The organism is Devosia rhodophyticola (genome assembly GCF_028816475.1).
GTDB classification, from domain to species: Bacteria; Pseudomonadota; Alphaproteobacteria; order Rhizobiales; family Devosiaceae; genus Devosia; species Devosia rhodophyticola.
Genome location: NZ_CP118247.1, coordinates 1,830,001 through 1,887,671 on the forward strand (window position 1 = coordinate 1,830,001; position 57,671 = coordinate 1,887,671).

41 protein-coding genes, 1 tRNA gene and 2 rRNA genes (2 of these 44 only partly in view) are annotated in these 57,671 nt (G+C 57.2%); 25 read left to right on the plus strand and 19 right to left on the minus strand.

Annotated features, from left to right (window positions below):
- Together PSQ90_RS09010 and rrf are read left to right on the plus strand one after the other, a co-directional pair.
- Window positions 1-2,520, plus strand: a 23S ribosomal RNA gene (locus PSQ90_RS09010); it begins 201 nt to the left of the window's first position.
- Window positions 2,521-2,769: 249 nt separating this feature from the next.
- Window positions 2,770-2,885, plus strand: a 5S ribosomal RNA gene (rrf, locus tag PSQ90_RS09015).
- A gap of 257 nt (window positions 2,886-3,142) precedes the next feature.
- Here rrf and PSQ90_RS09020 read toward each other — a convergent pair.
- Entirely contained in the window at window positions 3,143-3,844 is a 702-nt protein-coding gene (locus PSQ90_RS09020; RefSeq protein ID WP_282210003.1) for a DUF4336 domain-containing protein, read from the minus strand.
- Window positions 3,845-4,615: 771 nt separating this feature from the next.
- Between PSQ90_RS09020 and PSQ90_RS09025 the strand changes: the two genes are divergently transcribed.
- The 4 genes from PSQ90_RS09025 (at window position 4,616) to PSQ90_RS09040 (ending at window position 6,811) form a co-directional block, all read left to right on the plus strand.
- Window positions 4,616-5,002: a DUF1761 domain-containing protein gene (locus PSQ90_RS09025; RefSeq protein WP_282210004.1), complete on the plus strand. Its 387-nt coding sequence runs from the start codon at window positions 4,616-4,618 to the stop codon at window positions 5,000-5,002.
- A gap of 219 nt (window positions 5,003-5,221) precedes the next feature.
- Window positions 5,222-6,130, plus strand: a complete 909-nt coding sequence (locus PSQ90_RS09030) for an alpha/beta hydrolase (protein ID WP_282210005.1) — start codon at window positions 5,222-5,224, stop codon at window positions 6,128-6,130.
- 40 nt (window positions 6,131-6,170) lie between these two features.
- A complete protein-coding gene (locus PSQ90_RS09035) occupies window positions 6,171-6,437 on the plus strand; it encodes a nucleotidyltransferase family protein (protein WP_282210006.1) in 267 nt (88 codons plus the stop codon).
- Window positions 6,431-6,811, plus strand: a complete 381-nt coding sequence (locus PSQ90_RS09040) for a nucleotidyltransferase family protein (RefSeq protein WP_282210007.1) — start codon at window positions 6,431-6,433, stop codon at window positions 6,809-6,811. The genes PSQ90_RS09035 and PSQ90_RS09040 overlap by 7 nt, the downstream gene beginning before the upstream one ends.
- A gap of 91 nt (window positions 6,812-6,902) precedes the next feature.
- On the opposite strand, the gene bfr is transcribed toward PSQ90_RS09040, so the two are convergent.
- Together bfr and PSQ90_RS09055 are read right to left on the minus strand one after the other, a co-directional pair.
- Window positions 6,903-7,388 carry a bacterioferritin gene (bfr, locus tag PSQ90_RS09045; protein ID WP_282213020.1) on the minus strand — a complete coding sequence of 162 codons (486 nt, stop codon included), beginning with the start codon at window positions 7,386-7,388 and terminating at the stop codon, window positions 6,903-6,905.
- Between the two features lie 381 nt (window positions 7,389-7,769).
- A complete protein-coding gene (locus PSQ90_RS09055; RefSeq protein WP_282210008.1) occupies window positions 7,770-9,095 on the minus strand; it encodes a bifunctional diguanylate cyclase/phosphodiesterase in 1,326 nt (441 codons plus the stop codon).
- Between the two features lie 216 nt (window positions 9,096-9,311).
- Between PSQ90_RS09055 and PSQ90_RS09060 the strand changes: the two genes are divergently transcribed.
- Window positions 9,312-10,172, plus strand: coding sequence for an alpha/beta hydrolase (locus PSQ90_RS09060; RefSeq protein ID WP_282210009.1), 861 nt, complete (start codon window positions 9,312-9,314; stop codon window positions 10,170-10,172).
- On the opposite strand, the gene PSQ90_RS09065 is transcribed toward PSQ90_RS09060, so the two are convergent.
- Together PSQ90_RS09065 and PSQ90_RS09070 are read right to left on the minus strand one after the other, a co-directional pair.
- The gene (locus PSQ90_RS09065) at window positions 10,144-10,830 is read right to left on the minus strand and encodes a DUF599 domain-containing protein (protein ID WP_282210010.1); all 687 of its coding nucleotides are present in this window, start codon (window positions 10,828-10,830) and stop codon (window positions 10,144-10,146) included. The two genes, PSQ90_RS09060 and PSQ90_RS09065, sit on opposite strands and share 29 nt — an antisense overlap.
- 68 nt (window positions 10,831-10,898) lie before the next feature.
- Window positions 10,899-11,936 carry an aldo/keto reductase gene (locus tag PSQ90_RS09070; RefSeq protein WP_282210011.1) on the minus strand — a complete coding sequence of 346 codons (1,038 nt, stop codon included), beginning with the start codon at window positions 11,934-11,936 and terminating at the stop codon, window positions 10,899-10,901.
- A gap of 257 nt (window positions 11,937-12,193) precedes the next feature.
- Here PSQ90_RS09070 and PSQ90_RS09075 point away from each other — a divergent pair.
- A tRNA-Met gene (locus PSQ90_RS09075) sits at window positions 12,194-12,270 on the plus strand.
- A gap of 179 nt (window positions 12,271-12,449) precedes the next feature.
- Here PSQ90_RS09075 and PSQ90_RS09080 read toward each other — a convergent pair.
- Window positions 12,450-13,637: an alpha/beta fold hydrolase gene (locus PSQ90_RS09080; RefSeq protein ID WP_282210012.1), complete on the minus strand. Its 1,188-nt coding sequence runs from the start codon at window positions 13,635-13,637 to the stop codon at window positions 12,450-12,452.
- A gap of 156 nt (window positions 13,638-13,793) precedes the next feature.
- Here PSQ90_RS09080 and PSQ90_RS09085 point away from each other — a divergent pair, with 156 nt between their 5' ends.
- The gene (locus PSQ90_RS09085; RefSeq protein WP_282210013.1) at window positions 13,794-14,000 is read left to right on the plus strand and encodes a hypothetical protein; all 207 of its coding nucleotides are present in this window, start codon (window positions 13,794-13,796) and stop codon (window positions 13,998-14,000) included.
- Window positions 14,001-14,094: 94 nt separating this feature from the next.
- Here PSQ90_RS09085 and PSQ90_RS09090 read toward each other — a convergent pair whose 3' ends face one another.
- The 11 genes from PSQ90_RS09090 to PSQ90_RS09140 all read right to left on the minus strand — a co-directional run bounded on the left by PSQ90_RS09090 (window position 14,095) and on the right by PSQ90_RS09140 (window position 24,385).
- Complete coding sequence (locus tag PSQ90_RS09090; RefSeq protein WP_282210014.1) at window positions 14,095-14,670, minus strand: NADPH-dependent FMN reductase; 576 nt, start codon at window positions 14,668-14,670, stop codon at window positions 14,095-14,097.
- A gap of 8 nt (window positions 14,671-14,678) precedes the next feature.
- Window positions 14,679-15,452, minus strand: coding sequence for an ABC transporter permease (locus PSQ90_RS09095; RefSeq protein ID WP_282210015.1), 774 nt, complete (start codon window positions 15,450-15,452; stop codon window positions 14,679-14,681).
- An 8-nt stretch (window positions 15,453-15,460) separates the two neighbouring features.
- The gene (locus PSQ90_RS09100; protein ID WP_282210016.1) at window positions 15,461-16,177 is read right to left on the minus strand and encodes an ABC transporter permease; all 717 of its coding nucleotides are present in this window, start codon (window positions 16,175-16,177) and stop codon (window positions 15,461-15,463) included.
- Window positions 16,178-16,235: 58 nt separating this feature from the next.
- A complete protein-coding gene (locus PSQ90_RS09105) occupies window positions 16,236-16,988 on the minus strand; it encodes an ABC transporter substrate-binding protein (protein ID WP_282210017.1) in 753 nt (250 codons plus the stop codon).
- Window positions 16,989-17,027: 39 nt separating this feature from the next.
- The gene (locus PSQ90_RS09110; protein WP_282210018.1) at window positions 17,028-17,813 is read right to left on the minus strand and encodes an ABC transporter ATP-binding protein; all 786 of its coding nucleotides are present in this window, start codon (window positions 17,811-17,813) and stop codon (window positions 17,028-17,030) included.
- Between the two features lie 121 nt (window positions 17,814-17,934).
- The gene (locus PSQ90_RS09115; RefSeq protein ID WP_282210019.1) at window positions 17,935-18,690 is read right to left on the minus strand and encodes a ribonuclease activity regulator RraA; all 756 of its coding nucleotides are present in this window, start codon (window positions 18,688-18,690) and stop codon (window positions 17,935-17,937) included.
- Between the two features lie 28 nt (window positions 18,691-18,718).
- Window positions 18,719-19,873, minus strand: coding sequence for a mandelate racemase/muconate lactonizing enzyme family protein (locus PSQ90_RS09120; RefSeq protein ID WP_282210020.1), 1,155 nt, complete (start codon window positions 19,871-19,873; stop codon window positions 18,719-18,721).
- A gap of 67 nt (window positions 19,874-19,940) precedes the next feature.
- Window positions 19,941-21,038 carry an ABC transporter ATP-binding protein gene (locus PSQ90_RS09125; RefSeq protein WP_282210021.1) on the minus strand — a complete coding sequence of 366 codons (1,098 nt, stop codon included), beginning with the start codon at window positions 21,036-21,038 and terminating at the stop codon, window positions 19,941-19,943.
- Between the two features lie 45 nt (window positions 21,039-21,083).
- The gene (locus tag PSQ90_RS09130; RefSeq protein WP_282210022.1) at window positions 21,084-21,965 is read right to left on the minus strand and encodes a carbohydrate ABC transporter permease; all 882 of its coding nucleotides are present in this window, start codon (window positions 21,963-21,965) and stop codon (window positions 21,084-21,086) included.
- Window positions 21,962-22,846: a carbohydrate ABC transporter permease gene (locus tag PSQ90_RS09135; RefSeq protein WP_407648212.1), complete on the minus strand. Its 885-nt coding sequence runs from the start codon at window positions 22,844-22,846 to the stop codon at window positions 21,962-21,964. The genes PSQ90_RS09130 and PSQ90_RS09135 overlap by 4 nt, the downstream gene beginning before the upstream one ends.
- A gap of 138 nt (window positions 22,847-22,984) precedes the next feature.
- Window positions 22,985-24,385 (minus strand): ABC transporter substrate-binding protein, encoded by a 1,401-nt coding sequence (locus PSQ90_RS09140; RefSeq protein ID WP_407648213.1) that lies wholly within the window; start codon window positions 24,383-24,385, stop codon window positions 22,985-22,987.
- A 327-nt stretch (window positions 24,386-24,712) separates the two neighbouring features.
- Between PSQ90_RS09140 and PSQ90_RS09145 the strand changes: the two genes are divergently transcribed.
- The 6 genes from PSQ90_RS09145 (at window position 24,713) to PSQ90_RS09170 (ending at window position 30,975) form a co-directional block, all read left to right on the plus strand.
- Entirely contained in the window at window positions 24,713-25,417 is a 705-nt protein-coding gene (locus tag PSQ90_RS09145; RefSeq protein ID WP_282210024.1) for a GntR family transcriptional regulator, read from the plus strand.
- Between the two features lie 80 nt (window positions 25,418-25,497).
- On the plus strand, window positions 25,498-26,697 hold the full coding sequence (locus PSQ90_RS09150) for a mandelate racemase/muconate lactonizing enzyme family protein (RefSeq protein ID WP_282210025.1): 1,200 nt from the start codon (window positions 25,498-25,500) through the stop codon (window positions 26,695-26,697).
- A 72-nt stretch (window positions 26,698-26,769) separates the two neighbouring features.
- Window positions 26,770-27,882 (plus strand): lactonase family protein, encoded by a 1,113-nt coding sequence (locus tag PSQ90_RS09155; protein WP_282210026.1) that lies wholly within the window; start codon window positions 26,770-26,772, stop codon window positions 27,880-27,882.
- Between the two features lie 16 nt (window positions 27,883-27,898).
- Window positions 27,899-29,110, plus strand: coding sequence for a D-mannonate dehydratase ManD (manD, locus tag PSQ90_RS09160; protein WP_282210027.1), 1,212 nt, complete (start codon window positions 27,899-27,901; stop codon window positions 29,108-29,110).
- A gap of 57 nt (window positions 29,111-29,167) precedes the next feature.
- A complete protein-coding gene (locus PSQ90_RS09165) occupies window positions 29,168-30,142 on the plus strand; it encodes a mannonate dehydratase (protein WP_282210028.1) in 975 nt (324 codons plus the stop codon).
- The gene (locus PSQ90_RS09170) at window positions 30,139-30,975 is read left to right on the plus strand and encodes an NAD-dependent epimerase/dehydratase family protein (RefSeq protein WP_282210029.1); all 837 of its coding nucleotides are present in this window, start codon (window positions 30,139-30,141) and stop codon (window positions 30,973-30,975) included. Before PSQ90_RS09165 ends, PSQ90_RS09170 begins: the two co-directional genes overlap by 4 nt.
- A 2-nt stretch (window positions 30,976-30,977) precedes the next feature.
- Here the strand turns inward: PSQ90_RS09170 and PSQ90_RS09175 are convergent, their stop codons facing one another.
- Window positions 30,978-32,378 (minus strand): TolC family protein, encoded by a 1,401-nt coding sequence (locus PSQ90_RS09175; RefSeq protein ID WP_282210030.1) that lies wholly within the window; start codon window positions 32,376-32,378, stop codon window positions 30,978-30,980.
- Window positions 32,379-32,626: 248 nt separating this feature from the next.
- Between PSQ90_RS09175 and PSQ90_RS09180 the strand changes: the two genes are divergently transcribed.
- The 3 genes from PSQ90_RS09180 to PSQ90_RS09190 are packed head-to-tail and all read left to right on the plus strand — an operon-like array spanning window position 32,627 to window position 48,377.
- Window positions 32,627-34,975 carry a calcium-binding protein gene (locus PSQ90_RS09180; protein ID WP_282210031.1) on the plus strand — a complete coding sequence of 783 codons (2,349 nt, stop codon included), beginning with the start codon at window positions 32,627-32,629 and terminating at the stop codon, window positions 34,973-34,975.
- A complete protein-coding gene (locus PSQ90_RS09185; RefSeq protein WP_282210032.1) occupies window positions 34,972-39,672 on the plus strand; it encodes a beta strand repeat-containing protein in 4,701 nt (1,566 codons plus the stop codon). Before PSQ90_RS09180 ends, PSQ90_RS09185 begins: the two co-directional genes overlap by 4 nt.
- Window positions 39,600-48,377: a hypothetical protein gene (locus tag PSQ90_RS09190; protein WP_282210033.1), complete on the plus strand. Its 8,778-nt coding sequence runs from the start codon at window positions 39,600-39,602 to the stop codon at window positions 48,375-48,377. Before PSQ90_RS09185 ends, PSQ90_RS09190 begins: the two co-directional genes overlap by 73 nt.
- Before the next feature lie 4 nt (window positions 48,378-48,381).
- Here PSQ90_RS09190 and PSQ90_RS09195 read toward each other — a convergent pair whose 3' ends face one another.
- On the minus strand, window positions 48,382-49,710 hold the full coding sequence (locus PSQ90_RS09195; protein ID WP_282210034.1) for an HlyD family type I secretion periplasmic adaptor subunit: 1,329 nt from the start codon (window positions 49,708-49,710) through the stop codon (window positions 48,382-48,384).
- Window positions 49,711-49,888: 178 nt separating this feature from the next.
- Here PSQ90_RS09195 and PSQ90_RS09200 point away from each other — a divergent pair, with 178 nt between their 5' ends.
- The 7 genes from PSQ90_RS09200 to PSQ90_RS09230 form a co-directional block, all read left to right on the plus strand.
- The gene (locus tag PSQ90_RS09200) at window positions 49,889-52,024 is read left to right on the plus strand and encodes an ATP-binding cassette domain-containing protein (RefSeq protein WP_282210035.1); all 2,136 of its coding nucleotides are present in this window, start codon (window positions 49,889-49,891) and stop codon (window positions 52,022-52,024) included.
- Window positions 52,025-52,030: 6 nt separating this feature from the next.
- On the plus strand, window positions 52,031-53,269 hold the full coding sequence (locus PSQ90_RS09205) for a hypothetical protein (protein WP_282210036.1): 1,239 nt from the start codon (window positions 52,031-52,033) through the stop codon (window positions 53,267-53,269).
- 85 nt (window positions 53,270-53,354) lie between these two features.
- Window positions 53,355-54,791, plus strand: a complete 1,437-nt coding sequence (locus PSQ90_RS09210; RefSeq protein WP_282210037.1) for a hypothetical protein — start codon at window positions 53,355-53,357, stop codon at window positions 54,789-54,791.
- An 8-nt stretch (window positions 54,792-54,799) separates the two neighbouring features.
- Window positions 54,800-55,162: a PilZ domain-containing protein gene (locus tag PSQ90_RS09215; protein ID WP_282210038.1), complete on the plus strand. Its 363-nt coding sequence runs from the start codon at window positions 54,800-54,802 to the stop codon at window positions 55,160-55,162.
- A 148-nt stretch (window positions 55,163-55,310) separates the two neighbouring features.
- Entirely contained in the window at window positions 55,311-56,819 is a 1,509-nt protein-coding gene (locus PSQ90_RS09220; RefSeq protein ID WP_282210039.1) for a sugar ABC transporter ATP-binding protein, read from the plus strand.
- Window positions 56,816-57,298, plus strand: a complete 483-nt coding sequence (locus tag PSQ90_RS09225; RefSeq protein ID WP_282210040.1) for a hypothetical protein — start codon at window positions 56,816-56,818, stop codon at window positions 57,296-57,298. Before PSQ90_RS09220 ends, PSQ90_RS09225 begins: the two co-directional genes overlap by 4 nt.
- Window positions 57,231-57,671 carry the 5' portion of an ABC transporter permease gene (locus tag PSQ90_RS09230; protein ID WP_282210041.1) on the plus strand. Its footprint extends 150 nt past the window's final position, so the window shows 441 of its 591 coding nt (coding positions 1-441); its start codon is at window positions 57,231-57,233; its stop codon lies beyond the right edge, outside the window. Before PSQ90_RS09225 ends, PSQ90_RS09230 begins: the two co-directional genes overlap by 68 nt.

Here is a 57,671-nt window from a genome sequence, read left to right on the forward strand (position 1 = left end):
TCAACCGAGACTCCGTTAGTAGTGGCGAGCGAACGCGGACCAGGCCAGTGGCCTCTTTGTAAGAACGGGAATGGAATGGAAATTCCAGCCATAGTGGGTGATAGCCCCGTACCGGTAGAAAGCGAAGAGGTCCTCGAGTAAGGCGGAACACGTGAAATTCTGTCTGAACATGGGTAGACCACTATCCAAGCCTAAGTACTCGTGCACGACCGATAGCGAACAAGTACCGTGAGGGAAAGGTGAAAAGCACCCCGACGAGGGGAGTGAAATAGTTCCTGAAACTGGATGCATACAAACAGTAGGAGCCCGCAAGGGTGACTGCGTACCTCTTGTATAATGGGTCATCGACTTAGTCTAACTAGCAAGCTTAAGCCGTTAGGTGTAGGCGCAGCGAAAGCGAGTCTGAATAGGGCGTTAAGTTAGTTGGATTAGACCCGAAACCGAGTGATCTAGGTATGAGCAGGCTGAAGGTAAGGTAACACTTACTGGAGGGCCGAACCCACGTCTGTTGAAAAAGACGGGGATGACTTGTTCCTAGGGGTGAAAGGCCAATCAAACTCGGAAATAGCTGGTTCTCCGCGAAAGATATTTAGGTATCGCCTCGAGCGAATACTCTGGGGGTAGAGCACTGGATGGGCTAGGGGGTCTCACCGACTTACCAAACCTAACCAAACTCCGAATACCCAGAAGTACTACTCGGGAGACAGACGGCGGGTGCTAAGGTCCGTCGTCAAAAGGGAAACAGCCCTAACCTACAGCTAAGGTCCCCAAGTGATAGTTAAGTGGGAAAGCATGTGGGATTGCTTAGACAACCAGGAGGTTGGCTTAGAAGCAGCCATCCTTTAAAGATAGCGTAACAGCTCACTGGTCAAGCGATCCTGCGGCGAAGATGTAACGGGTCTAAAACTATCCACCGAAGCTTAGGGTTTACAACTTTGTTGTAAGCGGTAGCGGAGCGTTCCGTAAGCCTGCGAAGCGGTACCTGTGAGGGGCCGTGGAGGTATCGGAAGTGCGAATGATGACATGAGTAGCGACAAAAAGTGTGAGAGACACTTTCGCCGAAAGTCCAAGGGTTCCTGCGCAATGCTAATCAGCGCAGGGTTAGTCGGCCCCTAAGGTGAGGCAGAAATGCGTAGCCGATGGGAATCACGTTAATATTCGTGAACCAGATGGTAGTGACGGATCGCGCAGGTTCGTATCCCCTTAACGGATTGGGGGTGCGATGAGCCGGTTCCAGGAAATAGCTCCATCGACATTGACCGTACCCTAAACCGACACAGGTGGACTGGTAGAGTATACCAAGGCGCTTGAGAGAACTATACTGAAGGAACTCGGCAAATTGCATGCGTAACTTCGGGATAAGCATGACTCATGCGAGGGCAACCTTGTATGAGTGGCACAAAATTGGGGGTGGCGACTGTTTACTAAAAACACAGGGCTCTGCGAAGTTGCAAAACGACGTATAGGGTCTGACGCCTGCCCGGTGCCGGAAGGTTAAAAGGAGAGGTGCAAGCCTTGAATTGAAGCCCCGGTAAACGGCGGCCGTAACTATAACGGTCCTAAGGTAGCGAAATTCCTTGTCGGGTAAGTTCCGACCTGCACGAATGGCGTAACGACTTCCCCACTGTCTCCAGTATAGACTCAGCGAAATTGAATTCCCCGTGAAGATGCGGGGTTCCTGCGGTCAGACGGAAAGACCCCATGCACCTTTACTATAGCTTTACGCTGGCATTTGTGTCGGCATGTGCAGGATAGGTGGTAGGCTTTGAAGCAGGAACGCCAGTTTCTGTGGAGCCAAAAGATGAGATACCACCCTTATCGTCATAGATGTCTAACCGCGGCATAACAGTGTCCGGGACAGCGTATGGTGGGTAGTTTGACTGGGGCGGTCGCCTCCCAAAGAGTAACGGAGGCGCGCGATGGTGGGCTCAGACCGGTCGGAAATCGGTCGACGAGTGCAATGGCATAAGCCTGCCTGACTGCGAGACTGACAAGTCGAGCAGAGACGAAAGTCGGTCATAGTGATCCGGTGGTCCCGCGTGGAAGGGCCATCGCTCAACGAATAAAAGGTACGCTGGGGATAACAGGCTGATAATGCCCAAGAGTCCATATCGACGGCATTGTTTGGCACCTCGATGTCGGCTCATCACATCCTGGGGCTGGAGCAGGTCCCAAGGGTATGGCTGTTCGCCATTTAAAGTGGTACGTGAGCTGGGTTTAGAACGTCGTGAGACAGTTCGGTCCCTATCTGCCGTGGGTGTAGGAATATTGAGAAGAGCTGACCCTAGTACGAGAGGACCGGGTTGGACGAACCTCTGGTGGACCTGTTGTGGCGCCAGCCGCATTGCAGGGTAGCTAAGTTCGGACGGGATAACCGCTGAAAGCATCTAAGCGGGAAGCCTCCTTCAAAACTAGTATTCCCTTGAGAGCCGTGGAAGACCACCACGTCGATAGGCCGGGTGTGGAAGCGTAGCAATATGTGAAGCTTACCGGTACTAATAGCTCGATTGGCTTGATCGTTCTCATTAATCAATGCTCGTAACGGCCTTGCCGTTACGATCTCTCTGCCTCACGGGTCAAAGACCCGCCGGCGGGGCGGCCAAAAAGTTGGCCGGGGTCGTTCGCTGCGCTCCTCCGGGAGCGCTGATGAAAAACCTGATACGCATTGTCGAAAACATCGGTCACAAAAAACACCAGACCAACGCTTCTTGCATGGGAAAGCGTGGTCCAAATATTTAACCAGAATTTACGCCAGCTGTTTTTCGCCGATCTGGTGGTTTTTGCGCGGTGCTCAAAACCCGATCCCATCCCGAACTCGACCGTTAAACACTGCTGCGCCGATGGTACTAAGTCTTAAGGCTTGGGAGAGTAGGTCGCCGCCAGGTCTGCCAAAAACAGCTCAGTCTCTTTACAATCTCGAAACAACAAAACCCCCGCCAAAAGCGGGGGTTTTTGCGTTTATACTCCTCAAACCAACCTCCAATCCAACGCCCAACGCCCAACGCCCCCGACATCGGGCCGGCCCAAAGCGCAGCAAATACTCAATCGCGCCCTCCGCGTGGTGGCGGTATATCGACCCGTCAAAAGCAATCCAACCTGTTCGAAAGCTGCTGATGGCCGCCTAGCTGCGGCGGCCACGGGTCTATATCCATTCAAAAGCCTTTTTCAGGAACTGCTCGCCGTTTTGAGCCTGCCATCGACCATGAGCCATGATGACGCGCTGCGGATGCCAACCCAGAATTTTGTCGCGGGCGGCTCGGGCCGGCTTGCGATTGAAGTAGGTCAAGCGTAGCTCGAGTGGGGCGTATCCCTTGCCTTCGACAATACCCCATAGGCGGGCGATCCAACGCTGCCAGCCCGACCAGTGCTTAGCCAGAAACGTCTCCGAAAAATTTTCTGACATGTCGGCGAGAATGGCTGTGCGAGAAGGCCTGTGAAAGAACACAATCTCTTCGAGAAATGGCGAGCCAAAGAACCATGCCTGCTCGAACTGGTTCTGCCATTGTGGCGGCGCGTCGTGTTCGAGTGGCGCGGCGAACATGAGGTCGTTCCGCTTCTTTATCGTCGTGTGTGGTCCCCACAATTGCGCATCTGGATATGAATTTTTCCAGTCGGGGAGAAAGAGATGATGGATCTTGTTGGGGCTAACCAGATGGGCTGGGCTGCCAAGCGCGTCAATTTCTGCCTTTAGCTCAGGGCCGAGAGTGATCGGAGACCAAATCCACAGTTTTTGGTTCGGCAAACGAACGATGACACTGCGAGTTGGATAGGCGAAGCCATAGAAATCGACGATGTTTCCCTCTGCGGTCCAAATGTTATCGTCCAGGCGGGTCAAAATAGTCATATTGTTAAAATTACTTCAATTAATTGGCACTGCAGATGATCGTATCGAGGGCGAAAAACAATCGCTAGTGAGTAGTGGCATTGAAGCGAGCGAATCGGACCTTCGCCGTGCCATCAATTTCCCCCCGTCCTGTAGAGCGCCCGCTCGAATGGCCAAGTGGACAAAGTGGTCCAGGCGAACAATGCGGGGAAGGCGATGGGGTCCAAGTTGCCATCGCTCCATGTGTCCCAAAGGAGGATGCGATTGACTGACGTGCAAAGGATTTACCGTTGCGTTTCGACAGCGAGCAGCAGGTTCCTTGCAGCCGGGGGAGTGTTATTCTGTTCATTAAGAGCACGGCCAGTATGCCACTTACTCCCGCGAACCTTAACCATTTGGGCACCGAAATGATCCGGGGTGTCTAGCGATTGTGTCTGAAAACCCGTCGTGAATGGCCGCTTCGACTCCCGCGTCGCTGATCAGATCTTGGCTGTATTTGGTAAATGGTCGCTTAGCAGAATTCCATCCACCATTAACTCTTTGTTAACAAGGTGAAGGCAGCATGAGCACGCTTAAGCCAGAGGGCAGGCGTACCCCGCAGTCGTTGTGGTCTGCCTGTCCTCGCCAAGCCCGCTCCCAGTTCATCTGCAGATCAAACAGCGTCTTGGCTGAAACGGGGCCGGTAGGAAACGGCTTATCAAATAATTCGTCAACCATATGGTTGAATAATATTCGGTCCTGAGGTATTTTGTGTATCTGGTTCATGGTGAGCCTTGATCAAGGGGGCGAAAAATGGCGGAAATTTTAACTGATGTGAGTTGGATCGCAGTCATTGTAGGAACGATTGCGGCGTTCTTTGTGGGTTGGTTGTGGTACTCCCCGATGCTGTTCGGCAAGACTTGGGCAGCAGGCAATGGGGTTGAACTGGGGTCGGCGGCGTCAATGCCAATGATGGCCATGGGCCTGCAGTTTGTGGGGTTGTTCCTGGTTGCCTGGTTTGTTGGGGTGACGGCAGTGGAGAGCCGCCTACTCACCTTTATTCTGGCGGTTCTCGGTTTTGGGGTGTTGCAGGCGTCGGGCGGACTATTTGCGCGCAAACCGCAAGCTGTCGTGCTGATCGACTTCGGATATTTGATCGTGGCATCGATTTTGATGTTTATTGCGCAGGCAATTTTTTAGTTTTTCGCGCCGTTAGTGCCCTTTGTGTTCCTGGGCACAAAGGGCCAAATTGCTATTTGTGTTCACGAATGCCTTGAAATATTCGGATTTGACGCGCATCGGCGCGGGATATTCCCAAGTGTCGGAAATTTCATGTCCTGGTTGCGCTCGTTTCCCATTGTATTTTTGTTGTTCTTTTTGACTGTGTTCGGAGCCTCGCCGGCGAGGGCGTTGTCGGTCATGGATCCTTTCAATATCCCAGCGGCCATGGACAGTGGCACGGTCAAGGCTGGTGACGGGATAGCCTATGCCGACGGGCAGAGGCACTATCTGGACGTATATGCGCCAGAGGCGCGCGGGGTCGCGGCGCCGGTCGTGTTTTTCATATATGGCGGCGGCTGGAACCGGGGCGAGCGCAGCGACTACCAATTTGTTGGCCGCGCTTTGGCTGCACGTGGATTTGTCACTGTCATTGCAGATTACCGACTGGTACCCGAGGTTAAATATCCTGAATTTCTCGAGGACAATGCGTCGGCCCTGCGGTGGGTGCAGGATCATATTGGTGAATATGGCGGCGATCCCAATCGGGTCTTTCTGGCAGGGCATTCAGCAGGGGCCTACAATGCCGTGATGCTGGCGCTCGATCCCTCATTTCGAGCTGAATATGGGGTCACGATGCCGATCCGAGCGGTCGCGGCGCTCTCGGGGCCATTTGACTTCTATCCATTTGAATATGGCGAGGTTCAAAACGCCTTTGGCGATGCACCGAGCCCTGAGGGTACTCAACCGATTAATCTTGTAACGCCTGATGCTCCGCCGATGTATCTGGCGAGCGGCACGACGGATCCAATCGTGCGGGTCCAGAACACCGAGAACCTGGCCGCCAAACTGACCGCCAGCGGGGTCTGGGTAACCACCAAATATTACGAAGGTTTTGGTCATATGGAGCCGGTAATCGCCATGGGCGCGCTGTGGCGCTGGCGCATGCCGGTTCTGGACGACATGGTCGCGTTTTTTACCCGGTTTGGTGCCTTTCCCAGCGGCGTGCCCTATGTAGCGGTGGCGCCAGAAGCTCCCGCGACGGCAGTTGAGCCGATGCGTAAAATTATCGACCAGCTCGACCAGATGTTTGAGCCGATAGAAAATTAGTCGGCAGACGGACCAGCCGGAATCGATTTAGCGTTGACGCATGGTAGATCATTTGCGGCTGGCCGGGGCCGATCCGGTGCGACAATTGGCGGAACTAAAAGGCATTGTGCGGTCATCGCCAGTACTCATGGATGTATTGGCGGGGCTGCGTGCGCTTGATCTACCCGACAGTTGGATTGTTTCCGGTGCCATCTACAATACTGCGTGGAACGCCCTAGTGGGACGGCCGACGCTGACGGGTGTCAAGGATATCGATGTTGCCTATTTTGAGCCACTTGATCGCTCCTACGAGGCCGGGACATGGTGATCAAGCGGGCACAGCACCAGTTCACAAGCATTGACGTGCCGGTTGAGGTGCGAAATCAGGCGCGGGTGCACCTGTGGTTTCCTCAAAAGTTCGGCATTGCCTATCCCGAACTAGGCAGCAGCGTCGATATGCTGACCTACTTTTCTACCAGGGCATATGCGGTTGCGGTGCAGTTAAAGATCGACGGCGAGCTTACCATTGAGGCGCCGTTCGGGCTGGATGATATGTTCTCTTTCCGACTGGCGCCCAATTTGGCGCTGGACAATTGCGCGACCCATGAGGCCAAGGCGCGGCGCGCTATGGCGATTTGGCCGGAGTTGGTGTTTGAGCCATGGCCAAGTGTGCCTGAACTTGAGGCACGCCAGCGGCGCTGAATAAATTGGCGGCTAAAAGCCTTTGCCACATTCTTGGATTCAAATGGGGCCGCCCGGATCGACCGGACAGATAGGACAAAGTCGACCGCTTTTATTCGGCATTGTCGGCGGGGGCCGAGTTCAGCTGGCCATATTTTTCCGGGCCGATACGGCCGAGAAGGTCGAGTTGGGTTTCGAGAAAGTCTATGTGGCCTTCCTCGTCGGTCAGGAGAGACTCAAAGAGATTTTTGGAAACATAGTCGCCAAGTTCCTCGCAAAGTTCACGGCTGGCTTTGTAGGCGGTACGGGCATCATACTCGCCGGCCAGGTCGGCTTCGAGCACTTCCTTGATGGTTTCGCCAATGCGCAAGGGAGCGATGCGCTGCAGATTGGGATGGCCTTCGAGAAAAATGATGCGCTCGATCAGACGATCGGCGTGGTGCATTTCCTCGATGGATTCAGCGCGTTCCTTGGCAGCAAGCTTTTTGAAGCCCCAGTCGTCAAGCAGTCGGTAGTGCACCCAATATTGATTGACGGCGCCCAGTTCGAGAAACAGGGCCTCGTTAAGCCGCTCTATTACTTTTTGTTCGCCCTTCATGATGTCCTCGATTTTTTTGGATTTCAGTGTGGCGAGTTGGGCCTGCACGCTGGACAATTGGCTTGGCGTACAGGCCTGCTCACGGTGATAGTTTTCCGTGACGCGAACGATAATGTCCACCACATTTGGCACGCAACCGCTACAGCGCGCGCGGCGCTCCAATTCGCGGTAAACCTTGGCGGGGACCACCAATTGCCACGGGTCCTGCCGCAGGAGGGACAGAACGACGTCCTCAATCTCGGCGGCGCTGATCATGTTACACTGGCAGACAAGCATGATTGGTACTGGTTGAAGCGGTCAATGATATCGGCTGCATAAAGCCGTTCTAATTTATGATTGTCAATGTCAGATAATGTCACATCAGCGTGCGGACAAGGGATATCAGCTGTGTGCCGTCAGCCAGGCGCGGAACTCAGCCTCAGGCATAGGGCGGGCCATATAATATCCCTGCGCCTCGTCGCACCCCAGATCGCGCAGCAGGTCATAGGCATGTCTGGTTTCGATGCCCTCGGCGCAAACGCGGAATCCCATGCCCTTGGCCAACAGCAGGATTTGGCGCAATAAAAAGTCATCGTCGCCAGGTTCGCGCAGCGGCCGTACGAACGATTGGTCGATCTTGAGCACATCGGCGGGGAGGCGATCAAGATAGGAAAGGTTTGAATATCCCGAGCCGAAATCGTCCAAGGCGACGTCGACACCGGCTGCGCGCAGGCGAGCCAGTTGCTGGATGGCGCAATTTGCGTTGGTTGCTAACGTTCCCTCGGTAAATTCCAGTTCGACATGGTGAGGCTCGAGCCGATGGGCGCTGCAGCTGGCCAGTAGCATTTCGTCAAACCCCGGCTCAGAGAGATTGACCGGCGACGCATTGATCGACATGCGAAGGCTGTGGCCCAGTTCGAGCAGGGCCCGGTTGGTGGTCATCGCCGTGGCCATGACCCAATCGGTGAGAGGCGCAATCAGGGCGGTCTGTTCGACCAGCGGTATGAATTCGGCAGGCGATATGGGCCCCAGTTCGGGATGGGTCCAGCGCAGTAGGGCTTCGGCACCTTTGCATTGGCCAGTCTGCATTTGGATGCGCGGCTGGAAGTTCAGTGTCAATTGGCCCGGCTGGGCAATGGCCGCAGGAAGATCCGCCAGAATGCGAAAGGCGCGCAGGTGGGCGGCGTCGGAACCGTGATTATAAAATGAGATGCCGGTTTCGGTGCCGCGACTGTCCTGAGCAGCTGTCAGAGCGGCGCGCAAGGATTCGGCCGCGGACCGCACAGCGTTGATCGGCAGCAGACCAACGCCAACGCGGGTTTTGATGGGGATGGCATCAACATCAATGGCGTCGGAAAAACTGCGGGCAATGGTTGTTGCGATGTTGGGGTGGGCGTCCAGACAGGTCTGCTCAATGGTGAACGCGAAGCTGAGAACGCTGACATGAAAGATCGGTGTGGAAGGTGGGAGCACCGAGGTCAAAAGGCGGGCGCCGGCTCGGACGAAGTTTTCGGCAAATGCCATGCCGAGGGCACGCAGGACTTCATTGTAATGACGCGCATCAGCCAGCGTCACCAGAACCAGTGTTCCTGGCTGATCCACAGCGCTATCGCGGCGCCAGGAAAAATAGTCCTCAAACTGCAACCGGCTCGGCAGATGGGTAATGTGGTCGAAGCGCCCGAGATGCTCTGGGCTTGGCGCTACGAGAGGGGTGTAACTGTTGGGCATGGCCGACGTCCCTTTTGGAGAGGGAACCGCAAAATTTGTGCCACGTGAATTTGCCGAACCGGCCAATTGATACTCCCGCGCCTGAGGGGCACTTGAACCCGCATAGTGACGAGGGAAACTTAAGTGCGGGTTACTGCGTAGCTGGTAACGGCTTGAATATGCTTGTCGGCTAGTGTTGGCATCACATTGGGCCAGAGCAAACTAGCGGATGAAACAATGGCATTTTCCATTCTTGGCGCGATCAATTTTCTCTCCCCTAAAGATCGCGGTTCTGCCAAGATTGCGCGGGATCTGGTTTATGGCCCGGCCGCGCGGCACCGGCTGGATATTTATGCGCCAAAAGGCGCCAGGGAAAAGTTGCCAGTCGTAATGTTTGTATATGGCGGCTCGTGGAGCGACGGTGCCAAGGATCATTATGATTTTGTCGGGCGGGCCATCGCTGCATTAGGCTTTGTAACGGTCATTGCCGATTACCGGTTATTGCCTGAAGTTGAATATCCGGACTTTCTGCGTGACTGCAGCGATGCGTTCGCCCATGTGGTTGACATGATTGGCCACTTTGGCGGGGACGCGGAGCGGATGGCCTTGGTGGGCCATTCGGCAGGTGCCTACAACGCCTTGATGCTGGCGCTGGACCCGCAATATCTGGCGTCGCGCAACCTGATGGCGCGGGTCAAAGCTGTTGCCGGACTTTCGGGACCGTATGACTTTTTCCCTTTTGACGGCAAGATTACGCTGCGAACCTTTGGCGCAGTGGAGGAGCCCGAGCGCACCCAGCCGATAAATCTGGTAAGTGGGCAGGTGCCACCCCTTTGGTTGGCGAGTGGCGATCGAGACAATTTGGTCTATCCACGGAACACAGTGGCGCTGGCCAAGGTCCTGCGCTCGGCTGGCGGTGAGGTTACCGAACGCCACTATGCCAATCTGGGGCATCCGGGGACTTTGATGGCGCTGGGTGTGCTGATGCGGCGGCGGGCGCCGGTTCTGGCCGAACTGGGCGATTTTCTGGAACAGCATCTGGGCGCTCAATTGGGCAAAAGGGCGCCCCTCAGCGCCGATGACCAGCGCGCCGATTAGCCTGAACGGCTGCCGAGGCTGCGGCGCGATGGGCGGTTGAGAAAAACTCGCGGTGGATCAGTAGCAATACGGTGAGCAGGCTGGTCAATATTGCGAGCCATTCGGCAGCAAACCAGGCCACCGTCGCGACGGAGAAATAATAGGCGCGAATGCCGCTATTAAAATTCTGGGCACCAAGGGCATTGACCTTGGCAATCGAGTCAATTTCCTCAGGCGCGGGATCGGTATCACGATTGAGCGCCCCAAGCATGATGCAGAAGTGGTTGAACTGGCGCAGCGACAGGGTGAATGAAAAAAATGCCAGCGCGAACATGGCCAGCATGACGGCTAGATGCAGCTGCACCTCGTTGACGGAATAGATTCGTTCCGTCGAGATTGACGCCAGTGCTTCCATCAGCGGCGCCATCTGGCCAAATACGGCAAACACGGCCAGCACCAGCAACACTGCGGTTGAGGCCATGAAGCTGACCGAGCCCATGATATTGCCGGAGAGAATGGCATCGAATGGGTTGTCGCGGCGCGCGGCGTTTGCAACCCAGCGTCGACGCTGCATGTTCATGATCACGGACAGTGAGGGCCGCAATTTTTCGATCCACGGTACCCCGACGTTGTAGACGAAATAGCAGAGCAGCGGAAACAGGGTCGACACCAGGGTCATGGCGGTCCATTTGTCCAGTTGCAGTTGGCCGACTATACGCAAATGCGCACGTTTGGCGAGGTTCGTGCCTAAAACGGGCGCGGATAGCGACGGTGCAGCGCCTCGATCTCCGCCAGAAAATCAGTCGACAAGGTCAGATCTATCGCACCCAAATTTGTCTTGAGTTGATCAAGGGAGGTTGCACCAATGATGACCGAGGTCATGAAGGGGCGGGTGAGGCAGAACGCCAGCGCAAGTTGGGCGGGATCAGCATTGTGCCGCCCGGCCAGCTCGACATAAGCGTCCACCGCGGCGCGGGAAACCTCGTTGTCGCGCCAAATGCCGTTCTGATAGTCGGCGCGGCTGCCCTTGGGGATTGCCCCATTGCGGTACTTGCCGGTCAAAAGCCCGGCAGCCAGCGGCGAATAGGCCAATAGGCCGACTTTCTCATGGTGTCCCAGCTCGGCTAGATCGAGATCGAAGTGGCGGCGCAGCAGGCTATACTCGTTCTGAACGCTGACAATGCGCGGCAGATTGTGCTGGGTTGCCAACCGCAGCCACTGGGAAATGCCCCAGGTGGTTTCGTTGGAAACGCCGACATGGCGGATTTTGCCTTGTTTGACTAAATCGTCCAGTGCTTCGAGCATGTCGAGCAAATTATCCATGACATCGTCGGTGTCCTGGGTGTGTGGGGCATAGGTCCAGGAATTCTGGAAATTGTAGCTGCCGCGCGATGCCCAATGGATCTGGTAGAGATCGATATAGTCGGTCTTGAGACGCAAAAGGCTGGCATCAACCGCCTTGCGGATCGAGCCGCCGCTGGCGCGAACGCCGTCGCGGATGTGATCATTGCCGCCGCCCGATATCTTGCTGGCCAAAATCCATTGGTCGCGCTTTCCAGTCTTTTTGAACCAGTTGCCGATTATTTCCTCGGTGCGGCCTGAGGTTTTTGCCGTAGGCGGAACTGCGTAAAGTTCGGCGGTGTCCATAAAATTGACGCCGGCCTCGAGCGCATGATCGATCTGATCGTGGCCTTCTTGCTCGGTATTCTGGCTGCCCCAGGTCATGGTGCCCAGGCAGATTTCGGTGACATTCAGCCCGGTGCGGCCAAGTGGATTGAGTTTCATACGCCAAGCTCTTTGTTCGATTTGGCGGCACCCTAATTCGGTGTGACCGCATATGGAATGGCAAATGGCTGTAACCAATCAGTTTTTTGCAATATCTGGCTTAATTCGGGGGTGTTCGTGAGCCAAATTGGGGAATAGTCAAAAAACTATCACAATGGCAGAATTAGACCTTGAGGTCTGCGCCCCCAACCCCTATATAGCCGTCACAGCGCGACGCCGGTCGTGTTGAAGGTCTCAGATTTAGGGACTTTTCTTGGCGCGGGATGGAGCAGCCCGGTAGCTCGTCAGGCTCATAACCTGAAGGTCGTAGGTTCAAATCCTACTCCCGCAACCAAAAACCTGGCCAACGAAATTGTTGGAATATTACGAAAGCCGCTGACGTATAATGTGGCGAGTCCCCGTGAAACTCAGAAGCCATTTTGCGCTTTGGACCGGTATCTCTGTTGCGAGTGTCTCAGGACGCGCACGGGACACCGACCAGACTGCCAATTAGGCGTTGGGGAAATGTCTAACTCAGAGGCTGAGGCCTTCGAGAAATGTGCCGATTACATACATCATCTGCGACCAGCTCTTCTCCTGAGGAAGAGGGACATGGTTTCTGCTTTCCAGTGAAACATACTGCGCGTTCGGTATTTCGCTTGCCAGGATACGCCCCTGCTCAATGGGCTGCACTGCGTCCGAAATCGCATGAATGACAAGCGTGGGGGCGGAAACTGAATGCAGGATATCTGTTACATCAAACCGGTCGATTATCTGTCTTAACCGTGCTGCGTTTTCTGGAGAAATTGTTTCGATTTGCATCCTGACAAAGCTTGCCATTTGGCTGGCCGTTGCATCCGGCACAAACAGTGATGAAAAGGCATTGATGAACGGACTGTCGGCTTTGCCCCAACCCGTACGGATAAGCCCTAATATGGTGCCTTCGTCGATGTCTTCATGGGACGCACCGCGCAACGCGCGCCCCTTGGCGTAGCCGCCATATAGAATCAATCCGGTGACACGACGCGGATATTGTTGGGCAAAACGTATGGCTACAGGAACGGCCTGCGATGCCGCAAAGATCGGGAATCGATCCAGGTTGTTGGCATCGGCAACCGCCTTTAGGTCATTGGCAAAGGCGTCGATATCCGCGCCCTCGAGGTCGCGCGTCGACAGACCTGTCCCCCTTTGATCGTAGCGATATAGCGTGTTGTTGCTTTCCAGACCCTCGATAAGTGGTCGCCAGACAGGACTGTGTAAATCGAGTTCCAGGTGAGACAGCCAATGTGCCGCCCTGATCAAAGGCGGGCCGTCGCCACTTTGTGAATACGCTATTTTTGCGGAGTCAGAAGACTGTGTGAAATGAATCGAATGCGCAGTTGCACGGTTGGGTGCGGCTGCTACCATTTCTGAACTGTTTCTCACTTCAACAATAAGCTGAAAGCCCCGACCGTGAACGGTCTTGATGATTGCCTGATCGCGGCCCGAGTCTCCGACGGCTTTTCGCGCGGCATTCATGCGCGCGCTAATTGTCGCGTCCGACACGTTCAAACCACGCCAGACGGTTTTTATCAATTCATCTTTTGTTACCAACCGGCCCTGCCTTTCGACAAGGACGAGCAGCAGTTCAAACACTTGGGGTTCGACATGGACGGGTAGGCCGTCGCGATGAAGGGCGTGCTTGTCAGGGTCGATCGAACAATTGGCGAACTGATATGTCATGGATCTCATTAAGCCGCCTTTAGGCAATGCTCCTCAAGGGCATTAGGCTGGTGCTGTCAGAAATTATCGAAATGACAAGCAGTTCTAAAGATGCCCTTCAAGCTTTGACGGAGTTCTCAGCGTTTACTGGGTTCGCGGCAGAGGAGAATTGGAATCATGCAACGCGATGAAACGCCCGAGATCAAGCGTCGTCCCGATGGGTCAATTGATGTCAATCACTACATAAGAATTGGTATGCAAAGACGTGCGGAGCAGGCGCATGCAATGGCCAAATTAGTGCCGCTCAAGGGCGGGGTCTTATCTTTGCGATTTTGGGCGATTGGTGCCAGCCATGGCAAGTCGGCGGTGCCTCGACGTGGGTGATTGAAATCGAAGATTGCTGCTGCCTTCGCGTTTACGTTTCGTCGCGCGCAGGTCGGCTTTTACGGATCAGACATGCCATCGTCGCTGCCAGTGGCTACACTTCCCAACCCGATCGGTAAACGCGGTTGGAAAGGCCATTCGCGAGCTCAATTTTGACTTCGACGGTTTTATTAATGCGCGAGCGCAGCTTCGTGCTGAAACTAGTTTCGGCGTCGAAATCTTGGTCAGTTGCATAGACTGTGTACGGATTAATTACGCATTTGAAATCAAGCATCAAAGATAGAGCGACCGGGCCATAGGCCATGTAGCTGTGGGGCAGCCCGTCTGCACATAGAAATGTCACTATCTTATCAAACCAAGCAGCGCGCCTTCCGCCATTGCCCGTTGCGCCTGTGAGTTCAATTAGATTTGCCGCCGCGCTTTCCAAGCTCCAGTTGTAGATGGGAGAGGCAATAAATACGCCGTGGGATTCTTCGATTGCGCGATGAGCTAGCGCATATTCTGGATGGTTGAAACAACTTGTATTGTCAAACGGCGGTAAGCCTGTCGTTCTTAAATCAATGAATGTTGAGACGTGACCCTTGCCGGCAAGCAGCGCCTCTACTTCACGGGCAATTAGTAGACTTCGACTCGCCGGATCGAGACTGCAGGAGAAAATTGAAAACTTCATGGTTGCGTTCAGCGCGGTGATTTGGGCTGGGTAAAGCTTGGGATGGTCATGCGGGCCTCAACCAGCCGCAGACCGAGCGTGAGCAGGCCTGCGAGTACCAGATACAAAGCCGCGCCGTAGAGAAAAATCGAGAGATCGTAGGAACGCGAGAAGATGGTGCGGGTTTGTCCCATCAGATCCATGACAGTTATGGTTGAAACCAGCGCACTGGCTTTCATCAGCAGGATAACTTCATTGCCATAGGCCGGCCAGGCGATGCGAATGGCTTGGGGAAATATGATGCGGCGCATGCGTTGGGACCATGTCATGCCACAGGCTTCGGCGGCTTCGATCTGGCCATGGGGCAGGTTCTGAATGCCGCCACGCAGGATTTCGGCGACATAGGCGGCTGTGTTGAGGGTCAAGGTCAAAAGACCAACCCACCAGCCTTCCTTGAAGAAAGGCCAAAGCGGTCCGAGTCCTTCGGCACCCATGGAGCCCAAGCCGTAATAAAGCACCCATAACTGGACCAAAAGCGGCGTGCCGCGGAAGACATAGATATAGGCGTGGGCGGGGATCGAGAGAAAGCGGCTGGACGAGACGCGCGCCAAAACCACAGCGACGGCGATGAGGAACCCCAAAACTGAGGAGAGCAGTAGCAGCTCAAGGGTTACAAAAAAGCCGTCAAAAAACCGCGGGCAGGCATTGACGAAAAGGTCGGGACTGATCGGGGCAAGAGCGCCGCAAATGCCATCGGAGGCGGCGATCTTGAAGTTCAGGTAAACGCGAACAAAATCAAACATGGTGCCCCTTACCGCGCATAGCCGCGCCGCGCACCAAGCTCAAGGCGATGGCGGGCGATATCGGATACGGCTGTCAAGACCAGGTAGATGGCCCCAGCGGCAAGGTAGAACACCAGCGGTTGCAAGGTTGATTCGCTGGCGACCTTTGCCTGACGCAATAGTTCGTCGAGCGCAATCACGGCGGCCAGGGAGGTGTCCTTGAGCAGCACCATCCAGAGGTTGGCAAGGCCGGGTAGCGCAAATCGCCACATTTGGGGCAGGCGAACGCGCCAGAAAACCTGTCCGGCCGACATTCCAGTGGCGGTTGCCGCTTCAATTTGTCCTGTCGGTACGGCAAGATAAGCGCCGCGGAAGACTTCGGATGCATAAGCGCTGAATATCAGGCTCAGTCCGGCGACAGCGGCAGCAAATTTTGGCACTTCGAAACTGCTTTGAATGCCGAGGCCGGCGGCAATCTGCTGAACGACAAGGTCAAGCCCGAAAAAAACCAGTAACAGCACAAGGAATTCGGGCGTGCCGCGAATGAAGATAATGTAGGTATTGGTCAGCCAGTTCAGGGGGCGCCAAGGCGACAAACGGCCACCTGCCAGCAGCAACCCGAGGGCCAGGCCACAGACAAGGGAGACCGCGGCAAGCTGCACGGTTATCCATGCGCCTGCCAGCAAATCGTCGCCCCAACCCGTGTCGCCAAAGGCGAGAAGCGAGAAAACCGATTCATTGTTCATGGCACCCTCGCTTGTAGATGGGGCGACCGTTCAGAAACGGTCGCCCCGGTTGGCTTGATCAGTAAATGTCGAAGGGGAAGTACTTCGCATTGATCGTGGCGTAGGTGCCATTGTCGCGGATGGTCTTGAGCGCGCCATTGAGGGCTTCACGCAACTCATTGTCATCCTTGCGCACGGCGATACCGATCTTGTCAGCGATATCGATATTGTCGCCGATGAACTCGAAGCCGTCGTGCGTCTGCAACCAGTCATAGGCAGGGTAGATATCGGAAACCATGGCATCGATCCGGCCCGCATCCAGGTCAGAATAAGCCGCGGTCTGCGTGTCATAAAGCTTTACATCGGCGCTGCGCCCAAGATTGTCTTCCGCCCACTGCGAAGCAACGGTTGAGCGTTCCGCGCCAACCGACTTGCCAGCCAGATCATCGGCGCCGGCAATACCGCTGCCTTTTTTGGCCATGACGTGCAGATAATTTGAATAGTATGGCTCGGTGAAGCCAACGGACTGCTGGCGTTCAGGGGTAATCGACATCGATGCGATAATGGCATCATATTTGTTGGCGACCAGGCCGGGAATGATGCCGTCCCAATCCTGCGCAACAACAGTGCACTCAGCCTTCATTTCGGCGCACAAAGCGTTAGCAATATCGATGTCAAAGCCAACCAGATTTCCGGCAGCGTCTTTTTGGTTGAAGGGAGGATAGGCTCCTTCGGTGGCAATGCGGATTTGCATCGGCTGAGCGATGGCGCTTCCGGCGGACGCTGCCGCGATGGTTGCGACGAGGGCAACGGTTACGAGCTTTTTGAACATGTGGTTCTCCTTTTATAATTTGTTGTTTTATTTTGGCCGCTAGAGCACGCTTGCCAGAAACTTGCGGCAAGCGTCGGTTTGCGGTGATTGAAATATCTGCTCGGGGGATCCCTGCTCGCCGATCCGTCCCTGGTGCAGAAAGACGACATTTTCCGAGACTTCCCGGGCAAATCCCATTTCGTGGGTTACCACGACCATCGTCCTTCCCTCGCTCGCCAGATCGCGCATGACCGCCAGAACCTCGCCGACAAGTTCGGGGTCGAGTGCCGAGGTCGGCTCGTCAAAAAGCAGAATCTTGGGTTGCATGGCGAGCGCGCGGGCAATGGCAGCGCGTTGTTGCTGCCCGCCCGAGAGATGGGCGGGGTAAGCATCAAGTTTGTCGAATAGCCCGACGCGGGCCAGAAGCGCCTCGGCCTGTTCGGTGGCCTCCGCCTTTGGCACCTTAAGCACCTGTACCGGGCCTTCCATGACATTTTGACGGATGGTCATGTGCGCCCAGAGATTGAAGTTCTGAAAAACCATGGCGAGGCTGGCGCGGAACAAGCGGACGTCGCGCTTATTTGTAATGTGGCGGTGACCACGGCCGGAAGGGGAAAGGGGCAAGCGTTTTCCGTCGACGGTAATCTCGCCCTTCTCCGGAATTTCAAGCAGGTTGATGCAGCGCAATAGCGTCGATTTACCGGAGCCGGATGCGCCGATCAGCGAGACTACCTCGTGTTGACGGGCACCGAAACTGATGCCCTTGAGCACTTCGAGGCCACCAAAGTCCTTGTGAATGTTATTGACCGATAGATAGTCATTTCCCGCAGTGCCTTGTGAGGTCACGCCATGTTCCTGCTACTCGCGCCAAGGGGCTTTTTTTGTCGGCCCATTGCACTTTCTTTAGCCCATCTTTTATCCTTTGGTCAAAAACTAAGCGTGGCGGGCGACTTTTGCCGTTGAAGCGTTATTGCTTTGGCGGGGTGGCAATGGGGTTGAGTTTGCGCCAATCCTCATATTCCTGCCGCGCGTCGGCATGGAGGGGGTAATAGCGCTGCAAGGGCTCGCCCTGCATCAGTTTCATGCGAGAAAAATCTTCCCATTCGTGTTGTACGGAAGCGTTCTCGATAACCTGGGCGGCGAGCGCCACAGGTACGCAAACGGCTCCGTCGTCGTCGGCCACAATGATGTCCCCTGGCATCACAGTAACGCCGCCGCAGGCGATGGGCGTATTAACGGCAAACGGCATCAGGCCGGTCTGGGTATGAAAGTTTGGCGTCAGGCCACGAATCCACAGCGGGATATCGAGCTTTTTGGCGTTGGTGTAATCGCGCACACAGCCGTCAATGATGATGCCGGCCCCGCCCCGCCCCTTGAAATAGGTCATCATCATGTCACCAAAAATGCCTGCACTCATGTCGCCGCGGGCATCGACCACGACAATGTCGCCCTTTTCGACCTGATAGAGTACGTGGCGATGCAGTTGCTTTTCGGGGTCTTCATATTCGCCGTCGCCGTAGAGATCCTCACGCTTGGGCATAAACTGAAGCGTCAGTGCGGGACCGGCAATCGCTTTCCCAGGCGCCCAAGCGACAGGGCCATCAATGTGACAGTTGCGCAAGCCCATATGGGCCAGGGTACTGGAGGCGGTCGCGGCCCCCACGGCGCACAGGGCATCAACGATTTCCTGTGGCGGACGGGTGATTGTGGGTGGCTGAATCATTGTAGCTCTCCGTTCCTGGCCTATTGGCCTACCAGTTGGTGATCGAACCGTCGTTGCGGTGCAAATGTGGTGCTTCCCAGAATTTGAAGCTTTGTTGTTTGACCGTTTCCTCATCAACCTCGATACCAAGGCCGGGAGCGTCGCTCACGTCGTAAACGGCGCCATTGAGGACAGGCTGGCCGGTGAAAATGGCGCTATCGTTAAACCCGAGATAGGATTCTCCGGGAGATGCGCGGGTTTCCAGCCAGGAAAAGTTGGGAACGGCCGCGGCAAAATGAACCGTGGCAGCGGTGCAGATGGGCCCCAATGGATTGTGGGGCATCATGTCGACGTAATGCGCTTCACTCCAGCCTGCGACCTTCATCGATTCAGTCAGGCCGCCGACATTGCAGACATCGATGCGATTGAACTGGTGGATGTCGCGTTCGATATAGGGCAGGAACTGCCATTTGCTGGAAAATTCCTCACCGACGGCAAAGGGGACATCGACCAGTTTGCGCAATGCCTCATAGGCTTCGGGGGTTTCGTCGCGGATCGGCTCCTCAAGAAAATCCAGTGTGCCGCTGGGCATTTTTTGACAGAAGCTGGCAGCCTCGGCCACCGACAGGCGGTGGTGATAGTCAATGCCAAGGACTACCGTGCTCCCCAGCGCCTCACGCGCCTTGATGCACCACTCGGCGGTTTCGGCAATGCTCTGGCGTGGCTCGAATATCTTGTCGTCGCCAAAACTGGCCGGCGACAGACGCATCGACGTCCAGCCCAATGCGATCAATTCCTTTGCCTGTTCGATCATCTCAGGACCACAGGGACCCCTGGTCGTAGCAAATGTCGGGATGTGATTGCGTTGCTTGCCGCCCAGAAGTTCATAGACGGGCACGCCCAACGCCTTGCCCTTGATATCGTGCAGGGCGATATCAATCGCCGAAATGGCTGCGGTCAGAACGCGTCCGCCTTCAAAATACTGGCTGCGGTACATTTCCTGCCACAGGGCGCCAATCATCATCGGGTCGCGGCCAATGAGGAATTCGCGGTAGTGCTCAATGGCGCCAGCCACTGCTTTTTCGCGTCCGGACAATCCGCTTTCGCCCCAACCATATATGCCCTCGTCTGTTTCGATCTTGACGATGAGCTGGTTCCGCGTTCCCACCCAGGTGGGGTAGGGGCGAATGGCAGTGATTTTCATGACGATGATTACCTAAGATGAGAATTTATTGCGACAATGGTAGGACCAATTGGCATAGACCGCGTTATCAAGGGTCGGTAAGTGCCATTTCGGTTTCGCCATCAAACAGATGAAGCCGCTCCTGGTCAAACTCAATCCAGACTTCTTGGTCAGATTTGACGTCGACGGAAGGGTCAAGGCTGACAATGACGGTTGCGCCTCCCAAAAACACCTGAACAAAGGTGACGTCGCCAGTCGGCTCAACGGTATAGACCCGGCCAGGAACCGAATTGGATTCCTTGGATTTATGCAACTGCAAGGTTGAATGGCGGGCGCCCAGAACGATCTTGCTGGTGCTGGCTGTTTGAGCTTTCTTGCTATTGGCCTCGGACAGGGGCAATTGCCATCCCTCCGAGGAGCTTAGGGCAATTTTGCCGCCGGTGTTGATCGCTTCGAGCGGAATGAGACTCATCGCGGGGCTGCCGACAAAGCTTGCAACGAACATGTTAACCGGGTGCTCGAACACGTTCTTGGGCGAGTCATACTGTTGAAGAAAACCGCCACTCATCACCGCCATCTTGTCGGCCATTGTAACCGCCTCGAGTTGATCATGGGTAACGTAGATCACCGTCGCCTTGAGATCCTGATGGAAGCGTTTTAGCTCAGTGCGCATCTGAACGCGCAGCTTGGCGTCAAGGTTCGACAGTGGTTCATCCATCAGAAAAACCTGCGGATCGCGCACCAGAGCGCGCCCCAGCGCGACACGCTGCTGCTGGCCGCCAGAGAGTTCGCGTGGCTTACGTTGCAGCAAGTGAACAATATCGAGCACCTTGGCTGCGTCCATCACCTTGGTATCAATCTCAGCTTTGGAAAGCTTGCGCATCTGCAAGGGGAAAGCGAGGTTCTTGTAGACGGTCTTGTTGGGATAAAGCGCGTAGTTCTGGAACACCATAGCGATGTCGCGATCCTTGGGATCAAGATCTGTGACATTGCGATCACCGATCAGAACATCACCCCCCGTCATGGGCAACAGGCCCGCAACCAGATTGAGCGTGGTGGTCTTGCCGCAACCCGAGGGGCCGACGAGGGCAACAAACTCGCCATCCTCAACGGTCAGGGAGACATTATTGACCGCATAGAGCGAGCCATATTGTTTGACGATTTCTTTTAGAACTACCTGAGCCATTCATTTTCCCTTGAACGCTTATGGTCACGCCGATGGCGCGCGCCGCTAATGTTTGACGGCGCCTTCTGTCAGGGCGCGAACGAAGTATTTTTGCAGAACGAGGAACAGGACCACGACGGGCACGCTCATCAGGAAAGTTGCCGCCATCAGGCCGGGCCAGTCGGTAGCAAATTCGGTGAAGAAGCGTTGGATGCCAACCGGCAGGGTCATGGAATCCTGTTTGGAGAGGAACGTATAGGCATACACATATTCGTTCCAGGCGCCGATAAAGGAGAAGATCGACGTGGCAATGATGCCGGGGGTCGACAGTGGCATTACAATGAAAAAGAACGCCTGAAAGCGGGTTGCCCCGTCAATGCGGGCGGCCTGTTCAAGCTGGATTGGGATGTTATCGAAAAACCCTTTCAGCAGCCAGATGGAGAGCGGCAGGCCAAAGGTGAGATAAGTCAGGATCAAGGAGCCATGGGTGTTGACCAATCCCATCCAGCGCATCAGCAGGAACAGTGGCATCAAAAACACCACCGAGGGGAACATGTTGCGCAATAGCACCGAGAAAAACAGGAATGTTCGCCCTGGAAAGGTGAAGCGCGAAAAGGCATATGCCGCCGGCACTGCAACGATCACGCCCAGAATGGTCGTGACCATCGAGACGTAAAAACTGTTCCAGAAGTAGCGCAAAAATTCCTGCCCGGTAGATCCGTTTGGATCGAGCAGTTTGGCGTAGTTCTGCAATGTCGGTTCGGCCGGCCACCATTGCGGTGGATATTGCATGGCGGCGAATTGCGACTTGATCGAGGTCAGGACCATCCAAAGCATGGGCAGGACGGTAAAGGTGAGCAAAAACAACAAGAAAATACGGCCGACCCAGCGCCATGGGTCGATCTTGACCCGGCGGCGACGGGATGGGGCGGTGGAGACCATACTCATTTGACCCTCGTATCGTCACCGCGCGTCAGGGCGCGTACATAAAAGTATCCCAGCGTCATCATGACGATGAAAAGAATGACCGAGTAGGCCGAGGCCAACCCGTAACGCTGGCGCCCGAAGGCGATGGTATAAATCTGGGTGATCCAGATATCGGAGGCCCCTGCGGGCCCGCCGCTAGTCATGATCCATGGGATGATAAAAGCGTTGAAGTTGGCGACCATCAGCAACAGCACTGTGACCATCGAGACGCCTTTGAGATGGGGAAAAGTCACGTGCCAGAAACGTTGCCAGGCATTGGCTCCATCCACCTGGGCGGCTCGCAACAGCTGGTCGGGAACGGTCTGCAGCCCCGCCATCAGCATGATCATGGCGAAGGAGAATTCCTTCCAGATATTGACCACGATCAGCGACGGCAGAACGGTGTGAATGTTGTCGATGAAATTGATCGGGCGATCCGTAAAACCGAACTGAACCGCCAAGGCGCCGATGACGCCGAAATCGGAATGATAAAGCCATTTCCAGACATAGGATGCCGCCACGGCGCTGACCACATAGGGGATCAGCAACACGGCTCTCAACACGCCTCGTCCGAGAAATTCTCGATGCAGGGAAAGAGCAGCGCCCAATCCGAGCAGGAATGCAAAAAAGGTTGAGGCGACGGTCCAGATGAACGTGTTCATCGTGACTTCGCGGAACGAGCGGCTGGTCAGAATACGCGCGTAATTATCCAAGCCAATGAAGACCTTGTCCTTCATCTGCAAATTGGATGGCGTGTTAAAAAAGCTCAGCTCGATTGTATAATAGATCGGATAGGCAATCACGATCATCATGACGATCAGCGCCGGCAGCACGTATAAATAATCGCTGCGCCGGTCGACCATTTGTCTTAGCACGCCGAAGCGAATGGGCCGCTTGGCCCGCGCCGCAATCTCACGTTCCGTGGCGATGCTCACTGTAAACCTCGTCTCTGACCCCTAGGAGACCGGCGGCGCTAACGCCGCCAGTCATTTTGAATCGGATCACAGGCCGTTGAGCAGATCGTCAACCCTGCGAGCGGCGTCGTCGGCGGCCTCATCGACCGTCATTTTGCCCGTCAAAGCATTTTGCAGCATGTCAGGAACAATGATGTTCATGATCTCGGTTGCCTGAGGGATAACCGGGAAAGGAATGCCACTGGGAAGCATCGAGGTGGTGACATCTAGGAACTTGATGGAGTCGAGACGTTCCTTCATCCACTTGGTCTTGAAGCCTTCCAGATTGCCCGGGTTGGAGCCGGTCCATGCCAACTTGGTCGACCATTCAGGGCTGTTGTAGAAGCAGGCAAAAGCCTTGGCAGCCGTTTCATCGAAGCCACCGTCAACATATTCGGGCTTGATGAAATGCATGTTGGAGCCACCAAACACCACGGCACGACGTGCTGGGCCCTTGGGGATCAGGCCATAGCGCATGTTTGCAACCACAGCGTCCGCAACCGGCTTGTCAGCGCCAGTCGCCTTGCCTGCCAGATCCACCATCTTTGCATATTCGGATGGGTGGGCGATCACCATGGCGACCTGTCCGGCAATGAACGGTTGCTGGTTTTCGTTCTGGGTATTGGTCAGGGCCGAAACCGGCACGGACTGGTCACGCACATACATGTCGTATGACGCCTGAAGAGCGGCCTTGGCACCTTCATTGTTGATTTCGACTGTGTCATATGTCGGGGTGTCGCTGGCTTCATCCAGCGCACCACCACCGTAAGCCCACATCTGAGGCATGAAGCGGAACGGGGTATTCCCGGCATTTTGCTTGGCCACCATGCCATATCCGGCAATGCCTAGCTTGTCGTGGATCTGCTTGGAATATGTTACCACATCATCCCAGGTTGCTGGTGGGCTTTCAGGATCCAGTCCGGCGCGCTTGAATACGTCGGCGTTCCAGATGAAACCCATGGTTTCGTTGTTGGTGGGGATGCCATAATATTTGCCGTCGTAGGCAACTGACTTCATGGCGCCAGGCCAGAAATTGGCCGTTTCATACCCTACGTCCTCAGGCCGCAGTTCCTGGAAGTATCCCTTGGAAGCAAATTCAATGCCGCCCAGAATTTGCAGGCGCAAAACCATTGGGCCAGCATTGCCCAAGAGGGCTGTCCGCAGTTTATCGAGCAATTGGTTGTAGTCGATGTTTTGCGCGTCGGTTTCAATATTTGGATAGGTGGCCTTCCATGCAGCCCAGAACTCGTCGTTGATCTGGCGTTCGATATCGGGCGATGCCTCATTGGGACCAGTCCACCAATATGTGAGCTTTCCCGTGTAGTCGAGCGGAACGACCGCAGAGCAGGTGGCGGCGGTATCAACTTCTTCGGTGCCCGCAATCGAGCGAATATATTCAGGCGACCATTGGCTGATATCAACAGCCTGAGCGAATACGGTGCTCGACATTAGCGAAGCAGTTGTCAGTGTTGCGACGGCGTAACCAATGAGCTGCCGACGCACCGGCGAGCCCGACCGCTGGGCGCGGTCTTGCGAGTTCGTCATTGATAGTCCTCCTCACGTGTGGAAGACCGTCCAGCCCCGTCGGCCGAACCAGGACTTCCTATGCAGCGTGCGCTGCGCCTCCTCGGGGTCGGGCTTGCTGCCCGTATCTCCCAGCCACGACAGTTCCAGACTGTATTGTATATGTCAATAATGCTTGGATCACACATAAACAGCGGTAATTTACGTGCAAGACATCTTGGCTTGTGTGAAAAACCGGCATAACACTAGGGAATGAGCCAAACCAGCGACGTCATTCAGCCAGCGACGAGTGCAGACGATCTGCCGGCGACGGTCTATGAAATGATCCGCGAGGACATTGTTTCGGGGCAGTTTGCGCCCAATGCGCGCCTTAAGGTCGCCGACCTTGCCAAGCGCTATCGTACATCGACCAATCCGGCCCGCGAGGCGCTGCAGCAACTGCGGGGCGAGGGTTTTGTGATCATGGAGGCAAATCGCGGAGCGCGCGTGCGCCCGATTGATGAAGCCTTTGTGCGCGACATCATTGAAATCGAAGTGTTGATCGAGCCCGCCCTGACGCGCTGGTTTGTCTCGATTGCTACCGATGCTGACATTTCCGAGCTTGAGGCAGCGCAAGACGAGATTGAAGCGCTCAATTTTGCCGACCGCGCGCGGCACGGGCAACTCGATACCAAGTTCCACCAACTGATTTATGACCGGCACTATAACCGTCACGCGGCCGAACTCTGGTGGAAGCATCGCGAGATCTTGCGGGCGATCAGTCGCCGTTATCCGACATCCCTGAGTCGTCGCGGCTCGGTATTGAGCGAGCACCGTGAATTGATTGCCGCGATCCGGGCGCAGGATGCTGATGCGGCAGCAAAGGTAGTCGGGCGGCACGTTGAGGGATCGGGTCGCCACATTATTGAACAGATGGGTGCAGCGAAACGCCAAGAGGCGTCAAAACGCCCGGCATGATCAATTTGGGAGAGGGATTCAATGAGCATTCCATTGCATGATCGGAAGTATGGCCAATCAAACCGGATAGGGTTGTTGTCATGAAGATCACAGACCTGAAGTGCGCGGTAATCGGGCGACACCCAGTGATCCGGATTACGACCGACGAAGGCATTTATGGGTTGGGCGAGGTCGAGTACACCAAGCCCTATATCAAGCCATGGGTATTGCATTTTCGCGAGGCGTTGATTGGGGAAGATCCGACGGATGTCGAGCGGGTGATGCTCAAAATCAGGCAGCGCGGATCGTTTAAACCCTATGGCGCGGCGGTCAGCGTGATTGAACACGCCTTATGGGACATTGCTGGCAAGGCCGCCAATGTGCCTGCCTACAAGCTGCTCGGCGGTAAGGTGCGCGACAAGGTGCGGGTCTATAATGGCTCGATCCGCCAAAAGCGCAGCGGCGACAGGCCAGAGGATTATGCGGCCGACGTCAAATGGATGATGGAGCAACCGCAGAACTTCTTCATGGTCAAGCAGGGTATTGGGTTTCATTCCAACATGAAACGCACGGTGCCCGATTTCCATTATGGCGTGACCCAGCCGCCCGACTATCACGGCGCGATGGATCAGGGTGTGATCAGCGAGCACGGTTTCAACCATATGCTCGATTGCGTTGAGGCAATGAAGGAAGTCTTGGGCGACAAGGTCAGTCTGGCACTTGATTGTGGTCCGGGTTGGATGTTGCCGGACGCCATCCGGTTTGCGAAGGCGGTGGAAAAGCATCAACTGATGTGGCTCGAGGACATGCTGACGGGAGACTATGTTCCCTGGGTCAATTCCCAAGCCTATCGTGAATTGACCCACTCAACATCGACCCCGATACACACGGGCGAACAGATCTATTTGCGCAATAATTTCAAGGAACTGATTGAAACCCAATCAGTGCGCGTGGTGGGACCTGATCCTGCGGATGTGGGGGGCATTGCCGAGCTTAAGTGGATCGCCGAATTTGCCCAGATGCACTCAATCCTGATGGCCCCGCACGGCACGGCAAATGGCCTTCTCGGTTTAGGTGCACTGATCAACGTGTGCGCAACGCTGCCGGCAAACTTTATTGCCTTTGAGTATCCAAGCGCCTCGGATGAGTGGTGGAGCGATCTGGTGGAAGGGTTGCCGGATGGTCCGATTGTGACCGACAGTATGGTTGATCTTTTGCCCCGGCCCGGTCTTGGGCTGGATCTTAATGTTGAGGCGACCAAACGCTATCTGCGTGAAGAGGATGCCGACTTCTTCGATTAATTTTTATGGGGCGACACACTGGCCTGAAGCGTGTCGTCTCCGTTCATTTCTTGCCTGATATTTGGAGTTTGTATGCCTGAAGTCTTGTTCTATGTCGGCAGTTGCACGCGAAAACTGGGTTATGTAGCGGCCCCAACGGGCAAGGGTATTGCCTGCTTTCGCCTCGATATTGAGAGCGGCGAAGCGGCGCATCTGGGGGTTACAGAAGGTATCGATAATCCGACATTTGTCGATGTTTCGCCTGACGGGCGGACATTGATTGCGACCAGCGAAGTTGAGGGTTGGAACGAGGGCACAATCAGCGGCTATGGCATAAATCCCACCAACGGGGCGCTCGAATATTTGAGCAAGCAACCAACATTGGGTGATGTGACCGCGCACTGCTCGCACGATAATTCGGGGCGCTTCGTTGCCAGCGCCAATTATTCGGGGTTGCCAATAACAGCAAAGCCGAACCGATCGCTGGCGGTCTATCCGCGATCGTCCGAAGGCACTTTGAGTGCACCGGTTTCGCACGCAACCCATCATGGCACTGGTCCTAACAAGCAGCGGCAGGAACGTCCGCACGCGCATTGTGCGCGCTGGACCCCGGACAACCGGTTCTTGATTGTAACAGATCTGGGGTTGGACCGGCTGATAGTTTATGGGTTCGATAATCAAACCGGGGGCCTGTCGCCGCATGGCGAAGTGGTTATGCCTGCCGGATCTGGACCGCGGCACTTTCGTTTTCACCCGACGCTTCCCTTTGTCTATTGCGCCAACGAATTGGATTGCACGCTCACAACGCTCTCATTTGACGCCGAGGCGGGAACGCTCAGCATCGTGAGCGTAGAGCCGACCCTGCCCAATGCAAACCTACCGGCGGATTCCTGCTCTGCTATCGCCATCCCGAAAGGCGGGCGACACATTTTCGTGGGTATTCGCGGCGATGATAGCGTTGCCAGATTTGAGATCGACCAGACCAGCGGGTCGACGCGATTTATCGGCACAACGCCGTGTGGTGGACATGTTCCGCGCGACTTTGCCTTTGACCCCACGGGCCAGATTTTGGCTGTCGCCAATCAGGAAAGCGACCGCATCAATCTGTTTCGGTATGACCACAGTGATGGTGGATTGTCGCCACTCGGCGCGCCGATTGCGACCGGCTCACCAACCGGTATTTCCTTCCATCCCGATGTCCGCTGACAGATAGGTTCTGCTTATGAAGATCACCGATATCAAGGTTATCGTGGCCTCGCCAGGTCGAAATTTCGTGACTGTCAAGGTCGTGACCGACGAAGGCCTTTATGGGATTGGCGACGCAACCGTCAATGGTCGGGAAAAGGCGGTTGTCGCATACTTGCAGGACCATGTAGCGCCCTGTCTGATTGGGCGTGACCCGGGCCGGATCGAAGACATCTGGCAATATCTCTACAAGGGTGCCTATTGGCGGCGTGGGCCGATTACCATGGCAGCGATTGCCGGGATCGACATGGCATTGTGGGACATCAAAGCCAAAGCCGCCATCATGCCTTTGTATCAATTGTTGGGCGGTCGGTCGCGTGAGCGGGTGATGGTCTACAAGCACGTTGGCGGGCTTGACATCGCCGAGGTCGTCGATGGTGTGCAGGCGCTGCGTGAGCAGGGGCTGGATGCGATCCGCGCTCAGGTTTCAATTCCGGGCCTGCCACCGATCTATGGCACGGGACCGTCAACCGATCAGGCGGCGGGTGGCATGGTTCAGGCGCTCCCCACCGAGGAAGTCTGGGCGACGCACAAGTATTTGCCGCTGGTGCCAAAGCTTTTTGAGGCCCTGCGCGACAATGTGGGCTGGGACGTGCACTTGCTGCATGATGTGCATCACCGCCTGACCCCGATTGAGGCAGCCAGGCTGGGCAAGGATCTGGAACCGTTCCGGCTGTTCTGGTTGGAAGACGCCATACCAGCCGAGTTGCAGGACGGGTTCCGCATCATACGCCAACACACCACGCAGCCTCTTGCTGTAGGCGAAATTTTCAATACCGTCTGGGACTGCCAGCAGCTGATTTCGGAGCAATTGATCGATTATATCCGAGTTACTTCGGTCCACGCGGGCGGGGTGACCGGGCTCAAGAAGATATTTGATTTCGCCTCGATCTATCATGTCCGCTCGGCCTGCCACGGGCCCATGGATGTGTCGCCTGTCGCGATGGGGTGCAATATTCATGTTGATGTTGCCATCCCCAATTTCGGCATACAGGAATATTCGGGTTACACCGAAGCCACCCACGACATGTTCCCCTGCGCATGGTCTTATGAGCGTGGCTATCTGCAGCCGGGCGAAGCGCCAGGGCACGGGGTTGATATCGACGAGGCAGTGGCGGAAAAATATCCATATGCACCAGCCTATCTGCCGGTGGCGCGCCTTGAGGATGGTACGCTGACCAGTTGGTAGGTGGTACCTGCTGCTTTCAAGTCCCCAAATGTTCAAATATCAAGATTGTGAGGCTACATGCTCGAAATCGCTGAATTTATCAGTCCCAAGCCGTCCCCGGTCTGGAAACTGGCGCAACAGGCTGGTGTCAATCTGGCAGTTGGCGGATTGCCATTTGATACGCTTCAAGCCGGCGAAAAAATTGGCGATTACGAACCGCTATCGCGCATGAAGGAGGTTTATGAGAACGCGGGTTTCAAGCTCGCCGTGATCGAAGCGCGTCCACCGCTGAACAAGGCCAAACGGGGCCTGCCCGGACGCGACGAAGAGATTGCCGTGACCTGCAACATGATCGAAAACATGGGGCGACTTGGCATTCCTGTCTGGTGCTACGAATGGATGGCCGACTTCAATTGGGTGCGCACCAATCTGGCGACGCCTTCGCGTGGTGGATCGGTGGTCACCAGTTTTGATCTCAACGATGTGCCAGACGATTTGACGAGCGAGCCACCGATCAGTGAGGAGGCGCTTTGGGAGGATCTTGAGTATTTTCTCAAGATCGTCCTGCCCGTTGCTGAAAAAGCTGGCGTGAAGCTTTCAATGCATCCCGATGATCCCCCATTGTCGCCAATCGCCGGGGTTGGCCGGATCATGCGGAGTGTCGAGAATTTCGAGAGGCTTGTCGGGCTTGTACCGAGCCCGATGAACACCATCACCATGTGTCAGGGCAATTTTACCCTGATGACGGACGATCTGCCCGGCGTTATTCGCAAGTTTGGGGAGAAAATCTCATTCATCCATTTCCGCGATGTACGCGGCGTGCCGGCCAAGTTTGAGGAAAGCTGGCACGATGCGGGCAAGACCGACATGCTGGCGTGCATGAAAGCCTATCGCGATATAAATTTTGACGGGGTGCTGCGACCCGACCACGTGCCCACGGTTGAGGGCGACAGCAATGATAATGCCGGCTATTCCGCCTTCGGTCGGCTTTATGCGATTGGCTACATACGTGGATTGCAGCAGGCCGTCTATGAGGAGCAGGTCCAAAAATGAAAATAGCGGTTACGGGCACCAGCGGCAACATCGGGCGCGCCATCGTCGAAATGGCGCTGGCCCAGGGTCATAGTCTGGTGTGCATTGATCGGGTAGTACCCGACGATGACACATCGGACACGCTAAAGTTTGTGCAGGCTGACATGTCTGAATATGACAAGTTGGTTGAGGCCTTTGCCGGGTGTGACGGTCTTATCCATATGGCGGCCATTCCCTCGCCCGGACGCCATCCCGACCATATTGTGCACAACAACAATGTGGTGGGGAGCTATAACGCGCTGCGGGCGGCTGTCGAGCAGGGGATCAAGCGCATTTGCCAAGCCTCCAGCGTCAATGCCATTGGACATTCCTATAGCCGCAAGCCGCGCTATGATAATTTTCCGATTGATGAAACCCACGCTAATTATAGCGAGGATCCCTATAGTCTTTCGAAGTGGATATGCGAGGCACAGGGCGACAGTTTTGCGCGGCGATATGAGGATATTGCCATATCGAGCCTGCGCTTTCACATGGTGGTGCCGGAGCGCTCCGATGCGGTTGCCATATATGCCAACAATGATCTTAGCGTTGATCATCATCTGTGGGCATGGACTGGGCGCGCGGCAGCGGCGGACGCCTCAATCAAATGTCTTGAAGCGCCGTTCAAGGGACATGAGGCCTTCTATATCGTTGCGCCCGACACTGCAGAGGACACGCCGAGCCAATCCATCGCTGCCCAACAATTTCCCAATGTGCCGATTACCGGTGATCTAGGTGGCAATCGCAGCTTTTTCAGCGCTGCCAAGGCCGAGCGCTTGCTTGGCTGGCGGCATGCGGATGCCCAAGGGAAGTGAAGTTATTGCTCGAGTGCTTCCGTTAGTTCGCCGGTTAGGCGCAGCATTCGGTATTGGGCGCGCAAGACGTCGAACTGGGCGGTAATCTGTTCTGAACGCGCCGCGCTTAATTCCTGCTGGGCGTCGAGCAGTTCAAAAATGCCGCGAGTGCCACCCTGAAATTGCTGGGCATAAAGCGAGACGACGTCCTCGCCTGACTTTATCCGCCCGGCGATATTGCCCAGGCGAGAAGCGGCCGTATCAAGCACGCGATCGGCATCATCGACGTCATAGCGTAAATTGTCGAGCGCGCGGCGATAACGATATTCGGTTTCCGAGACGCGCGCTTTGATCTGTTGGATCTTGTTAGCGCGATCACCGCCATCGAAAAAGGTTCCGTTGATCGAAAGCATGGCGCGGGCATCGGTCCGGGCGGGATTAACACCGCCCACGTTCATCTGAATATGGGCGCTGCCCTCCAGTGTCACCTTGGGCAGATAGTCCAGTTGCAGCGCCTTTATCTGTGCCAAGAGGCTGGTCTTGTCCTGTTTGATGGATAGCAGCAGCGGATCGGTGGCGGCGTATCGCGATATATCGGCGTCACTGACCCGGCCTTTCGGCCTAGGTGGTTTCGGCATTTTGAGCCGCCCGGGTGCCATGCCGGTAATCCGTTCAAAAGTGCTGGCAGCGGTGCGTCGTTCCGCGACCAGATCAATGGTCTGGGAGCGCGCCGCGTCAAGCCGGGTCAGGGCTTTTTGTACATCGGCCATGGTGCCGTTGCCGCCCTGTTCATTCAGGGTCACAATGCGGTGCATTTCCTGATGGGCGGCTTCGTTGTTGCGGCTATTGGCAATCTGCAGATCAAGTTCAAGCACCGCCAGGTAAGCATCGACGGCGTTGGTAACAACCTCGGTGGTCTTGGCGTCGAGGCGCAAAGTGGCGGATTTTTCTAATGCTTTGGCCCGGTCGACGTCGGAGGCAGTCTTGCCAAAATCGAACAGCAGCTGGGAGGCGCGGATGCTTGCTTCGGCACGATCGGCCTGGGTGGTTATTTCAGTGTCATAGGCATAGGTGTGTTCGGGTCCAATGGCGGCACTATAGTCGACACGCGGCATGTAGGGCACCTGGGCTACCCCTACCCCGGCGCTGGTGTCCTCGGCCTGTGACCGGGCGATGCCGATATCGGGGTTGGTTTGCAGCGTGTAGGCAATGACCTTGCCCAGCGGCATCGATCCACCGATGGTTTGCGCTGTAGAGTCTGCAGATTGGTCGGCGGATGCAATCGAGCCGGTGATATCGCCGGTAGAATTTGATGAATAGCTGGCCGTCTGGCTGCTGGCGCAGCCCCAAAGAGTCGCGCTGCCGGTCAGCACAAGGGCGACGGCTATTCCGCGTGCGGACCCCGCACCACTCAACGCTGACATTCAACTGCCTCTTACTAGATGAATGCAGCATTAATTTTTAAGGTTAATAATCGCTTAAAAGCAGGGTTGAGAGGGGCAGAAGAGTACGCTTTTGATTGATTTGTGATCAACAGTGGTATTTTAGCGGCCAAAGTCGGCGTTTCTTAATTAGTAACCATTATGAACCAAATTAGAGGCTAATGCCGCAGGTGCGCCCAATGGCGTGTGTCAGTCCGGCGGCGGGTCGACGACAAGGTTCACACGGCGCAATGGTTGATACTCCCGAGAAGGAAGACAAGGCGGCGCTAACGGCGCTGGACCTGGCCGAAGTTGCAACGAACGACAATTCAACCATCATCCACAAGCCCGACGCCGGTGGTACGCTGGTCATAGACGTGCAAGAAGGACAGAAACTTCTGTTCTCGTTTGATCTGAGCGACGTGAAGGTCAATCTTTCCGATGTCGATCTGATCATAACCTTTGCCGACGGCGCCAAGATTATCCTGCTTGAATTCGGCTTGCTATCGGCGCTTGATGTTATCCCGACGATGCAGTTCGACGGGCTCGAAGTCTTACCCAAGGATGTGATTGCCCAGGTAGGGCAGTTTGACAGCGCTTCGCTCGCCGATGAAACTATCCGCACATCGATGGCCCAGAGCCAGGTTGATGCCGAACCGACGCCCGACGCGCAAGCGGCAGCAGCGACCCCGGCGCAGGATGTTCAGGCCCCAGTCAAGCCCGAGCCAAAGCACATCGACGATCACAAGGGTGACACCTTCAACGAATATGATCGCTCCAAGATTGACGCCGACATGGGGGCCGCCGAGCATGACCGCCGGTACAGCGAGGCGTCATCCAGTAGTGGCATTTCGGCGACCACAGGTATTTCGACGGTCCTGCCTAATTCGGAAATATCACTTCGGGTTCTGGGTGTTACAGGGCAGACGGTATCGCGGCTTGATAGTGGTGAAACGCTAATCGTTGGTGCAACCGCACGGACGCCCGCAGACGTCGATCCCAGCCATAACGTGCAGGTGGCTAGTGAAGTGCTCAATGGCACGGCAGGCCGCGATATCATTTACGCCGACAGCGTCGATCTAGCGCCGAGCGGCACCAGTAGCCGTGCCCTGGAAGTAACGCTTGATCTGCCATTCAAGGAATATACGCCCACCAGCCTGATCGTCACCAATCTTCCCCCCGGCATGTCGATTGTCGGGGCAACCAAGACGGATCTGGGTTGGGCGGTCGCCGTCGATCCGGCCGATCCCTTGGTGCAAAATCTGGTTCTTAACTACACGCTTCCCGCTGATGGCAGCCCGGTTGACGCGCAGGGGTTCTATGGCACCGGTTCGCTGACCATTCAGTATACGTTGCAAAAATCAGATGGCAGTGAGGGTACCTCGGTGGCCACGACCGAGATCGGTCTGCGGGACGTTTTTAGTGATGCCGACCTTTACTACACCGATCCCAGCACCAGTTCGACCATCACCGCGATCGATGCGGCGCCGCCTGGCAATATTATCGACGCAGGTGCGGGCGATGACATTGTTTACCTCGGTGCGGGCGCGGACACGCTTGCGGGTGGCAGCGGGATTGATCTGGCATCCTATGCCCAATCCAACGCCGGGGTTGATGTTGATCTGTTGGCCGGTACCGCCTCGGGCGGGTATGCGCAGGGCGATGTTCTGAGCGGTATCGAAAACCTTGAGGGATCAAGATTTGCTGACGAATTGACCGGCGATAGCGGGAACAATGAGCTTGCCGGTGGCGCTGGCGCAGACGTTCTGGATGGTGGCGCCGGGACTGATACCGCGCGTTACACAAAGTCCGAAGCCGGGGTCAATGTTGATCTGATCACCGGCTCGGGCACTGGGGGAGATGCCGAGGGCGACCAACTCAGTGCCATCGAAAACCTTGTTGGCTCGGATCATGCCGATATTCTGCATGGCGATGCCGGAAGCAATTATATTGATGGTGGCGCTGGCGATGATCGCATCGGCGGAGGAGAGGGCGCTGATGTTCTTCGGGGCGGCGACGGTTTCGATACGCTAGATTACACGAACTCAAGCGCTGCAGTTACTGTCGCCCTTGACACAAACACTGCCAGCGGGGGCGCCGCGACAGGCGATGACTTTTCGGGCTTTGAGGCGGTAGAGGGCTCAGGTTTTGATGATGTTCTGAGCGGCAACGCTGAGGCCAACAGCCTGTCGGGCGGGGCGGGCAATGATGCTCTTTCGGGCGGCGACGGCGACGACACGCTTTTGGGCGGAACCGGTGATGATCGGCTTGATGGCGGTGCGGGTGCGGACAGTCTTGAGGGTGGTGCGGGTCGCGACACGGTCGTTTACGCAACCTCGGATCGCGCGGTCAGCGTCAACCTCTCGACTGGGGTGGGCAGCGGCGGCACTGCTGCGGGCGACACGTTCAACGGCATTGAAAATGTCGAAGGATCGGATTTTGCCGACCAGCTCACCGGTGACGACGCGGCCAACACGCTGGTAGCGGGTGCGGGTGATGATCTGTTGCAGGGCATGGGCGGCGCCGATGCCCTTGATGGGGGGCAGGGATTGATACGGCGTCCTACGCGGCTTCAACCGGCGGAGTCAGCGTTGATTTGACCACTGGCACGGCAACGGGCGGTGATGCTGCGGGCGACACGCTCACCGACATTGAACAGTTGGTGGGCAGTGGTTTTGCCGATCATCTGGTGGGCGACGGCGGCGCCAATGGGCTTGATGGTGGCGCGGGCAATGATCGGCTCGAGGGGCGCGGCGGCGCGGATATTCTGACCGGTGGCGACGGGGTGGATACGGCCGACTATGCCAACTCGGGTACCGGAGTTAATGTTGATTTGACCCTTGGAACCGGCACAGGCGGCGATGCCCAGGGGGATCAACTCGCTGGCATCGAAAACCTGGCTGGCTCGGGCTTTGCCGACGTACTGCGCGGCGATAGCGGTGCCAACCTGCTTGAAGGTGGCGTGGGCGATGATGTGCTGACCGGTGAGGGAGGGGCTGATCAGCTCTATGGCGGGGCGGGAACCGATACGGCCAGCTACGCCAGCTCGGTCGTTGGCATTTCAGTCGATCTTGGATTGGGAACCGGCACGGCAGGCGATGCCGCTGGTGACCGGCTGGTGGATATTGAGAATATTGTCGGTTCGGGCGGCACCGATACCATTGTGGGCGACGCCAATGCCAATCGATTGGAAGGCGGCGCCGGAGACGATATTTTGCGCGGCCAAGCGGGCGATGATGCCCTGTTTGGCGGCGATGGCAATGACCGACTGGAAGGCGGCGCGGGGGCTGACACCATCGATGGTGGCGCGGGGATTGATGCCGTTGACTATTCCGGCTCAGGCGCTGCGGTCACGGTTGATCTGCAGTTGTCGACGGCGACTGGCGGGGATGCGGACGGCGATAGTTACACCGGGGTTGAAAACGTCATTGGTTCGGCACTGTCAGACGTTTTGAGCGGCGATGGCGCGGACAATGTGCTCGACGGCGGGGCTGGCAATGACATTCTGCGGGGTCGCGATGGCGCCGACACGCTGATTGGTGGCGCTGGGGTCGATACAGCCGACTATAGTCTTTCGGGCGCGGCGGTACAGGTTGATCTAGGCTCGGGACTGGCAACGGGCGGCGAAGCCGAAGGCGATAGTTTCGTCAGCATCGAAAATATCACTGGTTCTGCCTACGATGATACCATTGTGGGTTCTGCAGCCAGCAATCGGCTTGAGGGTGGCGCGGGCAATGATGCGCTCGAGGGCGGGGCCGGGGGTGACACGCTGGTTGGTGGCGCTGGTGTTGATACGGCCAGCTACGCCGGTTCAATTGATAGCGTTGCGATTGATCTGATCGCGGGCACCGGCTCGGGCGGCGATGCTGCTGGCGACAGTCTTAGCGGCATCGAAAATGTTGACGGTTCGGGCAATGATGATGTGATCATTGGCGATACACAATCCAACCGGCTACGTGGCGGTTCAGGCGATGACGCTCTATATGGCGGTTCTGGTGATGATCAGTTGTTGGGCAATAGCGGCGACGATACGCTTGAGGGCGGTTCGGGCGCTGATAGCCTTGATGGCGGATCGGGCTTTGATACGGCGAGCTATGCGGGCTCTGGCGCGGCCATCAGCATAAATCTTTCAAACAATACCGCGACGGGCGCCGACGCTAACGGCGATAGTTTTACCTCGATTGAAGCGGTTACCGGTTCGGCTTTTGACGACACGCTTGTTGGTGACACAAAAGCAAATCGGTTGGTGGGTGGTGCTGGAGCAGACGCCCTGGCAGGTCTGGCGGGAGCCGATACGCTCGACGGTGGCGATGGCGTTGATACGGCCGACTACAGTGCTTCGGGACAGGCTGTAACGGTTAATCTTTCCTCGGGCATCGGCACCGGCGGTGATGCACAAGGCGATGTGCTGATGCGCATCGAAAATCTCGTCGGAACGGCAGGCGACGATAATCTGACCGGTGACGTGCTCAACAATTCCCTTGTGGGTGGGCAGGGCAACGACACTTTATCGGGCCTTGGCGGTAATGACGTTCTTTCAGGTGGCGATGGTAACGATGTGTTGATGGGCGGTAGCGGCGCCGACCAGCTTGATGGCGGTACCGGGAGCGACACGGCCAGCTATGCCAATGCTCTTGCGGGCGTCACGGTTGATCTTGATGCTGGCACGGCAACCGGTAGCGATGCGGCAGGTGACACGCTCACCAGCATTGAAAATCTGGCCGGTTCGGCATCCGCCGACAACCTAACCGGTGATGCTGGTGACAACCGACTGTCGGGCGGCGCCGGAGACGATGTGCTTTCGGGCGGGGTTGGGGCGGATACGCTGGAGGGCGAATTTGGCAATGACACGCTGATAGGCGGTGCCGGTGGTGATCTGCTCGATGGTGGCGCAGGCATTGATACGGCGGACTATTCCGCCTCAGGGGCAGGTGTTACCGTCAGCCTTGCGGGTGGCATCGGGTTTGGTGGCGACGCGGAAGGGGACGCGCTGGTCAGCGTTGAAAATCTGATAGGTTCCGCCTTTACCGACAATCTGATTGGCGACAATCTGCTTAATACACTGAGCGGTGGTGCCGGCGATGATGTGCTGGAGGGCGGTGGCGCAGCCGACACGCTGATCGGTGGTGCCGGTACCGATACTGCGAGCTACGCCGGTTCTCTTTCAGGCGTCACAGTCAATTTGACTACCGGCACCGGTGTTGGTGGCGATGCGCAGGGCGATACGCTCAGTGGCATTGAAAATCTGTCGGGCTCGAGCAGCAGCGACATTCTCATTGGCGATGCCGGTGCCAATATGCTGAACGGGGGCGGTGATGATGACATGCTCGCCGGTCTTGGCGGCGCTGACAGTCTTGTGGGTGGCGGGGGATCCGATACCGCCGACTACAGCGCGTCGGCGGCCGGTGTAGCTGTTGATCTGAGATTGGGTACCGCCAGTGGTGGGGATGCGAACGGGGACAGTTTCAGTTCCATCGAGAATGTACGTGGCTCTGCGTTGGATGATGGCTTGATCGGCGATAGCGGCACCAACCGTCTCGAGGGCGGCGCGGGCAACGACTATCTTGAAGGCGGCGCCGGGGCCGATATCATAGATGGCGGAACGGGCATTGATACGGCCGACTATTCGGGATCGGCAGGGGCCGTCAATGTCAATCTGGCAACAGCTTCAGGCTCAGGTGGCGATGCGCAAGGCGATACGCTTACCGGCATCGAAAATCTTGTCGGGTCAGTCAATGGCGACACTCTGGGCGGCGATGCTGGTGACAACCGGCTTGATGGCGGCGCAGGCGATGACATCCTTTCCGGCCAGGCGGGCAGCGACGCGCTGATTGGCGGTACGGGAAATGACACACTAGCGGGCGGTGCCGGGGCCGATGTGCTTGATGGCGGTGCCGGTTCGGACACGGCCGATTATGCGGGTTCGAGTGCAGCAGTCACGGTGGATCTGTCGACCGGAACCGGCGTTGGCGGGGACGCCATGGGCGACAGCTATGTCGCCATTGAAAATGTTACCGGCTCTGATTTTGACGATAGGCTTACAGGCGATGGCAATGTCAATATTCTGACCGGCGGCGCTGGCAACGACCGGTTGGTTGGTGGTCTGGGCGCTGACGTATTGCGGGGCGGCACCGGCAGCGACACAGCCGACTATGGTGCATCGACGGCAGGTGTAACGGTTGATCTGGGCTCGGGTACGGGTTTGGGTGGTTCAGCCCAGGGCGATACGCTGTCCGATATCGAAAATGTCTCCGGCTCGGCTTTTTCCGACACGCTGACCGGGGATAGCGCGGCCAACTATTTACGCGGCAACGCCGGAAATGACACGCTCGCCGGCAACGGTGGCAACGATACGCTTGATGGTGGCGCGGGCGATGATGTGCTCGAGGGTGGGCTGGGCAACGACCAACTCATGGGTGGTAGTGGCAGCGACATCCTGGAGGGTGGCGCGGGCGCCGATACGCTTGACGGCGGCGATGGTATTGATACGGCGCGCTATGCCAGCTCGATTGGCGCAGTGACTATCAATCTGACCACCGGCACTGGGACGGGCGGGGATGCGGCGGGCGACAGCCTGACAGGCATTGAAAATATTACGGGATCGAGCGGCGCGGACGATTTGACTGGCGATGGTGCGGCAAACGTCCTGGATGGCGGTAGCGGAGATGATCGGCTTGCCGGTCTTGGTGGCGCCGATGTTCTGCGAGGCGGTTCGGGGTCTGACGCGGCAGATTATGGTGCTTCTGTTGCGGGCGTGACCATCGATCTTGCCAACAACACCGCTACTGGCGGGGACGCGGCTGGCGACAGCTTTGATTCGATTGAAAATCTAGTCGGATCGGACAGCAATGATGTGCTCGTGGGGGATGCCAACAATAACCGACTTGATGGCGGCGCAGGCGATGACCGGCTGGTTGGCAGCGCCGGTGCTGATACACTGATTGGCGGAACGGGCCGCGATATTGCTGACTATTCGACCGCTGCGGGTGCCGTGACCATTGATTTGGGCAATGGAACGGGGCTGGGATCCGACGCGCAAGGCGATACACTTTCGGGCATTGAAGACGTCATTGGCTCAGTCGGCAACGATGATCTGCGCGGTGACAGTGGTGCTAACCGTCTCGAGGGCGGCGCGGGCAATGACCAGTTGGCAGGACTGGGTGGCAACGACACCCTGGTGGGTGGCGACGGCAATGACATTCTTTCGGGGGGGCCGGGGCCGATGTGCTGGACGGTGGCGCGGGGCTCGATACCGCCGATTATGCGACTTCGGGGGCGGGCGTCAATGTTGACCTGACGACCGGAGTTGGTACGGGCGGGGACGCTGCGGGCGATAGTTTTAGCGGCATTGAGAATATTGCCGGGTCGGATTTTGACGATGCGCTCACCGGCGACGCTGGGGCGAACACGCTCAGCGGCGGGGCGGGCAATGATGTACTAACGGGCGGCGCAGGTGCAGACGCGCTGCGTGGCGGAAGCGGCAATGACACGGCAAATTACGCTGGTTCTACGGCGGGGGTCACCGTTGATCTACAGGCAGGGACAGGCGTCGGCGGTGATGCGGCGGGCGACACACTCACCGACATTGAGAACGCCAGCGGGTCAGCCTTCGATGACGTAGTGACCGGCGATAATAGCGCCAACATTCTAACCGGCAACGCCGGTAACGACACGCTGTCGGGCCTGGGCGGTAGCGATACGCTTTGGGGTGGTGACGGCAATGACCGGCTCGATGGTGGTACGGGCGCCGATACACTTTGGGGTGGAGCGGGCGACGATAATCTGGAGGGCGGCGCTGGGGCTGATGCCCTTGATGGAGGCGCTGGCAATGATACGGCCAGTTATATTGGCGCGCTGGCCGGGGTCGACGTCAACCTGACGACGGGGAGCGGCACGGCTGGGGACGCGCTGGGCGATACGCTGAGCGGCATCGAAAACCTGACCGGCTCAAGTTTTGCCGATACGCTGGTGGGCGATGGTGCGAGCAATCGGCTCGAGGGCGGTGCTGGTGATGACCTATTGGCTGGTCTTGGTGGCGCGGATGTGCTCAGCGGTGGCGCTGGTTCCGACACAGCCGACTATAGCGCTTCGGCCGCGGCGATCAGTGTCGATCTTGGCGCCAACACGGCAACCGGCGGGGATGCTGAAGGCGACAGTTTTGATTCCGTTGAACATCTTGTCGGGTCGGACGGCGATGATCGGCTGACGGGTAATTCGACGATAAACAGGCTCGATGGCGGTGCTGGGAACGATATTCTGTCGGGTGGTGCCGGAGCCGACGTGCTGGTTGGTGGCGCCGGGACGGACACGGCCGACTATTCAAGCGCTGGCGGCGCGGTAACCGTGGATCTTGGGACCGGGCTCGGATCGGGCTCGGATGCGCAGGGCGATCAACTCAGCGGCATTGAAAATATTATTGGTGCATCGGGCAACGATGCGCTTACTGGCGATGCCGTGGCCAATCGGCTTGAAGGTGGGTCTGGAAATGACACTTTATCGGGCATGGCGGGCGACGATGTTTTGGTCGGCGGTCTGGGCAATGATGTGTTGTCGGGCGGGCAGGGCGCTGACAATCTCGATGGCGGTGCCGGTACCGACACCGCCGATTATTCCTCGTCCGCTGGTGCCGTTGCGGTCAATCTGGGCGCAGGTACCGCGACCGGCGGCGACGCAGCGGGTGATACGCTCGTCAGTATCGAAAGCCTGATTGGTAGCGCCGGTAATGACACGCTGACCGGCGATGATGGTGCCAATGCTCTGGCAGGCGGTGCGGGCGATGATTTTCTGGTTGGTGGATTGGGTGCGGACGCGCTGGATGGCGGCGCGGGCATTGATACGGCAAGCTATGCAGCTTCGGCCGCTGGGGTCACGATTTCGCTGGATGGCAGCGTCGGTAGTGGTGGGACAGCGGCTGGCGATGTTTTGAGTGGCATTGAGGTTCTCGACGGATCGGCCTTTGCCGACGTTTTGAACGGCACCGCGGCGGCGGAAAGCTTTTACGGCAACGGTGGCGATGACATTATTGCCGGTGGAGGTGGCGCTGATATAATTTCGGGCGGCGACGGGAATGACACGGCGACTTATGCGGCCTCGTTCAATGGGGTCAATGTCGATCTGGCGGCAGGCACAGGGACGGGCGGCGATGCTCAAGGGGACCAGATTTCAGGGATTGAAACGGTCATCGGGTCGTCGCGCAACGACGTGCTGTCAGCGGCTGCAAGTGGCAGCCAGCTGATTGGTGGGGCGGGTGATGATACGCTCAATGGCAACGCCGGCAACGATACGCTGAGCGGAGGCGACAATGACGACATTCTCGTCGGACTTGGCGGCGCCGATACCCTCGATGGCGGTGCTGGAGCCGACACCATCAATTATTCCGCCTCCAACGCGGGCGTCACCATTGATCTGGCGCTCGGCACCGGCGTTGGTGGCCATGCCCAGGGCGACGTTATTTCCAACGTCGAAAATGTCATCGGTTCGGGATTTGATGATCGCCTTAATGGCGACACCAATAATAATGTGCTCGAAGGCGGGTTGGGCGACGACATTCTGGAGGGCGGTGCTGGCGCGGACAAACTGCGCGGTGGCGCGGGCAATGATACTGCGCGCTATGCGGCTTCTGCTGCGGGCGTGATCGTGACTTTGGCCGGTGGATTTGGTCTGGGCGGCGAAGCACAAGGCGATGAGCTGACCGATATCGAAAACCTCGATGGATCGGGGTTTGATGATACGCTGACCGGCAATAGTGGCGCCAATATTCTGGTGGGCGGCGCCGGCAATGATACTCTGGTTGGCTTGGGTGGCGCCGATCAGTTCGACGGCGGTCTGGGCAATGATATTGTCTCCTACGCCGCCTCGGCTCAGGCGGTGACGGTCAATCTTGCAACCAATGCGGCGACCGGCGGTGATGCTACTGGCGACACGTTCATCAGCATTGAACGGATCGACGGGTCAATATTGGGTGACACGCTGACGGCTGCCGCAACGGGCAGCGAACTGCAGGGGTTGGCGGGCGACGATATCCTGACCGGCGGCGCGGGCGTGGACAGTCTTTATGGCGGCGATGGCAACGATATATTATCGGGTTTGGCTGGCAACGACTTCCTTTATGGCGGCGCGGGCAACGACACACTGATCGGTGGCGCGGGCGCTGACCTGTTGAACGGCAATGCCGGGGTCGATACAGCCGACTATTCCAGCTCGGCTGCCGCTATCAACGTCAATCTGGCGTTGGGTACGGGAACGGGTGGCGATGCCGAAGGCGACACGCTGCTAGAGATCGAAAATCTGATTGGCACGGCCTATGACGACACGCTGACGGGGGACAATAATGTCAACAGTCTGGCGGGTGGCAGCGGCGCCGATTATCTCGACGGCGGTGCCGGTGGCGATAGTCTGGCGGGTGGGGCAGGTGTCGATACCGCAGGTTACCTCAATTCCAGTTCTGCGGTGAACGTGGACCTGGGGAGTGGCGCCGGTCTGGGAGGAGACGCGCAGGGCGATACGCTTTCCGGCATCGAAAATCTGACCGGTTCAGCCTTCGGCGATACCCTGATTGGCGATGCAGGTGTCAACCGGCTGGATGGCGACGCGGGCAACGATATATTGGTCGGCGGTGGCGGCGCGGATATTTTGATCGGTGGGGCTGGTTCGGACACTGCCTCCTATCAAAACGCTGCGGCGGGGACTATCGCCAGCCTGGCCAATCCAGGGATCAATACGCTCGATGCATTGGGGGACAGCTATTCCAGTATCGAAAATCTGACCGGGTCGGGCTTTGCAGACACCCTGACTGGCGATGCGGGCAGCAACGTCATATCTGGTGGGGCGGGCAACGACACTCTTGTGGGTGGCGACGGCAACGACGCGCTTTATGGCGGCGCCGACGATGACAATCTGGTCGGCGGGGTTGGTGCCGATACGATTTACGGTGGCACGGGTACCGATAGTGCGGATTATTCCGGCTCGGACGCTGCGGTCAACATTACGCTCGGCGGTGCTTCCAGCTCAGGCGGGCACGCCCAGGGTGATCGCCTGTTTGAGGTCGAGCGGATCATCGGCAGTAATTTTGACGATAGTTTCGGGGGCACCAACGGTACTGATTATGCCGATGGCGGGGCCGGAAACGATGTTTTCCGCAGCAGCCTTGGCGCGGACACCTACCTGGGCGGGACCGGCAATGATACGGCCGACTATAGTGGATCGGCAGCGGTCACTGTGGACCTCGCGAACAACGCCAACAATGCCGGCGGTGATGCGGCAGGCGACACGCTGACCGATATCGAAAATGTCAGCGGCTCCAATAGCGCCGACACGTTGCGCGGTGACGGGCTCGCCAACGTCTTGAGCGGTAACGGGGGCAATGACGCGATCTATGGCATGGATGGCAATGACGACCTGCGCGGCGGGTCGGGTAATGACACGATCTATGGTGGGCTTGGCGCGGACCTGATTGCGGGCGACGATGGCGCTGACGTTCTTTATGGCGATGCCGGTGATGACACGATTTCCGGTGGCGATAGCGATGATCGGCTGATTGGCGGGGCGGGCGCCGATGCGCTCGATGGCGGATTGGGCATTGATACCGCCGACTATGACACCGCAACTTCAGCCATTGCCGCCAATCTGACGACTGGCACGGGCACAGCCGGCGATGCGCTCAATGATACGCTGACCAATATCGAAAATCTTACCGGATCGGACTACAACGATACGTTGATCGGCGATGCCGCCAATAATGTTTTGACCGGTGGCGCAGGCGATGACCTGCTTGAGGGCCGTGGTGGGAGCGACACTTTGGTGGGCGGCGCCGGCAACGACACTGCAAGTTTTGCCAATGCCAGTGGCGGCGTCACTGCATCTCTGGCAAGTGGGGTCGGTAGCTCGGGCGAAGCGCTGGGCGATAGTTACTCAGGGATCGAAAACCTGACCGGTTCGGCCTATGGCGACAATTTGAGTGGCGATGGTAATGCTAACATAATCGACGGCGGTTCTGGCAACGATACCATTTCGGGAGGAGACGGGGCCGATACCCTTTATGGCGGTCTTGGCAACGACACTATTTACGACGGGGCCGGGGCCGGCACCATTTCTGCGGGCGACGGCAATGATACAATTTACGCTGGTAACGGCGCCGACGCGATCGATGGCGGCGCAGGCTACGACAGGCTGACTTTCCAGAATGTGGGATCCGCCGTAACGCTCAATTTGCAAACCGGGGTTGGTTCGGCCGGTTACGCCAATGGCGATAGTTATACTGGCATAGAAGAGGTCATCGGTTCGACGGCCGGCGATACGCTGACAGCATCGGACAGCGGCAGCACGTTGAATGGCTACTATGGCAATGACCTCATCAATGGGGGCGCCGCCGCCGATATCCTCTCGGGTAGCGAGGGCAATGACACCATTTATGGCAATGGCGGCAACGATACGATCAGCGGCGGCAACGGCAATGATACGCTCTATGGTGGCGACGGCGACGATGCCATCAACGGCGATGGCGGCAACGACACGATCTGGGGCGATCTTGGCAACGACACAATTGACGGCGGAGCAGGCACCGACACGGTCAATTATTCGCTTTCGAGCGCCATTACTGTTGATCTGACCGGGACGGGCACCGGTGGGCTGGCGCAGGGCGACAGCTATGCCGGTATCGAAAATGTCATTGGCAGCGCCAATAATGACACGATTTCGGGGACGTCGGCCGCCAATGTGCTTAGCGGCGGGGCGGGCGATGATGTTCTGGCTGGGCGCGGTGGGGCGGATACGCTCGATGGCGGTAGCGGTTTTGACTTTGCCGACTATTCGGCCGCCGGGGAAGCGGTCACGGTCGATATGGTTGGTGGTGTTCATGCCGGTGCCGATGCGCTGGGTGACACGCTCACCTCGATCGAGGGCCTGATCGGTTCCGATTACAATGACAGATTGACGGGGGATGCTGCCGTCAACACCATTCGTGGTGGATTGGGTGACGATATCATCGTCGGTGGTGCCGGCGGGGACACGCTCGATGGTGGCGTGGGCGTCGATACGCTCAGTTATGCAGGGTCAAACGCGGGTGTCGCCATCAATCTGGCCAGTTCGACTGCATCGGGCGGACATGCGGCATCTGATATCATCTCGAACTTTGAAAATATCATTGGCTCGAGCTATGCCGATACCCTGACGGGGAACAGCCTCGACAACCGCATAGAGGGCGGCGATGGCGCGGATATCTTGTCGGGTGGCGATGGCGCCGATACCATTTTGGGCATGGAAGATGACGACACTATTTATGGTGGCGCGGGCGCTGATAATCTGGACGGTGGCGACGATGACGACACCATCTTTGGTGGCGACGGCAACGATATTATCCAGGGGGGTGACGAAGACGATACTCTGGACGGCCAAGCTGGTGATGACACCATTGACGGTGGATCGGGGATTGACCGCGTAGCGGGCGGCGCGGGTGCCGATGCCATGGATGGTGGTAGCGGCGTTGATACGCTCGACTATACCGGATCGAGCGCAGGCGTGACTGTCAATCTCGATGCCAATTCGGCCAGTGGTGGCGATGCGACCGGCGACACAATTGTCAATTTTGAGAATGTTGACGGTTCGGCCTATGGCGACACGATCACGGGTGACGCTGGCAACAATACGATCAGTGGTAATGACGGCAATGACGTGCTCGATGGCGGCGCTGGCAACGATGTTCTTTCCGGTGGCACAGGCGACGATACGCTGATCGGTGGGTTGGGTGCTGATAGTCTAAGTGGTGGCGCTGGGACCGACACGGCGGACTATTCGGCATCCTTGGCGGCCATCAATCTCCGGTTGGACGGGTTGGCCTCTTCGGGCGGAGATGCGGCGGGGGATCAGCTAACAGGGGTCGAGAATGTCGTCGGGACGGCCTATAACGACACGATCCTTGGTACGGCGGCGAACGAAGAGTTCAGCGGCGGGGCGGGCGATGATATTTTGATCGGCGCTGGCGGCGCAGATCGGCTGGATGGTGGGACTGGTTCGGATACGGCCAGCTACGCCGGTACGATCAGCGGCATCAATGTCAATCTTGGCACGGGAACCAACACCGGCGGTGACGCGCAGGGTGACACCTATGTGTCCATCGAAAACATCACCGGTTCGCTGGCTTCGGACACGATAACCGGGGATGCTGGCAACAATATTCTGGATGGCAGTCTGGGCAATGACGTCATTTCAGGCGGTGGGGGCAATGACACCCTGATCGGCAGCGACGGCAATGACACCATCAATGGCGATGACGGTGATGACATCATCACCGGTGGCAACGACAGTGACATATTGAGCGGCGGCAGCGGCGCAGACAATATCGATGGTGGCGCGGGCAATGACACGATCATGGGTGGCGAGGGGAATGACACGCTCGTCGGTGGCACCGGGGTTGATACGGCAGACTATAGCGGCTCCAACGCCGGGGTGACGGTTGATCTGACAGCGGGGACCGGTGTTGGCGGTCACGCACAGGGCGACACTTTGTCGGGTATCGAAAATCTGGCCGGATCGGGCTTTGCCGATAGTATGGTCGGCGATGGCAATGCCAATCAGTTGCGCGGTGGGGCTGGCAATGACAGCCTCTCAGGGGGTGCCGGGGCCGATATCCTGATCGGTGGCGATAATGACGATTTGCTGATAGGCGGTGCGGGCGCTGATGATCTGCAGGGTGATGCCGGATTTGACACTGCCAGCTATGCCGCTTCTGGCGCCGGCGTGACCGTCTATATGAACCATGACCCATCCTCCGGTGGCGATGCCGCAGGCGATGTTCTGAGCGGGATCGAACAGGTTATCGGTTCGGGTTATGACGACGTGCTCGTTGGCACATCGAGCAGCAGCGAGCAATTGCGCGGCGGGGCTGGCAATGACCGACTTGATGGCGGGGCCGGGAGCGACGTTCTCGATGGCGGTGCGGGTGAGGATACCGCTGACTACTCGGCCTCAACAAGCGGTGTTGCCGTCAATCTGACGACCTCAACAGCGACCGGGGGTGATGCCCACAATGATACGCTGATATCAATCGAACATCTGATCGGCTCGGGCTATACCGATGTGTTGACCGGGGACGCGGGCAACAATCAACTGAACGGCGGCGACGGGGCAGACCAACTTTATGGTGCGGCCGGCAACGATACGTTGCTTGGCGGAAGCGGCAACGATGTGCTGGTGGGCGGCGCAGGCGCAGACGCCATCGATGGCGGTGCCGGAACCGATACCGCCGATTATTCGGCGTCGAGCGCCGGGGTTACCGTGCATCTCGATGGTACCATTTCCACTGGCGGCGATGCCGCAGGCGATACACTGAACGGGGTCGAGCGCGTCGTTGGGTCGAGTTTTAATGATGTGCTGAACGGATCCGGTGGTAACGATATTCTTGTCGGCGGTATGGGAAATGACAGTCTGTCCGGCGGCGCCGGGGACGACCAGCTCATCGGTGGTGCGGGAAGCGATACGCTTACGGGCGGTACGGGCATTGACACTGCCGACTATTCGGCATCGGCTGCCGGGGTCAATGTTCATTTTGACGGCACGGCCTCAAGTGGTGGGGATGCCGCGGGCGATACCCTCAATGGGGTTGAGCGCGCAATCGGGACTTCACAGGCTGACAGTTTCCTTATTGATACGGGCATGATCAGCCTGCCGGGCGCTCATGTCGATGGCGGTAGCGGCACGGACAGCGTCAGCTTTTCAGATGGCGGCACCCTTAATGACGCGTCGGCCCTGGCCTCAATATTGAGCGATGTTGAAGTCATAGATTTTACCCATGCGGGGCTCGATGCAACGCTAAGCCTTGACGCGAGTAATGTGCAGTCAATAACCGGCACCAGCGATACGCTGACGCTCGATACCGACGCAGGAGACAGTATTTCTGCGAGTGGGTTCTTTGACACAGCGATCAGCGGCAGCCAGACGACCTACACCTTCTTTGATGATGCCGGGCACACCAATCCTTCGATTGCAACGCTGATCGTTAATTCCTGATCGGCTACTGCCGCAGGGCCCTCTCGCCGACGCGCCGGATGGGCTTGAGCAGATAATCAAGGACGGTGTTGGAGCCGGTTAGGACGTCCACTTCTGCCAGCATGCCGGGTACGACCTGTTGAGTCTGACCAAATGACTGGGTACTGGCTTCGACACGCACGCGGAAGTAGGGCTCACCGTCCTGATCCTGCAGCGCGTCGGGCGAAATTTCGACGATCTTGCCACGTAATCCGCCATAAATCGAATAGTCGTAGGCGCTGATCTTGATGACGCTTTCGAGCCCGGGATAAATATCGCCGCGATCCTTGGGCGACACCCGCGCCTCGATCGAAACGGCAGCGTCAGCCGGTACGATCTGCAATAGCGTCTGACCGGGCTGCACAACGCCGCCAACAGTTGAAACCAGCAATCGATTGATGCGACCGCTGATCGGGGCGGTCACATTGGTGCGCTCGGACCGGTCGGTCATGGCGCTGATGGATTCGTTGAGTTTGACGATCTTGATCTGCGCATCGCCGCGGTCATTTTCGGCATCGGAGCGGAACTGCAGTTCGGCCTCGCGGCGGCGCCGTACCAATTCACTGAGGCCAGACTCATATTGCGGAATCTGGAATTGCAGATCGCTCATCTGCGTCTGGATGTCCTGCAACTGGCTTTGACGGTCGAGCAGGGCATTGCGCGATGCGGCGCCCTGGGCCACGAGATCCGTCAGGCTTTCCACCTGCTGTTTCATCAGATCATAGGCCTGGCGGGTATTGGTCAGGCGTGTCTGGCGCTCCACCAGACCCAGACGTTGTTGCTTGGCTTGATCGTCAAAAATCGCCAACTGCTCATCCAGATTTGCTTGCCGGCGTTTGAACAGAGCCACTTCATTGTCGATCAATTGCGGATAGCGTTCAGCCTCGTTCTGGGGTGGGGCGAATTCGGCAGCACCGGTCGCTTCGGCATCGAGCCGGGCAAAGCGAACTTCCTGGGCCGCCAGATCAACCTTGATCTGACGAAGTTCCGCCAGATTAAAGCTGTTCTGGACACGCACCAGCACGTCGCCAGCTCTCACCAGATCGCCTTCATGAACGAGAATTTCGGAGATGATGCCACCCTCGAGGTGCTGCACATTCTGGTTTTGCTCAGTCGGGATCACCCGGCCACTGGCCCGTGTCACCTGCTCGACAGAGGTGGTTGCCGCCCAGGTGAAAAATGCTGCAAAGCCAAACAGGGTGACAAGGATGAAAATGGCATTGGCTGAACGCCCGATGCGATCTGTGCGGGGCACGAAAATACCTGCGTGGCTGCCAATGCCGTCAACGGTCTCATCGGGGGCGACCAAAGTCATGTCAGGGGCAATCCGGATCAAAGGAAATGGCGTATCTCCTTTACTACCAGTTAAGGTTAACCAGATGTTTAACCCCGGGCGGTACTGATAGGCATAAGTGCCAATGGGGCTAGTCCGTGCAAGATCCGTCAAACAATCATGTCGCTGCCCCCCGGCCGGGGCAGGTTCCATTGAGGTCATGCAGCAAAAGCTTGCCGTTGCGTTCGGTCATGACGCCGCCGGTCAGGCCCTGATCGGGTTACCGCTGGTGGTGGCCCTGCGCCAGATCATGGTGTCCGGCGCTTTCCCCCAGGTGCCAACAGATACTGATCTGATGATGCGGTTCGGTGCAAATCCCGCTTATGATAATCTGCGTGAACTGGCGCGTGAGCACGGGATGGATCTGGTCACTGCGCCTGCCAGAAAACTTGGTAGTGCGCAGTTCCCCCATGTTCGCATGCTCGACGATGGTTCGGCATTGGTGGTAAGAGGGCGGACGAAGCGTGGTAAACTCGCCTGCGTCGGCGCCGCCGGAGTGCTCGAAATGAGCCCGCGCGCGCTCAAACGTCTGTCGAGGCATGATATTATCGAGGTAAGCCGGGCCAGTGAAGCCGCTGATCCCGAAACCCAGCCGTCGGGTTGGGCCAATCTTGGGCGCCTGGCAAAATTGGTGGCGGGGGCACGGCGCCCGCAGTTGATCCAATTGTTGGCGGCGGCCTTTCTCTCCAACATGTTATTGGTGGTTCTGCCGCTGTTCATCACGGCGGTCTATGACAGGGTTGTTCCCTATGGCGCTTTTGAAACGCTCTCTGCGCTTTGCATGGGCGTCATCATCGTTTTTGCCGTCGACATTGGCCTGCGCATGGCGCGGATAAATTTGCTGGAAGCGATTGGGGTTTCGATCAGCCTGCATTTGCAACGGCTTTTTTATCGCAAACTGATGCGCGCACCGCTGGCAAAAAATACCAAAATAGCCTCGGGCGTTACCGCACTTTTGCATGAAGTGGATGGTGCATCGCTCACCATGCCGGCCCTGATGGTCAGCCTTCTGGCTGATTTGCCTTTTGTGGTGATCATGCTGACGCTGGTGGCCCACCTCGGAGGCATCGTTGTCATGGTGCCGCTCATGGGTGTTCTCGTGGTCGCGCTTATCACCGCCATCGGGGCGGGACGCGCCCGGCGCGCCGCGACCCTGTCGCATGGCTTGCGGGTCAAGGTGCAGGATCAGGCCATTGAATCAAGCGCCATGCTTGCAACAATCAAGGCCGCGCGGGCGGAAGGCGCCTTGATCGGGCGCTGGGCCGAGGCAACAGATGCTGCAGCCTATGCGGCCCATAGCGCGCGCCAGACCTCGGCGTGGTCGGGTCAGATTTCGCTTGTCGCCACGCAGATGGTCATTGCTTTTACCGTGGTTGTGGGCGCGATACAGATCAGTGCCGGGGACATGACGCTGGGTAATCTTGCCGCCTGTGTCCTGTTGGTCGGGCGTATCATTGCACCGGCCAACACCATTGTTTCCAGCACCGGATCACTTCTGAACATGCGTGTCGCCATCGGCGGTTTTTTCGCCGTCATCGACCGCGCGGAGGAAAGTGGGGGTGATGAAAAATTGCTGGCTGGACGCGAACTCAAGGGACAGATTGATCTGCAGGGGGTCGGTTTTTCCTATCCCGGCAACGTCAAGTGTTCGGTTGACGGGGTAAATATCGCCATCGCGCCGGGCGAGCGCATCGGTATCATCGGGCGCAATGGGTGCGGCAAGAGTTCCCTGCTGAAGCTTTTGCCTCGGCTTTATGAATCCGATAGCGGCAACATCCTGTTTGATGGCACCGACGCGCGCCAACTGGCGCCGCAGCAATTGCGCCGCAACATAGGTTTGATGTCGCAGGATACCATCTTGATGCACGACACCCTGCGGGCCAATATTTGTCTGGGGCTGGACCGGGTTGATCCGGCAGATTTTGACCGCGCTGTTGCCTTGTCGGGGGTTGCTGAATTTGCCCGCCGCCATCCTGAGGGCTATAGCGCCAATGTTGGGCCGCGCGGAGAATTCCTGTCAGGTGGCGAGCGCCAGGCGGTTGGGTTGGCACGGGCCATTCTCAACGATCCGCGCATCCTGTTGCTCGATGAGCCGACGGCGGCCATGGACAGCACTGCCGAAACCAATCTGATCCGCAACTTACCGGCGTTCCTTGATGGGCGCACGGTGATCCTTGCGACCCATCGAATGCAATTGCTGTCGCTGGTTGATCGGCTGATCTGGATGGATCAGGGACGCGTTGTGGCCGATGGGCCCAAGGCGCAAATTCTGGCATCCCTGTCGAAGGCGGCATAGGTAGTCATGGCGCGACGAAGCGAAGAAGAGGAGAATTACTGGCCAGGGTTCGTGGATGCCCTTTCCACGATTGTCATGGTTGTCACGTTCCTTCTGATCATTCTGGGGATCGTTATTTTCGCCATCTCAACGCAGGTGTCCAAGGCGTTGAGCGAGGGCACAATGATCAGCAAAAAGGCAATTGCCGAGCAAACCAGCCAGTTGAGCGAAGCGCTTGAACAAAAACAGGCTGAAATTACAACGCTCACCAAAAAACAACAGGCGGCTCAATCGGCGGTTGAAGCGGCTGAGGCATCTGCGCGGGAGCAGGCCGAAATGGCAAAGGCAAATTCAGAGGCTAGCAAGAAGGCGCAGGAGGCTGCCGAAACCAAGGCAGATGAACTGGCCGCGCAGCTTGAGGACACAAAAAAGGACGTTGCCGAACAGCAAGCGCAATTGGAAGCAGCCACGTCGGCTTTGAGCGAGGCGAGCGCCGCGGCGGAAGCAAATGGTGAGGCCCTGCAATCGACATCGGCCGCGGTGGCGGCAGCCCAACAAAAGGTTGCTGAACTGAGCGAGCAGCTGACGGCGTCCACCAGCACGGCGGCTGCGCAAGCCGAAGAGGTCGATAAGCAACAAGAGATCAATCAGGATCTGGCCGAACAGGCCGCGCAGGCGCAATCGGCCATGCAAAGTGCGCAAGCCGATGCCGCCGCCAAGTCGACTGATCTGGCCAGGGCCACTCAGGAGATTGAAAAGCAAACCGAGATCATTGCCGAACTGTCCAGATCGGTTGCGACCCAAACGCTGACCGCGCAGGCTGCGCCGACCGCTGAAGAAAAAGTCGAAGCTGACAACACCATGAAAATCACGTCGCGGGCGGTCATTGACCCAGCCGAAATCGTTGTGGCAGCCGAAGAGGACGCGACCGACAAAAAGCCTGTTGAGGTGACGGCGGCGCGTGAAGTGCTCACGGTCAGGTTCCCGGCGGGGTCGCTGGATCTAAGCGCTGAGGCGAGCGAAAAGGCCCAGGCGTTTGTTGCCGCGAACAGAGCTGTTCTGGAAGGTCGCACGGTCTCGCTGTTTGGCTTTTATGACGAGAACACGCTCGCGATCAGCCAGGCCAAGCGAAGTGCCTATTTCAGGCTGCTGGCTGTGCGCAATGCCTTTTTGAATGGGCAGGTTGAGGGTGGCAATATTGTCATCAGCGTTCGCGCCGCTGAAAACTCAACTGACGTCGATAGCGTAAAGGCTTTCTTGCAATAATAGGGCAATTGCCCAGAATTCAATGATTTTGCAAGGAATTGTACCGATAGTGACGCTAACCATTTGTATTGCGTAGGTTACGTCCATGTTTCGAAGACTCAAACTGCCGCGTTTGATGTCCCCTTCATCTCCGATCACCCTGTTCATTGGCCTGCCCGAAAGTATCAAGGGGCCGGTGACGCGTATATCGGTGGTGTTGAGCCTTCTGGTTATCCTGGGCGCCTGGCAGCACGACTTCGTCTATCGCGCCATGATGTCCAATGTGTATTTGAACCTCTCGATTTGGGGCACATTCGCGTTCGGCGTGGTTCTGGTCTATCGCAATCTGTTGCGCATGCGGAACGAAGACATTGCGTTTCAGGCTCTCAAAGAGATGCACGAGGACGCGCGCAATCTGAGCAATGGTCAGGTAGCGGACCCGCTTTGGCGCCACTATCGCTGCAATGAGTTGGCGATTGTCTTTGAAAAGCCCGAAGTGCTCGGACACGCCTATCAACTGATCTCCGAGGAGTTGGCGAGCGGACGCGATGTCAATATTTCGACCGCGACCATGCAGACGCTGATTGATTCAATCCAGCTCCGGCTCGATGAGCGTCGTTCATTGACGCAATACATTGCCGGCATCCTCATTCTGCTCGGCCTGATCGGTACGTTTATCGGCCTGATCGACACGCTCGCCTCAGTGGGCAAAATTCTGGGCGAACTGGATATTTCGGGTACGGATCCGACGACAGCAATTGCCTCGCTTCTGGCCAATCTTCAAATTCCGCTGCGCGGCATGGCTGTGGGTTTCAGCTCCTCACTGTTTGGCGCGGTCAGCTCGCTCGTGCTGTCGATGATGGTGCGGTTTTCGTCGATGGCGTTTTCGACATTCACGCAGGATTTTGAAGGCTGGCTGGCCAACATCGTGCGGATCGATGATGACACCGAGGGAGAAGTTGCGGGCGTCGCAGGTTCCAGTCTGATGGAAGCCAAGCAGTTGGCGCTGGTGCTGCGCGCCGCGCGGATCAGTGTTTCATCCAATGCCCGGCTCAATGCGCAGCTGGATGCTCTTTCGGCCAATATGGTGGAGCTGGCACGGGTCACTGCCGGACAAACCCATGCGGTGCAGGGAGTGCTCGGTGGTATCAGCGAATTGCAGGACCAGTCGCGCGTTTTGAGCCAGGCGATGGCGCGAAACCTTGAAACCATGCGCTCGCTCGCTAGCGGCACGGATGCCAAAAGCGAGATCGTGGAAGCCACCAATGCCTTGGGTCGCCAATTGCAAACCCGCGACCAGTCATTGGCACAAAGCCTTTCGGCACTGGATCAGACGTTGACCTCGCTGCGCCAGCGTGAGGCAGAGGCGGCACTATTGCCGACGCCGCAATCGACAGAAGCCTTCCGGCTGCTTGAGGAATTGAAGGCGAGCCTGCTCACCGGTGAGTTGGGCAAGGTGCGCGATCGGCTGTGGAGCGAGGATGACGCACCGCCACAAACTGAAGATCCGGCGGCTGACGCGCCTCGGACTGCGGCACGATAGGAGCCATCATGTCCACTGAAAATCTTGCCATCGATACCGAAACCCTGCGTCGTCGCCTGCAGCAGGATGAACAGAAAAACGCCCATAAGCGTCGGTTTGAGCGCCACTCGACCTTTATTGTTGCGCGCATGGTCATGCAGAACACGTCCCAGCAAATCGACGGTGTAGTCAACGAAATGTCGCTGGGTGGCATGCGGTTTCGGCCAGCCTCGAAATATCTGCAAAAGCGCGATGGCGATACTGTCAGCCTGATCATTGAGGACACTTCGTTCACCGGTCGCATCCGCGCGTCGCGTCCCGATGGCTATGGCATCGAACTTCTCGACATGATGTCCGAGGGGATGATGGCTGAATTTCTGATGCAGCAATAGCGCAAATCTCGTTCGGCCCGCCGTGATCATTTTACCTGGCGGCGGCAGCAGTTTTCCGTGATTGGCGTTGACCCACTCAAAGCCCATGTTAAGGTCCGGCAACGATAAATTGTGGCAATGACCACAAATGCCAGGGTGGGGATTAGGCGTGATTGAAGCAAATGGCGCTCTGCTGGCGGGCGTGTCCATTGCCAAGAGTTTTGGTCCTGTCGAAGTACTTCATGACGTCGATTTGTCCCTTCAGGCGGGGCATGTGCATGCGCTGATCGGGGAAAACGGGGCGGGCAAGTCCACTTTGATGAAAGTGCTTTGCGGCTATCAGGGCGCCAGCGCTGGAACAATTGTGCTCGATGGGCGCCCGGTGGTTTTCCATGATAGCGCTGACGCCGAGCGGCAGGGTGTGGCGCTGATCCATCAGGAATTCAATCTCGCCGAGCAATTGAGCGTTGAAGCCAATATCTTTCTTGGCCACGAAATGAAATCGGGCCCCTTTCTTGACGGGCAGGGGATGCGGGCGCGGGCGCGGCAATTGTTGGCCGAGCTTGAAACCGAGATCGATCCCCGCCAACTGGTATCCGATCTTTCGGTGCCGCAAAAGCAGATGGTCGAAATTGCCAAGGCCTTGATACGCGACGCGCGTGTCCTGATCATGGACGAGCCGACGGCTGTGTTGACCACCCGTGAATCTGAGGTTTTGTTCCGCCAGATTGACCGACTTAAACGGCAGGGCGTTGCCATCCTTTACACCTCGCACAAGCTGGAGGAAGTCAAGGCTATCGCAGACGTCGTAACCGTTCTGCGCGATGGCCGACACGTCATAACCACCTCGGTTGACGCGTTGAGCGTGGATGACATGGCAACCCAGATGGTTGGGCGTGACGTTTCGGATCTATTTCCGACCAAGTCGGATATTGCCGATGCCAAGGCCGTGCTTGAGGTCAGCAATTTTTCGGTAGCTGGTAGAGTTTGGGATGCCGACTTTAAGCTGCGCGCCGGTGAGGTGTTGGGGTTTGCTGGTCTTGTTGGCGCCGGTCGGACCGAATTGATGGAGGGATTGGTCGGGCTGCGAACATCGCGCGGCACCGTTTTGATCAATGGTGCGCCGGTTCGCATCCGAACACTGGCCGATGCCTCCCGACATCGTCTTGCTTATTTAACCGAAGACCGGAAAGATCGCGGCCTGTTGCTCGACAAGCAGATGCGGCCCAATCTGACCCTTTTGGCGCTCGATCAGTTCACCAATGGCCTGATCGATGAGAAGGCCGAGGATCGCGCCCTTGATACGGCCATCGAAGAATTTGACATTCGGGCCGGAGACCGTGCTGTGCGGGTAGGCAATCTATCGGGCGGTAACCAGCAAAAACTGCTGTTGGCAAAAACCATGCTGATCAAGCCCGATATCGTTATCATCGATGAGCCGACACGCGGCATTGATATCGGCACCAAACAACAGATTTATGGCTTTATCGACACGCTGGCCCGTTCGGGGAAAAGCGTTATCGTAATCTCATCTGAGATGGCCGAAGTCATCGGGCTTTGTCATCGGGTTATCGTCATGAAGGCCGGTCGGATCGTGGGTGAACTGGCTGGTGACCAGATTGGGGAGGAGGCCATTGTGCGTTATGCCATGGGCATTGAGGGGAGTGCAGTCGCTTGACCAATACTGTCACCAAAGAGCGGGTGCGCGTCGTTAATGCGCCGTTCAAGCTAAGCGTCTTCGGGCCGTTGATTGCCCTGGCCCTGCTGCTGATCCTGGGTGCGTTGCTCAACGGCAACTTCCTGTCGCTGGGCAACATGATGAATGTGGTGGCGCGCGCTGCCCCGATCGGCATCATTGCCATTGGTGCAACTTTTGTCATCACCTCGGGCGGCCTTGATCTTTCGGTGGGCTCGATGGCCGCTTTTGTCGCCGGGCTGATGATCATCATCATGAATGCACTGGTGCCATCGCTCGGCACGGGTTGGCTGGTGGTTGCTATTGGCATGTTGTCCGGCCTCGTGATCGGCGGTGCCGCCGGGTCAGCCAATGGGCTTCTGATTACGGCGGGTCGAGATCGAACCGTTCATTGTGACGCTCGGCGCACTGGGCATTTTTCGAGCGCTCATTACCTTTCTGGCCGATGGTGGTACGCTTAATCTCAATTTCGAGGTCGCTGATGTTTATGCGCCTGTCTATTCAGGCGATATCGTCGGTATTCCGGTGCCAATTCTCGTCTTTGCAGTGATTGCGATTGGAGCTGAAATTATTCTGCGCCGCACCCAGTTTGGCCGCCACGCGGCTGCCATTGGGTCCAGCGAGCAGGTCGCGCGATATTCAGCGATTAATGTTGAACGCGTACGCTTGATGACTTACGTACTTCAGGGCATGTTGGTGGGCGTGGCAACCATGCTTTATGTGCCCCGGTTCGGTTCGGCGAACAGCTCGACTGCCGTTCTATGGGAGCTGCAGGCGATTGCTGCGGTCATCATTGGAGGCACCATGCTCAAGGGTGGCTCCGGCCGCGTCTGG

Bases quoted from the DNA above. Each gene is read 5' to 3' on its own strand.
- PSQ90_RS09030 (WP_282210005.1), top strand. From the start codon at position 5,222: ATGGATCCTTTCAATATCCCAGCGGCCATGGACAGTGGCACGGTCAAG.
- PSQ90_RS09065 (WP_282210010.1), bottom strand. From the start codon at position 10,830: ATGACCCTGGTGTCGACCCTGTTTCCGCTGCTCTGCTATTTCGTCTAC.
- PSQ90_RS09200 (WP_282210035.1), top strand. From the start codon at position 49,889: ATGCAGCAAAAGCTTGCCGTTGCGTTCGGTCATGACGCCGCCGGTCAG.
- PSQ90_RS09215 (WP_282210038.1), top strand. From the start codon at position 54,800: ATGTCCACTGAAAATCTTGCCATCGATACCGAAACCCTGCGTCGTCGC.
- PSQ90_RS09080 (WP_282210012.1), bottom strand. From the start codon at position 13,637: ATGACATATCAGTTCGCCAATTGTTCGATCGACCCTGACAAGCACGCC.
- PSQ90_RS09115 (WP_282210019.1), bottom strand. From the start codon at position 18,690: ATGATTCAGCCACCCACAATCACCCGTCCGCCACAGGAAATCGTTGAT.
- PSQ90_RS09040 (WP_282210007.1), top strand. From the start codon at position 6,431: ATGGTGATCAAGCGGGCACAGCACCAGTTCACAAGCATTGACGTGCCG.
- PSQ90_RS09180 (WP_282210031.1), top strand. From the start codon at position 32,627: ATGGTTGATACTCCCGAGAAGGAAGACAAGGCGGCGCTAACGGCGCTG.
- PSQ90_RS09090 (WP_282210014.1), bottom strand. From the start codon at position 14,670: ATGAAGTTTTCAATTTTCTCCTGCAGTCTCGATCCGGCGAGTCGAAGT.
- PSQ90_RS09055 (WP_282210008.1), bottom strand. From the start codon at position 9,095: ATGCCCAACAGTTACACCCCTCTCGTAGCGCCAAGCCCAGAGCATCTC.
- PSQ90_RS09205 (WP_282210036.1), top strand. From the start codon at position 52,031: ATGGCGCGACGAAGCGAAGAAGAGGAGAATTACTGGCCAGGGTTCGTG.
- manD (WP_282210027.1), top strand. From the start codon at position 27,899: ATGAAGATCACCGATATCAAGGTTATCGTGGCCTCGCCAGGTCGAAAT.
- PSQ90_RS09150 (WP_282210025.1), top strand. From the start codon at position 25,498: ATGAAGATCACAGACCTGAAGTGCGCGGTAATCGGGCGACACCCAGTG.
- PSQ90_RS09155 (WP_282210026.1), top strand. From the start codon at position 26,770: ATGCCTGAAGTCTTGTTCTATGTCGGCAGTTGCACGCGAAAACTGGGT.
- PSQ90_RS09060 (WP_282210009.1), top strand. From the start codon at position 9,312: ATGGCATTTTCCATTCTTGGCGCGATCAATTTTCTCTCCCCTAAAGAT.
- PSQ90_RS09095 (WP_282210015.1), bottom strand. From the start codon at position 15,452: ATGTTTGATTTTGTTCGCGTTTACCTGAACTTCAAGATCGCCGCCTCC.
- PSQ90_RS09170 (WP_282210029.1), top strand. From the start codon at position 30,139: ATGAAAATAGCGGTTACGGGCACCAGCGGCAACATCGGGCGCGCCATC.
- PSQ90_RS09165 (WP_282210028.1), top strand. From the start codon at position 29,168: ATGCTCGAAATCGCTGAATTTATCAGTCCCAAGCCGTCCCCGGTCTGG.
- PSQ90_RS09210 (WP_282210037.1), top strand. From the start codon at position 53,355: ATGTTTCGAAGACTCAAACTGCCGCGTTTGATGTCCCCTTCATCTCCG.
- PSQ90_RS09085 (WP_282210013.1), top strand. From the start codon at position 13,794: ATGCAACGCGATGAAACGCCCGAGATCAAGCGTCGTCCCGATGGGTCA.
- PSQ90_RS09195 (WP_282210034.1), bottom strand. From the start codon at position 49,710: ATGACTTTGGTCGCCCCCGATGAGACCGTTGACGGCATTGGCAGCCAC.
- PSQ90_RS09070 (WP_282210011.1), bottom strand. From the start codon at position 11,936: ATGAAACTCAATCCACTTGGCCGCACCGGGCTGAATGTCACCGAAATC.
- PSQ90_RS09145 (WP_282210024.1), top strand. From the start codon at position 24,713: ATGAGCCAAACCAGCGACGTCATTCAGCCAGCGACGAGTGCAGACGAT.
- PSQ90_RS09130 (WP_282210022.1), bottom strand. From the start codon at position 21,965: ATGAGTATGGTCTCCACCGCCCCATCCCGTCGCCGCCGGGTCAAGATC.
- PSQ90_RS09135 (WP_407648212.1), bottom strand. From the start codon at position 22,846: ATGGTCGACCGGCGCAGCGATTATTTATACGTGCTGCCGGCGCTGATC.
- PSQ90_RS09125 (WP_282210021.1), bottom strand. From the start codon at position 21,038: ATGGCTCAGGTAGTTCTAAAAGAAATCGTCAAACAATATGGCTCGCTC.
- PSQ90_RS09175 (WP_282210030.1), bottom strand. From the start codon at position 32,378: ATGTCAGCGTTGAGTGGTGCGGGGTCCGCACGCGGAATAGCCGTCGCC.
- PSQ90_RS09035 (WP_282210006.1), top strand. From the start codon at position 6,171: ATGGTAGATCATTTGCGGCTGGCCGGGGCCGATCCGGTGCGACAATTG.
- bfr (WP_282213020.1), bottom strand. From the start codon at position 7,388: ATGAAGGGCGAACAAAAAGTAATAGAGCGGCTTAACGAGGCCCTGTTT.
- PSQ90_RS09120 (WP_282210020.1), bottom strand. From the start codon at position 19,873: ATGAAAATCACTGCCATTCGCCCCTACCCCACCTGGGTGGGAACGCGG.
- PSQ90_RS09100 (WP_282210016.1), bottom strand. From the start codon at position 16,177: ATGAACAATGAATCGGTTTTCTCGCTTCTCGCCTTTGGCGACACGGGT.
- PSQ90_RS09105 (WP_282210017.1), bottom strand. From the start codon at position 16,988: ATGTTCAAAAAGCTCGTAACCGTTGCCCTCGTCGCAACCATCGCGGCA.
- PSQ90_RS09025 (WP_282210004.1), top strand. From the start codon at position 4,616: ATGGCGGAAATTTTAACTGATGTGAGTTGGATCGCAGTCATTGTAGGA.
- PSQ90_RS09020 (WP_282210003.1), bottom strand. From the start codon at position 3,844: ATGACTATTTTGACCCGCCTGGACGATAACATTTGGACCGCAGAGGGA.
- PSQ90_RS09140 (WP_407648213.1), bottom strand. From the start codon at position 24,385: ATGTCGAGCACCGTATTCGCTCAGGCTGTTGATATCAGCCAATGGTCG.